Source organism: Pseudomonas sp. 21LCFQ010 (genome assembly GCF_024129905.1).
Taxonomy (GTDB): Bacteria; Pseudomonadota; Gammaproteobacteria; order Pseudomonadales; family Pseudomonadaceae; genus Aquipseudomonas.
On sequence record NZ_JAMYDZ010000005.1, the window covers coordinates 1 to 57,671 of the forward strand.

Annotated in this window: 46 protein-coding genes and 1 other RNA gene (1 of these 47 running past the window's edge); 37 read left to right on the top strand and 10 right to left on the bottom strand. The window is 60.0% G+C overall.

Annotated elements, in window-relative coordinates; translation table 11 throughout:
* Positions 1-197 precede the first annotated feature (197 nt).
* From NJC38_RS07885 to NJC38_RS07900, 4 genes are all read right to left on the bottom strand, one after another.
* A complete protein-coding gene (locus NJC38_RS07885) occupies positions 198-776 on the bottom strand; it encodes a BON domain-containing protein (protein WP_045487963.1) in 579 nt (192 codons plus the stop codon).
* The gene (locus NJC38_RS07890; protein WP_045487965.1) at positions 773-1,366 is read right to left on the bottom strand and encodes a phosphoheptose isomerase; all 594 of its coding nucleotides are present in this window, start codon (positions 1,364-1,366) and stop codon (positions 773-775) included. Before NJC38_RS07890 ends, NJC38_RS07885 begins: the two co-directional genes overlap by 4 nt.
* Positions 1,367-1,519: 153 nt before the next feature.
* Positions 1,520-1,888 (bottom strand): YraN family protein, encoded by a 369-nt coding sequence (locus NJC38_RS07895; RefSeq protein WP_045487968.1) that lies wholly within the window; start codon positions 1,886-1,888, stop codon positions 1,520-1,522.
* A complete protein-coding gene (locus tag NJC38_RS07900; RefSeq protein WP_253113051.1) occupies positions 1,885-3,699 on the bottom strand; it encodes a penicillin-binding protein activator in 1,815 nt (604 codons plus the stop codon). Before NJC38_RS07900 ends, NJC38_RS07895 begins: the two co-directional genes overlap by 4 nt.
* A 285-nt stretch (positions 3,700-3,984) precedes the next feature.
* Here NJC38_RS07900 and rsmI point away from each other — a divergent pair, with 285 nt between their 5' ends.
* The 31 genes from rsmI to NJC38_RS08055 all read left to right on the top strand — a co-directional run bounded on the left by rsmI (position 3,985) and on the right by NJC38_RS08055 (position 42,922).
* Positions 3,985-4,854, top strand: a complete 870-nt coding sequence (gene rsmI, locus NJC38_RS07905) for a 16S rRNA (cytidine(1402)-2'-O)-methyltransferase (RefSeq protein ID WP_290447180.1) — start codon at positions 3,985-3,987, stop codon at positions 4,852-4,854.
* 81 nt (positions 4,855-4,935) lie between these two features.
* Positions 4,936-5,293: RNase P RNA component class A (gene rnpB, locus NJC38_RS07910), an RNA gene on the top strand.
* A gap of 317 nt (positions 5,294-5,610) precedes the next feature.
* Entirely contained in the window at positions 5,611-6,066 is a 456-nt protein-coding gene (mraZ, locus tag NJC38_RS07915; protein ID WP_045487977.1) for a division/cell wall cluster transcriptional repressor MraZ, read from the top strand.
* Between the two features lie 2 nt (positions 6,067-6,068).
* Positions 6,069-7,010: a 16S rRNA (cytosine(1402)-N(4))-methyltransferase RsmH gene (gene rsmH / locus NJC38_RS07920; RefSeq protein WP_253113644.1), complete on the top strand. Its 942-nt coding sequence runs from the start codon at positions 6,069-6,071 to the stop codon at positions 7,008-7,010.
* Positions 7,007-7,300: a cell division protein FtsL gene (gene ftsL, locus NJC38_RS07925; RefSeq protein WP_045487983.1), complete on the top strand. Its 294-nt coding sequence runs from the start codon at positions 7,007-7,009 to the stop codon at positions 7,298-7,300. Before rsmH ends, ftsL begins: the two co-directional genes overlap by 4 nt.
* Positions 7,297-9,024: a penicillin-binding protein 2 gene (locus NJC38_RS07930; RefSeq protein ID WP_290447181.1), complete on the top strand. Its 1,728-nt coding sequence runs from the start codon at positions 7,297-7,299 to the stop codon at positions 9,022-9,024. The genes ftsL and NJC38_RS07930 overlap by 4 nt, the downstream gene beginning before the upstream one ends.
* Positions 9,024-10,487 carry a UDP-N-acetylmuramoyl-L-alanyl-D-glutamate--2,6-diaminopimelate ligase gene (locus NJC38_RS07935; RefSeq protein WP_045487988.1) on the top strand — a complete coding sequence of 488 codons (1,464 nt, stop codon included), beginning with the start codon at positions 9,024-9,026 and terminating at the stop codon, positions 10,485-10,487. Before NJC38_RS07930 ends, NJC38_RS07935 begins: the two co-directional genes overlap by 1 nt.
* On the top strand, positions 10,480-11,850 hold the full coding sequence (murF, locus tag NJC38_RS07940) for a UDP-N-acetylmuramoyl-tripeptide--D-alanyl-D-alanine ligase (RefSeq protein ID WP_253113054.1): 1,371 nt from the start codon (positions 10,480-10,482) through the stop codon (positions 11,848-11,850). Before NJC38_RS07935 ends, murF begins: the two co-directional genes overlap by 8 nt.
* The gene (gene mraY, locus NJC38_RS07945; protein ID WP_045487992.1) at positions 11,850-12,932 is read left to right on the top strand and encodes a phospho-N-acetylmuramoyl-pentapeptide-transferase; all 1,083 of its coding nucleotides are present in this window, start codon (positions 11,850-11,852) and stop codon (positions 12,930-12,932) included. The genes murF and mraY overlap by 1 nt, the downstream gene beginning before the upstream one ends.
* 6 nt (positions 12,933-12,938) lie before the next feature.
* Entirely contained in the window at positions 12,939-14,285 is a 1,347-nt protein-coding gene (murD, locus tag NJC38_RS07950; RefSeq protein WP_253113056.1) for a UDP-N-acetylmuramoyl-L-alanine--D-glutamate ligase, read from the top strand.
* Positions 14,285-15,496: a putative lipid II flippase FtsW gene (gene ftsW / locus NJC38_RS07955; RefSeq protein ID WP_173426717.1), complete on the top strand. Its 1,212-nt coding sequence runs from the start codon at positions 14,285-14,287 to the stop codon at positions 15,494-15,496. The genes murD and ftsW overlap by 1 nt, the downstream gene beginning before the upstream one ends.
* Positions 15,486-16,556 (top strand): undecaprenyldiphospho-muramoylpentapeptide beta-N-acetylglucosaminyltransferase, encoded by a 1,071-nt coding sequence (murG, locus tag NJC38_RS07960; protein WP_253113070.1) that lies wholly within the window; start codon positions 15,486-15,488, stop codon positions 16,554-16,556. Before ftsW ends, murG begins: the two co-directional genes overlap by 11 nt.
* Positions 16,557-16,569: 13 nt before the next feature.
* Positions 16,570-18,009 (top strand): UDP-N-acetylmuramate--L-alanine ligase, encoded by a 1,440-nt coding sequence (murC, locus tag NJC38_RS07965; RefSeq protein ID WP_173426716.1) that lies wholly within the window; start codon positions 16,570-16,572, stop codon positions 18,007-18,009.
* Entirely contained in the window at positions 18,006-18,965 is a 960-nt protein-coding gene (locus tag NJC38_RS07970; protein WP_253113073.1) for a D-alanine--D-alanine ligase, read from the top strand. Before murC ends, NJC38_RS07970 begins: the two co-directional genes overlap by 4 nt.
* 4 nt (positions 18,966-18,969) lie before the next feature.
* Positions 18,970-19,836 (top strand): cell division protein FtsQ/DivIB, encoded by an 867-nt coding sequence (locus NJC38_RS07975; protein WP_045488008.1) that lies wholly within the window; start codon positions 18,970-18,972, stop codon positions 19,834-19,836.
* Positions 19,837-19,850: 14 nt separating this feature from the next.
* Positions 19,851-21,110 (top strand): cell division protein FtsA, encoded by a 1,260-nt coding sequence (ftsA, locus tag NJC38_RS07980; RefSeq protein WP_045488010.1) that lies wholly within the window; start codon positions 19,851-19,853, stop codon positions 21,108-21,110.
* A gap of 69 nt (positions 21,111-21,179) precedes the next feature.
* The gene (gene ftsZ, locus NJC38_RS07985; protein ID WP_253113076.1) at positions 21,180-22,376 is read left to right on the top strand and encodes a cell division protein FtsZ; all 1,197 of its coding nucleotides are present in this window, start codon (positions 21,180-21,182) and stop codon (positions 22,374-22,376) included.
* A 116-nt stretch (positions 22,377-22,492) separates the two neighbouring features.
* Positions 22,493-23,404, top strand: a complete 912-nt coding sequence (gene lpxC / locus NJC38_RS07990; RefSeq protein ID WP_253113079.1) for a UDP-3-O-acyl-N-acetylglucosamine deacetylase — start codon at positions 22,493-22,495, stop codon at positions 23,402-23,404.
* Between the two features lie 542 nt (positions 23,405-23,946).
* Positions 23,947-25,257: a UDP-N-acetyl-D-glucosamine 6-dehydrogenase gene (gene wbpA / locus NJC38_RS07995; protein ID WP_253113081.1), complete on the top strand. Its 1,311-nt coding sequence runs from the start codon at positions 23,947-23,949 to the stop codon at positions 25,255-25,257.
* Between the two features lie 17 nt (positions 25,258-25,274).
* On the top strand, positions 25,275-26,222 hold the full coding sequence (locus NJC38_RS08000; protein ID WP_253113084.1) for a Gfo/Idh/MocA family oxidoreductase: 948 nt from the start codon (positions 25,275-25,277) through the stop codon (positions 26,220-26,222).
* A 7-nt stretch (positions 26,223-26,229) separates the two neighbouring features.
* Positions 26,230-26,814, top strand: a complete 585-nt coding sequence (locus tag NJC38_RS08005) for an acyltransferase (protein ID WP_253113087.1) — start codon at positions 26,230-26,232, stop codon at positions 26,812-26,814.
* Positions 26,811-27,905, top strand: coding sequence for a DegT/DnrJ/EryC1/StrS family aminotransferase (locus tag NJC38_RS08010; protein WP_253113090.1), 1,095 nt, complete (start codon positions 26,811-26,813; stop codon positions 27,903-27,905). The genes NJC38_RS08005 and NJC38_RS08010 overlap by 4 nt, the downstream gene beginning before the upstream one ends.
* A complete protein-coding gene (wecB, locus tag NJC38_RS08015) occupies positions 27,902-28,993 on the top strand; it encodes a UDP-N-acetylglucosamine 2-epimerase (non-hydrolyzing) (RefSeq protein ID WP_253113093.1) in 1,092 nt (363 codons plus the stop codon). Before NJC38_RS08010 ends, wecB begins: the two co-directional genes overlap by 4 nt.
* Positions 28,993-29,775, top strand: coding sequence for an ABC transporter permease (locus NJC38_RS08020; protein WP_253113096.1), 783 nt, complete (start codon positions 28,993-28,995; stop codon positions 29,773-29,775). The genes wecB and NJC38_RS08020 overlap by 1 nt, the downstream gene beginning before the upstream one ends.
* Positions 29,768-31,522 (top strand): ABC transporter ATP-binding protein, encoded by a 1,755-nt coding sequence (locus NJC38_RS08025; protein WP_253113099.1) that lies wholly within the window; start codon positions 29,768-29,770, stop codon positions 31,520-31,522. Before NJC38_RS08020 ends, NJC38_RS08025 begins: the two co-directional genes overlap by 8 nt.
* Positions 31,519-33,219, top strand: coding sequence for a methyltransferase domain-containing protein (locus NJC38_RS08030; protein WP_253113102.1), 1,701 nt, complete (start codon positions 31,519-31,521; stop codon positions 33,217-33,219). Before NJC38_RS08025 ends, NJC38_RS08030 begins: the two co-directional genes overlap by 4 nt.
* Positions 33,216-34,574 carry a glycosyltransferase gene (locus NJC38_RS08035; protein WP_253113104.1) on the top strand — a complete coding sequence of 453 codons (1,359 nt, stop codon included), beginning with the start codon at positions 33,216-33,218 and terminating at the stop codon, positions 34,572-34,574. Before NJC38_RS08030 ends, NJC38_RS08035 begins: the two co-directional genes overlap by 4 nt.
* The gene (locus NJC38_RS08040; RefSeq protein WP_253113108.1) at positions 34,571-38,284 is read left to right on the top strand and encodes a D-glucuronyl C5-epimerase family protein; all 3,714 of its coding nucleotides are present in this window, start codon (positions 34,571-34,573) and stop codon (positions 38,282-38,284) included. The genes NJC38_RS08035 and NJC38_RS08040 overlap by 4 nt, the downstream gene beginning before the upstream one ends.
* A 243-nt stretch (positions 38,285-38,527) precedes the next feature.
* On the top strand, positions 38,528-40,441 hold the full coding sequence (gene asnB, locus NJC38_RS08045; protein ID WP_253113110.1) for an asparagine synthase (glutamine-hydrolyzing): 1,914 nt from the start codon (positions 38,528-38,530) through the stop codon (positions 40,439-40,441).
* Entirely contained in the window at positions 40,428-41,675 is a 1,248-nt protein-coding gene (locus NJC38_RS08050; RefSeq protein ID WP_045488047.1) for a glycosyltransferase, read from the top strand. The genes asnB and NJC38_RS08050 overlap by 14 nt, the downstream gene beginning before the upstream one ends.
* On the top strand, positions 41,672-42,922 hold the full coding sequence (locus NJC38_RS08055; protein WP_253113111.1) for a glycosyltransferase family 4 protein: 1,251 nt from the start codon (positions 41,672-41,674) through the stop codon (positions 42,920-42,922). The genes NJC38_RS08050 and NJC38_RS08055 overlap by 4 nt, the downstream gene beginning before the upstream one ends.
* Positions 42,923-42,931: 9 nt before the next feature.
* On the opposite strand, the gene NJC38_RS08060 is transcribed toward NJC38_RS08055, so the two are convergent.
* Positions 42,932-43,387, bottom strand: a complete 456-nt coding sequence (locus NJC38_RS08060) for a DciA family protein (RefSeq protein WP_253113112.1) — start codon at positions 43,385-43,387, stop codon at positions 42,932-42,934.
* Between the two features lie 309 nt (positions 43,388-43,696).
* On the opposite strand from NJC38_RS08060, the gene secA reads away from it, so the two are divergent.
* The 3 genes from secA to NJC38_RS08075 all read left to right on the top strand — a co-directional run bounded on the left by secA (position 43,697) and on the right by NJC38_RS08075 (position 48,955).
* On the top strand, positions 43,697-46,438 hold the full coding sequence (gene secA / locus NJC38_RS08065; protein WP_045488054.1) for a preprotein translocase subunit SecA: 2,742 nt from the start codon (positions 43,697-43,699) through the stop codon (positions 46,436-46,438).
* A gap of 110 nt (positions 46,439-46,548) precedes the next feature.
* Positions 46,549-47,766: a bifunctional glutamate N-acetyltransferase/amino-acid acetyltransferase ArgJ gene (gene argJ, locus NJC38_RS08070; protein ID WP_045488057.1), complete on the top strand. Its 1,218-nt coding sequence runs from the start codon at positions 46,549-46,551 to the stop codon at positions 47,764-47,766.
* 241 nt (positions 47,767-48,007) lie between these two features.
* A complete protein-coding gene (locus NJC38_RS08075) occupies positions 48,008-48,955 on the top strand; it encodes a Nudix family hydrolase (RefSeq protein ID WP_253113114.1) in 948 nt (315 codons plus the stop codon).
* 239 nt (positions 48,956-49,194) lie between these two features.
* On the opposite strand, the gene NJC38_RS08080 is transcribed toward NJC38_RS08075, so the two are convergent.
* Genes NJC38_RS08080 through NJC38_RS08090 form a run of 3 tightly spaced genes read right to left on the bottom strand, consistent with a single transcriptional unit; the run spans position 49,195 to position 52,791 of the window.
* The gene (locus NJC38_RS08080) at positions 49,195-49,770 is read right to left on the bottom strand and encodes a cob(I)yrinic acid a,c-diamide adenosyltransferase (protein ID WP_045488062.1); all 576 of its coding nucleotides are present in this window, start codon (positions 49,768-49,770) and stop codon (positions 49,195-49,197) included.
* A 15-nt stretch (positions 49,771-49,785) separates the two neighbouring features.
* Entirely contained in the window at positions 49,786-51,822 is a 2,037-nt protein-coding gene (locus NJC38_RS08085; RefSeq protein WP_253113116.1) for an ATP-binding protein, read from the bottom strand.
* Positions 51,823-51,867: 45 nt separating this feature from the next.
* On the bottom strand, positions 51,868-52,791 hold the full coding sequence (locus NJC38_RS08090) for a putative 2-dehydropantoate 2-reductase (protein ID WP_253113650.1): 924 nt from the start codon (positions 52,789-52,791) through the stop codon (positions 51,868-51,870).
* 156 nt (positions 52,792-52,947) lie between these two features.
* Here NJC38_RS08090 and NJC38_RS08095 point away from each other — a divergent pair, with 156 nt between their 5' ends.
* Together NJC38_RS08095 and NJC38_RS08100 are read left to right on the top strand one after the other, a co-directional pair.
* The gene (locus tag NJC38_RS08095; protein WP_045488069.1) at positions 52,948-53,433 is read left to right on the top strand and encodes a YajQ family cyclic di-GMP-binding protein; all 486 of its coding nucleotides are present in this window, start codon (positions 52,948-52,950) and stop codon (positions 53,431-53,433) included.
* Positions 53,434-53,609: 176 nt separating this feature from the next.
* A complete protein-coding gene (locus tag NJC38_RS08100) occupies positions 53,610-54,440 on the top strand; it encodes a mechanosensitive ion channel family protein (protein WP_253113120.1) in 831 nt (276 codons plus the stop codon).
* 278 nt (positions 54,441-54,718) lie between these two features.
* Here the strand turns inward: NJC38_RS08100 and NJC38_RS08105 are convergent, their stop codons facing one another.
* Positions 54,719-56,257: an AmpG family muropeptide MFS transporter gene (locus tag NJC38_RS08105; RefSeq protein WP_045488075.1), complete on the bottom strand. Its 1,539-nt coding sequence runs from the start codon at positions 56,255-56,257 to the stop codon at positions 54,719-54,721.
* 56 nt (positions 56,258-56,313) lie between these two features.
* Positions 56,314-56,658, bottom strand: a complete 345-nt coding sequence (locus NJC38_RS08110; RefSeq protein ID WP_253113652.1) for an MGMT family protein — start codon at positions 56,656-56,658, stop codon at positions 56,314-56,316.
* 169 nt (positions 56,659-56,827) lie between these two features.
* Here NJC38_RS08110 and NJC38_RS08115 point away from each other — a divergent pair, with 169 nt between their 5' ends.
* Positions 56,828-57,671: the 5' portion of a DUF481 domain-containing protein gene (locus NJC38_RS08115; RefSeq protein ID WP_253113123.1), read on the top strand. 164 nt of this gene lie beyond the right edge of the window; 844 of the gene's 1,008 nt are visible here — the first part of the coding sequence; its start codon is at positions 56,828-56,830; its stop codon lies off the right edge, out of view.

Here is a 57,671-nt window from a genome sequence, read left to right on the forward strand (position 1 = left end):
TAACGCGGCGTAGAAGCTCGGCTTTTTCGGCTTCAGACAAGACAATGACAGTCGCTGGTCGGCCCATATAAATGCTCAGCTCTCACGAGTGGGTTTCAAATGAGCATAGACCATATTTTCATTGGTATTTGTGAAACACCACACTAGGGTCTGTTGCCGTTTCAGCGGTTGTGATGAAACGGCAACAGACCCTGATATCAGTCGATGTATTCGAAGAGTTTGACGATCTTTTGCACGCCCGCCACACCTTGAACCAGATTGGTGGCGCGGTTGGCTTCCTGTTGGGTGACAAGGCCCAGCAGGTAGACGATACCGTTCTCGGTCACGACCTTGATACGTGAGCCGGGAATCGAGTTGTCGGTGAGCATCTGGCTCTTGATCTTGGTGGTCAGCCAGGTGTCATTCTGGCGTGCCAGAAACGATGACGGTGCAATCACCTGCAGCTCGTTATTGACCTTCTTGACCCGCTGCACCGAAGCGGCGGCCTGTTCGGCGATGGTCTTGAGTTCGGCGCGTGGCGTCTGGCCAGCCAGCAGCACGATGCCGTTATAGCTGGTGACGACAATGTGCGAGCCTTCGGCCAGGTCCGGGTGGGCCTTGGAAATGTTGACGGCTGCTTTGGTCTCGATCAGCGAGTCATCGATCTTGCTGCCAAGGGTGCGCGTGCCCCGATCATCGTTGATCGGCTCGTCGCGGGTGGCGGTCAGCACCGAGCTGCAGCCGCCAAGGCCCAGGCACAGGGCCAGAAATACCAGGCTGAGACGATTAGGGGTCATTCTTCACTCCCGAACAATTGGCTGTCGATCAGATCGCAGAGGCAGTGGATCGCCAGCAGGTGGACTTCTTGAATACGTGCGGTGACTTTCGCCGGTACGCGGATTTCCACGTCTTCGGGCAGCAGCAGCGAAGCAACATCGCCGCCGTCGCGTCCAGTCAATGCTACGACAATCATTTCGCGATCATGTGCGGCCTGGATCGCCTGAATAATGTTTGCCGAGTTGCCACTGGTGGAAATGGCCAGCAATACATCGCCAGGCTGACCCAGGGCGCGGATCTGTTTGGAAAACACCTCGTTGAAGCTGTAATCGTTGGCAATCGAGGTGATGGTCGAGGCGTCAGTGGTCAGGGCGATGGCGGGAAGGCTCGGGCGCTCCCGTTCGAAGCGGTTAAGCAGCTCCGAAGAAAAGTGCTGGGCATCGCCCGCCGAGCCGCCGTTGCCGCACGCCAGCATCTTGCCCTCGTTGAGCAGGGCATTGACCATGACCTGGCTGGCCAGCTCGATATGCGGGGCAAGCACTTCCATCGCCTGCTGCTTGGTGTCGATGCTGGCCTGGAAGAGCCGGCGAATACGGGATTGCATGTCCATCAGGAGTGACCTTGGTTAGAGCATAAGCGGTTGTTCGGCGCTTTGCGGAGGGTTCCGCCGGCTACCGGCACAACGAGTGTGCAGCCCGCATAACAAGAGCAAAAAACGGTGTCGGGTGGTACTGGCATTCGAAAGCAACAGCAGGCATGCGCTTCAGCTGTCGAATGCGCTTTTGAGCCAGTTCAGTGGAGCGGCACTCTCGGGCTCTCCATCAACGGCCACTACATCAAAGCGGCAAGGATGGTCGGCCCAGTGTGGTTCTTGCTGCAGGAACAACTGCGCGGTTGCGACGAGTTTTTCCTGCTTGCGCGCGTCGACACTTTCCAGCGCGCTACCCCAGCCGCGTTGGCGGCGATAGCGCACTTCGACGAATACTACTGTAGAGCCATCAAGCATGACCAGATCAAGCTCGCCGCGTCGGCAGGACCAGTTGCGTGTAATCAATTGCAGGCCCTGCTGCTGCAGGTGCTGCAGGGCGAAGGTTTCGGCCTCGTGCCCTGCAGTGCTACTGCCTGATTTCAAGGCGCGGTGTCCGGCAGGCGCTGGACTTCGCCGTTGACGAACTCTGCCCACGGCAGTTGACGTTCGATGCGGCGGTTGGCATTCAGGCTCAGGCTGCCGGACAGGCCGTCCAGGCGGCTGTCGGGCAGCGCCTTGAGCTGGGTCAGGCGTGGTGCCAGGCGATAGGCGTCGACGCCCATCGCATACAGGCGGCCCAGGCTGCTGGCGGCTTGCGGCCATTGAGTGACGACCTGCTGGCGCAGCGGGTCATTGGCATTGAGCATCCATGGGGTGTCACAGAAGCGTACCCCGTTGAGATCGTTGTACTGGGCGCGATCATTGCTGTTGGTGAACAGTTGCGAAGTCGCATAGACCGGTACGTCGCCTGCGTACTGGAAAACCATGGTCGGTTTGATTTGCTGGGCTTGTTGCGGGGTGGCGACCAGGAACATGAAGTCGATGTCCTGGCGACGCGACGGTTGTGCAGCCACCTGGGCGCCGGTCGCAGCCTGCAGGCGCTGGGCGCGGCCTTCGCTGGAGCGCAGCTGGAACATGTCGGCGATCTGGCGGGCCAGATCCACCGGCTGGTCGATGCGTTCCACTGCCAGCAGGGTGCCGCCCTTGGCGCGCCAGCTGTTGTTGAAGGCTGCCAGGACGCGATCGCCCCATTCACCTTTCGGAACCATGGCCACGGCGGTGCGCTTGCCTTCCGACCAGGCGCGGCGTGCCACTTCACGGGCTTCGTCTTCTGCGGCCAGGCCGAACTGGAACAGTTCTTGAGGGCCGGCAGTGGCGCTGTCGCTGTAGTTCAGGGCCAGAGTGGCAATCGGCAATTGCGGGCGGGCACTGAGTTGCTTGACCAGTTCTTTCTCAAGGGGGCCGACCACCAGTTGCACGCCGGCGGCCTGGGCCTGACGGTAGAACTCATCCATCGAGGTGACGCGCGAGCTGTCGAACACCTGGATCGCTGGCGGGTTCTGACCGGCTTGCTGGGCCTGGTAATGCGCCGCCAGGAAGCCTTCGCGCAGTGCTTTGGCCACGTTGGCCAGCGGACCTTCCTGCGGCAGCAGCAGGGCGATGCGGGTCAGGGGTACGCTGGTCAGCGAACGCAGTTGTGCCAGCGCAGCTGGCAGTTGCTGCGCAGCAGGGTGCTGAGGGTTCTGGGCTTTCCAGCTATCGATCGCCGCCTGTTGCTGTTCCAGAGTGCCGGCGCTTTTGATCGCGCGGGCCAGGTTCAGCCAGCCGCTCAGGTCATCATTGCCGGTGCCTTGCAACTGCTCGGCAGGCAGGGCTGAAACCAGTTTCCAGATCGCATCGTTGTTGGCGCTCGCCTCATTGCCTTGCAGCAACGGGCCTGCAAAGACCCGCTCACGGGCTGCTGGCAGGATTTGGCCATCGAGTTCCAGTGCCCGGGCATGGACCTGGTGGGTGCGGATCTGCTGTTCGACCGAGAGTTCTGCCAGGCGCTGCAGGCTAGGGTGCGACAGGGCTTCGAGGGCTGCCTTGGGCTGGTTGCGACCCAGCGCCAGTTCTGCCGACAGGGTACTGGCCAGAACCTGCAGCCCGGGCGGCAACTGGTCGATCTGGACCTGGGCCAGCAACTGTGCGGCACGGCCCGGGTTGCCCTGACGATTGGCAAGCTCTGCGGCGCTCAAGCGCAGCGTAGCCGCTTTGTCCGGTGTCTTGGCATTGGCCGCCTGTTCCAGCAACTGCTCAATGCTGGCGTCGGGGGTGCGAGGGAGTTCACCAAGGTTTGATGATGGTGAACCGGCGCAAGCTGCCAGCAGGGCGGCAAGGCAGAGGGCAGAGAACAGCCGCAGACTAGCGATCATGTATATGTTCCTGGTACTCAAGCAAATTAGCGGGGAATTGTACCCAACCACTGGCCGGGGTGCGACTTTAGGGTGCCTCTAAAAACTACCTGCGTTGCCATCACTGCGTTCAGAGCAGGCTCGCAATGCTCATTGACCGTTGTAAAGTCGTGCGCGACTCTGACCGTTGCGAGCCTGTTTTTGCCTTGCGCTGGCTGCCTCGCCTACGGTTCAGGAGGTGCTGTGTAATCTGTACAATGCCTTCTTTTTAAAAATGTCTGGAGTCATGAGTATGAGGTCCGCGTTTTGACTGTCGCGCCCGCTTCGAATTCCGCCACCGGTTCGCTTTATGTCGTGGCTACCCCTATCGGCAATCTGGACGACATGAGCGTGCGGGCACTGAAGGTCCTGCGCGACGTCGCACTTATCGCTGCCGAGGATACCCGGCATTCATTGCGCTTGATGCAACACTTTGGCATAGCGACACCACTGGCGGCCTGTCATGAGCATAACGAGCGTAATGAAGGTAGTCGCTTTATCGAGCGCTTACTGGCGGGCGACGATGTTGCGCTGATTTCCGATGCGGGCACGCCGTTGATTTCCGATCCGGGCTACCACCTGGTCCGGCAGGCGCGTGCAGCAGGAATCAAGGTGGTCCCGGTACCAGGCGCTTGCGCGTTGATTGCGGCGCTATCGGCGGCCGGCTTGCCCTCGGACCGGTTCATCTTCGAAGGCTTTCTGCCAGCCAAGGCGGTAGGGCGCAAATCCAGGCTTGAGCAATTGCGCGAAGAGCCGCGGACCTTGATTTTCTATGAGGCGCCGCACCGGATCCTGGAGTGTCTGCAGGACATGGAGGCGGTGTTTGGCGAAGAGCGGCCAGCCGTGCTGGCTCGTGAGTTGACCAAGACCTTCGAGACCCTCAAGGGTCTGCCGCTGGCGCAGTTGCGGTCGTTTGTCGAGGCTGACAGCAACCAGCAACGCGGTGAATGCGTTGTTCTGGTCGCCGGCTGGAGTGCGGCGCAGGAGGATGATGCGATCAGCGCCGAGGCGCGTCGGGTTCTTGATTTGCTTTTGCAGGATTTACCGGTCAAGCGCGCTGCCGCGTTGGCAGCGGAAATTACCGGTGTGCGCAAGAATCTGCTCTATCAACTGGCGCTGGATAAACAGAAACAATAAGGCGTTTTTATTACAGGCACGTTCAACTACAAGCTTTTAAGGCTTGTTCTTGAACGCTTGTGCCGTTAACCTTGGCGCCGGAGAGTCGATTGGACAGTCGCTGCCTCTTGTTGTTCCGCAACAAGGGGGGGAGGAAAGTCCGGGCTCCATAGGGCGGAGTGCCAGGTAACGCCTGGGAGGCGCGAGCCTACGGAAAGTGCCACAGAAAATAACCGCCTAAGCACTTCGGTGCCGGTAAGGGTGAAAAGGTGCGGTAAGAGCGCACCGCACGTCTGGCAACAGTACGTGGCTAGGTAAACCCCACTCGGAGCAAGACCAAATAGGGTTCCAAGGCGTGGCCCGCGCTGGAACCGGGTAGGTTGCTAAAGACGTCCAGTGATGGCCGTCGTAGAGGAATGACTGTCCTCGACAGAACCCGGCTTACAGATCGACTCTCCACCTCCCACCTCCTTCTTTTTTCAGCTGCTTTGGGCAGTAGTGAACCCGTTCGAAATTTCAAAAAAATCTTAAACTTCATAAATCACTTTAAGTTTGATTCCTATCTCCATGACAGGCATCGCCTTGTTCATGTCCGGCTGCTCTGAAATTATCTGTTTCCCTCCTGTATCACTCCTAAATTGCCGTTATGTAAGGGTTTTCCTTCAGGTCGTGCCTTGACGGTGTGGTGGGCGCGTTCCTATAGTGTGCGCAAGTGGCAGAAAGTGGCACGAAGTGGGTTTTTCCAGCGCAAGAATATAGAATTCGGAGACTGCGCCTGTGTTCCGTGGTGCCAACGCGATCAATCTCGACGCCAAAGGTCGTCTCGCTATGCCGAGCCGGTATCGCGACGAGTTGGATTCGCGCAGTGGTGGCCAGTTGATAGTAACCATTGATGCCATAGATCCCTGCTTGTGCATTTATCCGCTGTCCGAGTGGGAGCTGATTGAGGCGAAGCTGCGAGAGCTCGCCACCTTTCGTGAAGAAAACCGCCGTTTGCAGCGGCTATTGATTGGTAATGCGGTCGATCTTGAACTCGACGGCAGTGGACGTTTTCTGGTGCCGCCACGACTGCGCGACTATGCCAAGTTGGATAAGCGCGTGATGTTAGTTGGCCAGCTAAACAAGTTTCAATTGTGGGACGAGGACGCCTGGAACGCTCTTGCTGATGCGGACCTGGCGGCTATTCAACAACCCGGCGCGATGCCCGACGATTTACGTGACCTGATCCTGTGACTATGAATAGCGGTTTTACCCACATCACCGTACTGCTCGAAGAAGCTGTCGAGGCTTTGGCTGTGCGCGCCGATGGCTGCTATCTGGATGGCACGTTCGGTCGTGGCGGTCACAGTCGTCTGCTGCTCAGCCAGTTGGGAGCTGAGGGGCAGTTGTTAGGGTTCGACAAGGACCCGCAGGCGATTGCCACGGGGCAAACGCTGGCGGCCGAAGACGGCCGCTTTGTCATTGTGCAGCGCAGCTTTGCCGAGCTGGGGGCCGAGGTGGCCGAGCGCGGTTTGCAAGGCAAGGTCAGCGGCATTCTGATGGACCTGGGCGTCTCGTCGCCGCAGCTTGACGACCCGGAGCGCGGTTTCAGCTTCATGCATGATGGTCCGTTGGACATGCGCATGAATCCGGGGCAGGGCATCAGTGCTGCCGAATTCGTCGCCAGCGCACCTGCCGAAGAACTGGCGCGGGTGTTCAAGCAATACGGTGAAGAGCGCTTCGCCCGGCGGATGGCCAGCGCTGTTGTCGAGCGGCGCCAGCTGCGTCCTTTCGAGCGTACCGCCGACCTGGCTGAGGTGCTCAAGGTCGCCAACCCGGCCTGGGAAAAGGGCAAGCATCCGGCAACCCGCGCTTTCCAGGGGTTGCGCATTCACGTCAACAACGAACTGGGCGACCTTGAAACCGGTCTTGAAGCGGCCATCGATGCCCTTGAAGTGGGTGGTCGTCTGGTGGTCATCAGCTTCCATTCCCTGGAAGACCGGATCGTCAAGCTGTTCATGCGCAAGCTGGTCAAGGGCGAGGCCGACAACCTGCCACGCAATCTGCCGGTGCAGGCCAAGGTTTTCGAGCCGCGCATCAGGCTGGTCGGCAAGGCGCAATTCGCTTCTGAAGCAGAAACCCGTGCCAACCCGCGTTCGCGCAGCGCTGTCATGCGTGTCGCGGAGAAGTTGCGGTGAGCCGCCTGTTCTTCAAGCCATTGCCTACCGGCAGCTTTTTCATGCTGCTGCTGTTCATTGCTGTGCTGGTGTCAGCCATCGGCGTTTCCTATAGCGCGCACTGGAACCGTCAGCTACTCAACTCGCTGTATACAGAAACCAGTATTCGCGACAAGGCGCAGGCCGAGTGGGGACGACTGATCCTCGAACAAAGCACCTGGACAGCGCACAGCCGGATTGAAAACCTGGCCACCGAGCAGCTCAAAATGCGCATCCCCAATGCGGGTGAAGTGCGGATGGTGGCGCCATGATGAAGCTTGAAGGCGCTTTGTATCCGTGGCGTTTCCGCTTGGTCGTGGGTTTGTTGTGTCTGCTGGTGGCAGCGATCTCCTGGCGCATCATCGACCTGCAGGTGGTCGAAAATACTTTCCTGCAAGAGCAGGGCGATGCGCGCAGCCTTCGCCACATTCCCATTCCTGCGCACCGTGGTCTGATCACCGACCGTAACGGCGAGCCCCTGGCGGTCAGTACGCCGGTCACCACCTTGTGGGCCAACCCCAAGGAGATGCTTCAGGACCGCAGCAAGTGGCCGCTGTTGGCACAAGCCCTGGGGCAGGACGCCAAGGCTCTGACTGAGCGTCTGGAGTCGCAGGCAGGCAAGGAATTCATCTATCTGGTGCGGGGCCTGACGCCGGAGCACGGCCAGGCTGTGCTTGATCTCAAGGTGCCGGGGGTTTACGGCATCGAGGAGTTCCGGCGCTTCTATCCGGCCGGTGACGTAACGGCACATATGGTCGGCTTCACCGACCTGGATGATCACGGCCGCGAAGGCGTCGAGCTGGCCTATGACGAGTGGCTGGCCGGTGTGCCTGGCAAGCGTCAGGTCATCAAGGACCGACGAGGGCGTCTGATCAAGGATGTCCAGGTTACCAAGAACGCCAAGGCCGGCAAGACCTTGGCGTTGTCTATCGACCTGCGTTTGCAGTACCTGGCGACTCGCGAATTGCGTAACGCGATCATCGAGAACGAAGCCAAGGCTGGCAGTCTGGTGATCATGGACGTCAAGACCGGGGAAATCCTGGCGATGGTCAACAGCCCGACCTACAACCCCAACAACCGCCGCACCATGGTGCCGGCCGCCATGCGTAACCGGGCAATCATCGACGTGTTCGAACCCGGCTCGACCATGAAACCGATCTCCATGGGCGCGGCACTGGAAAGCGGGCGCTGGAAGCCTACCGACAAGGTCGAGGTCTACCCCGGCACGCTGCAGATCGGTCGCTATACCATTCGTGACGTGAGCAAGACCGAGGGACCGGTGCTCGACCTGACCGGCATCCTGATCAACTCCAGTAACGTGGGGATGAGCAAGGTGGCCTTCGACGTCGGCGGCGAGGCGATTTTCCGTACCATGCAGCGCATGGGTTTCGGCCAATACACCGGCCTGGGTTTCCCGGGTGAGCGGGTCGGCAACCTGCCCAACTACCGCGAGTGGCGCAAGGCTGAAACGGCGACCCTGTCTTATGGCTATGGCGTGTCGGTCACGGCCTTGCAACTGGCTCACGCCTACGGTGCGCTGGCCAACAATGGCCGGATCGTGCCGCTGAGCATTCTCAAAACCAACGCTGAGCCGACCTCGGTGCAGGCGATTCCCGAAGCCACTGCCAAGACCCTGCACACCATGCTGCAGGAGGTGATCGAGGACACCCGCGGCGTCTATCGCGCCCGTGTGCCGTCCTATCACGTCGGCGGCAAGAGTGGTACGGCGCGCAAGACCTCGATCGGCACCAAAGGCTATGCCGAGAATTCCTACCGCTCGTTGTTCGCCGGTTTCGGCCCGATGAGCAACCCGCGTTACGCCATCGTGGTGGTAATCGATGAACCGAGCAAAGGCGGCTACTACGGTGGTCTGGTCTCGGCTCCGGTGTTCAGCAAAGTGATGTCCGGAACCCTGCGACTGATGAACATTCCGCCGGATAACCTGGAACCCGAGCAGGCCGTCAAAGCACCGGTTGCCAAAGGAGGGCGTGGCTGATGTCTTTCAATCTGAGCAAGATCTTTCCGGGCACCGAGCGTGACCCGTTGATTCGCGAACTGAGCCTGGACAGCCGCAAGGTGCGTCCGGGAGACCTGTTTCTGGCGGTGCCGGGGCTTAAGGTCGACGGTCGTGACCATATCGCCGATGCCCTGCAACGTGGCGCCGCGGCGGTGGCTTATGAAGTCGAAGGCGCCAGTGTGCTGCCGATCACTGATGTGCCACTGATCCCGGTCAAGGGCCTGGCGGGGCAGTTGTCAGCGATTGCCGGACGTTTTTATGGCGACCCAAGCCGGCGCCTGAATCTGATTGGTGTCACGGGCACCAACGGCAAGACCAGCGTGACCCAACTGGTGGCTCAGGCACTCGACCTGCTGGGTCAGCGCTGCGGCATCGTCGGTACGCTGGGCACTGGTTTCTTTGAGGCGCTGCAGAGCGGCTTGCACACCACCCCTGATCCGATTGCCGTACAGGCGACTCTGGCGGACCTCAAGCACGCCGAAGCGCGCGCCGTGGCCATGGAGGTTTCTTCCCATGGCCTGGAGCAGGGCCGGGTCAAGGCGGTGGAGTTTGACGTGGCAGTGTTCACCAACCTGTCGCGCGACCATCTTGATTATCACGGCACCATGCAGGCTTACGGCGCCGCCAAGGCCCAGTTGTTCGCCTGGCCAGATCTGAGCTGCCGGGTGATCAACCTGGATGACGACTTTGGCCGCGAACTGGCCGACGCGCCGCACCTGTCAAAACTCATTACCTACAGCCTGCTCGACAAGAGTGCCTGGCTGTACTGCCGCGATGCGCGATTCGACGACGATGGCGTGCGCGCGACGCTGGTCACGCCGCAAGGCGAGCATCTCTTGCGTAGCAGCCTGCTGGGGCGTTTCAACCTGAGCAATCTGCTGGCGGCAATCGGTGCTTTGCTGGGCCTCGACTACGCCCTGGATGAAGTGCTCAAGGTGCTGCCACAACTGGTCGGGCCGGTCGGGCGCATGCAGCGCCTGGGGGGGGGGAACCAGCCGCTGGTAGTGGTCGATTACGCCCACACCCCCGATGCGCTGGAAAAGGTTCTTGAGGCTCTGCGGCCGCATGCCAAGGGGCGTCTGCTGTGCCTGTTCGGCTGTGGCGGTGACCGTGATCGCGGCAAGCGTCCGCTGATGGCCGAGGTCGCCGAGCGGCTGGCCGACGTAGTGCTGGTCACCGATGACAATCCGCGCAGCGAAGCCAGCGAGCAGATCTTCGCTGACATTCGTCCGGGTTTCAGTGCGGCGGCCCCGGTGCGCTTTGTGGCCGGTCGCGGCCAGGCGATTGCCGAATTCATCGCCACCGCTCATGCCGAGGACGTGGTTCTGCTGGCCGGTAAAGGCCATGAGGACTACCAGGAGATCGATGGTCAGCGCCACCGGTTCTCGGATCTTGATCAGGCCGCTGCCGCGTTGGCCGGATGGGAGGCAGAGCATGCTTGAGTCGTTGCGTTTCAGTGACCTGCTGATCCCGCTGGATGCACAGCGTACCGGTGATGACTGCCTGTTCGGCGGCGTCAGTACCGACAGCCGCAATATTGCCCCGGGCCAATTGTTCGTGGCCCTGACCGGTCCGCGTTTCGATGGCCATGACTATCTGCAGCAGGTCGCCGCCAAGGGCGCGGTGGGGGCCTTGGTCGAGCGTGAAGTGGCGGGCGTGAATCTGCCGCAACTGGTGGTCCTCGATACCCGCAAGGCACTGGCTCAGTTGGGCGCGATGAACCGCAATGCGTTCGTCGACCGCCCTGTTGCCGCCGTCACCGGGTCCAGCGGCAAGACCACAGTCAAGGAAATGCTCGCCAGTATCCTGCGTACCCGCGGTCCGGTGCTGGCGACCCGTGGCAACCTGAATAACGATCTGGGTGTACCGCTGACGCTGCTCGAGCTGGCCCCGGAACATCGTGCAGCGGTCATTGAGCTGGGCGCATCGCGAGTAGGCGAGATCGCCTACACCGTGAGCCTGACCAAGCCGCACGTGTCCATCCTGACCAACGCCGGGACTGCCCATGTGGGTGAGTTTGGCGGGCCGCAAAAGATTGTCGAGGCCAAGGGCGAGATCATTGAAGGCCTCGATGCCCAAGGCGTTGCAGTCCTTAACCTTGATGACGCCGCCTACCCGGTCTGGCTGATTCGGGCCGGTGAGCGCAAGGTGTTGAGCTTCGCTCTGGAAAATCCTCAGGCAGATTTTCATGCCAGCGAACTGAGCCGTGACGTGCGTGGCTGCCCGGGCTTTACCCTCAATGGCCCGCAGGGGTCGGCAGCGGTACAGCTTAATCTGCTGGGGATCCACAACGTGGCCAACGCCCTCGCCGCTGCGGCTGCCGCACATGCGCTGGGTGTCAGCCTCGACGGCATCGTCGCGGGCCTCAATGCCATGCAGCCGGTCAAGGGCCGCACCGTGGTGCACATGGCCGCCAATGGTCAGCGGGTCATCGATGACACCTACAACGCCAACCCGTCTTCGATCAAGGCTGCCACTGACCTGCTCGCAGGCTTCGCCGGCCGCAGGGTGCTGGTGCTGGGTGACATCGGCGAACTGGGCGACTGGGCCGAACAGGGCCACCGTGAAGTCGGTGCCCATGCCGTCGGCAAGGTCGATGCGCTGTATGCCGTTGGTCCGTTGATGCTGCATGCGGTCAATGCCTTCGGTGCTGGCGCCCGTCATTTTGCAACCCAGGCCGAGCTGATCGCGGCACTGCACGGCGAACAAGATTCAAACACCACTTTATTGATCAAGGGATCGCGCAGCGCCGCCATGGAAAATGTCGTGGCGGCCTTGTGCGTTTCCAGCCTGGAGAAACATTGATGCTGTTGCTGTTGGCCGAATTTTTACAACAGTTCCATAAAGGCTTTGCAGTCTTCCAGTACCTGACCCTGCGCGGGATTCTCGGTGTGCTCACGGCCCTGAGCCTTTCTCTGTGGCTCGGCCCATGGATGATCCGCACCCTGCAGATTCGCCAGATTGGCCAGGCCGTGCGCAACGATGGTCCACAATCGCATTTGTCCAAATCCGGCACCCCGACCATGGGCGGTGCGCTGATCCTGTCGTCGATTGCTGTCAGCACCCTGCTGTGGGCTGACCTGGCCAACCGCTACGTCTGGGTGGTGCTGCTGGTTACCCTGCTGTTCGGTGCCATCGGCTGGGTCGACGACTACCGCAAAGTGATCGAGAAGAACTCGCGTGGCCTGCCGAGCCGCTGGAAGTACTTCTGGCAGTCGGTGTTTGGCCTGTGTGCGGCGATCTTTCTGTACATGACCGCGCAATCGCCGGTCGAAACCACGCTGATCATTCCGATGCTCAAGGACATGCATTGGGAAATGGGCATCGGTTTCGTGATCCTGACCTACTTCGTGATTGTCGGCTCCAGCAACGCGGTCAACCTGACTGACGGCCTGGACGGCCTGGCGATCATGCCGACAGTGATGGTCGGTGGGGCGTTGGGTATTTTCTGCTACCTGTCGGGTAACGTGAAATTCGCCGAATACCTGCTGATCCCGTATGTGCCGGGCGCGGGCGAACTGATCGTGTTCTGCAGTGCGCTGATCGGTGCCGGTCTGGGCTTTCTGTGGTTCAACACCTATCCGGCTCAGGTGTTCATGGGTGACGTCGGTGCCCTGGCACTCGGCGCGGCGCTGGGCACCATCGCGGTCATTGTCCGCCAGGAAATCGTGCTGTTCATCATGGGCGGGGTGTTCGTGATGGAAACCCTGTCAGTGGTCATTCAGGTTGCATCCTTCAAGCTGACCGGTCGCCGCGTGTTCCGCATGGCACCGATTCACCACCACTTTGAACTCAAGGGCTGGCCCGAGCCGCGCGTGATCGTCCGTTTCTGGATCATCACCGTGATTCTCGTGCTGATCGGCCTTGCCACACTGAAACTGAGGTAAACGCGAGTGTCTTTGATCGTTACCGACCAGTTCCGCATCGTTGTCGGCCTCGGCAAGAGCGGCATGTCCCTGGTTCGCTACCTGGCGAACCGGGGCATTGCCTTTGCCGTGGCTGATACGCGGGACAATCCACCGGAGCTGGCGACCCTGCGTCGCGAGTATCCGCAGGTGGATGTGCGGTGTGGCGAGCTGGACGTCGAGTTCCTCTGCCGTGCCAGCGAGTTGTACGTAAGCCCGGGTCTGGCCCTGGCGACACCTGCCTTGCAGGCGGCTCAGGCACGCGGTGTAAAGCTGTCGGGCGATATCGAGCTGTTTGCCCGCAATGCCAAGGCGCCGATCGTGGCAATTACCGGCTCCAACGCCAAGAGCACCGTGACCACCCTGGTTGGCGAGATGGCCGCCGCGGCTGGCAAGCGCGTTGCGGTGGGCGGCAACCTCGGTACTCCGGCACTGGACCTGCTCGACGACAGCGTCGAGCTGTACGTGATGGAACTGTCGAGCTTCCAGCTGGAAACCACTGACCAACTGGATGCCGAAGTCGCCACGGTACTGAACATCAGTGAAGATCATATGGACCGCTACAGCGGTCTGCCGGCCTATCACCTGGCCAAACACCGGATCTTTAGGGGTGCCCGGCAAGTAGTGGTCAACCGTCAGGATGCCCTGTCGCGGCCGCTGATCGGTGAAGGGTTGCCGCGCTGGACCTTTGGCCTGAACACACCAGACTTCCATGCCTTCGGTATTCGTGAAGAAAACGGCGAAAAATACCTGGCGTTTCAGTTCGAACTGTTGCTGCCGGTCAGCGAGCTGAAAGTGCGTGGGGCGCATAATCATGCCAACGCGCTGGCCGCCCTGGCCCTGGGGCACGCCGCAGGTTTGCCCATGGACGCCATGCTGAGCAGCCTGCGCAACTTCACCGGCCTTGAGCATCGCTGCCAGTGGGTGCGTGAGCGCGCCGGTGTGCAGTATTACAACGATTCCAAGGCGACCAACGTCGGTGCGGCGCTGGCCGCCATCGAAGGTCTGGGAGCCGACCTCGACGGCAAGCTGGTACTGATTGCCGGCGGTGATGGCAAGGGCGCCGATTTCAGTGCTCTGCGGGCACCGGTCGCACAGCATTGCCGCGCTGTCGTGCTGCTTGGCCGCGATGCCGGGCTTATCGCCCAGGCACTGGGTGATGAGGTCGTGCAGGTTCGGGTTGCGAGCCTGGAAGAAGCCGTACAGCGCAGCGCCGAACTGGCGCAGGCGGGTGATGCTGTGCTGCTCTCGCCAGCCTGTGCGAGCCTGGACATGTTCAAAAACTATGAAGAGCGCGGACGCCTGTTCGCCAAGGCCGTGGAGGTGCTGGCATGATTTTCGGCATCTTCAAGCCTTACCCGTCGCCCTTGATCAGCGGGCGCGGCATCGACGTCGATTTCCCGATGCTCGCCGGTTGCCTGGCGTTGCTGGGGCTTGGGCTGGTGATGATTACCTCGTCGTCTTCGGAGGTCGCTGCGGCGCAGTCCGGCAACACCCTGTACATGATGACGCGTCACCTCATCTACCTGATCATCGGCCTTGGCGCCTGTGGCGCAACCATGCTGATCCCGGTTGCTACCTGGCAGCGCATGGGCTGGATGTTGCTGATCGGCGCATTCGGCCTGTTGCTGCTGGTACTGGTGCCGGGGATCGGCCGTGAGGTCAACGGCTCGATGCGCTGGATCGGCTTTGGTGCGTTCAACGTACAGCCATCTGAAATCGCCAAGGTCTTCGTGGTGCTGTTCCTGGCCGGCTACCTGGTGCGCCGCCAGCAGGAAGTGCGCGAAAGCTGGATGGGCTTCTTCAAGCCATTCATCGTGCTGCTGCCGATGGCGGGCCTGTTGCTGATGGAGCCGGACTTCGGTGCCACGGTGGTGATGATGGGCGCCGCCGCCGCGATGCTGTTCCTGGGCGGTGTCGGCCTGTTCCGTTATTCGCTGATGGTGGTGCTGGCCGTCGTCGCGGTCTTTGTGCTGGTCCAGGCTCAACCCTATCGTATGGCGCGGCTGACCAACTTCACTGACCCCTGGGCCGACCAGTTCGGCTCCGGCTACCAACTGACCCAGGCCCTGATTGCTTTCGGCCGCGGCGAATGGCTGGGTGTCGGTCTGGGTAACAGCGTGCAGAAGCAGTTCTACCTGCCCGAGGCGCACACCGATTTTGTGTTCTCGGTACTGGCTGAAGAGCTGGGTGTGGTGGGCTCGTTGCTGACCGTCGGGCTGTTCCTGTTCGTCAGTATCCGCGGCATGTACATCGGTTTCTGGGCTGAGCGTGCCAAACAGTTTTTCGGTGCCTACACCGCTTATGGCCTGTCGTTCCTGTGGATCGGCCAGTTCCTGATCAACATCGGGGTAAACGTCGGTCTGTTGCCGACCAAGGGCCTGACCTTGCCATTTCTGAGTTACGGCGGCAGCTCGCTGGTCATCTGCTGTGCCAGCCTGGGCCTGTTGTTGCGCATCGAGTGGGAGTCGCGCAACAACATGGGCAGCGAGGAAACCGAGTTCAACGAAAGCGATTTTGCCGAGGAGCCTCCCCGTGGACGCTAATGTGCTGATCATGGCTGGCGGCACCGGCGGGCACGTGTTCCCGGCGCTGGCCTGCGCCCGTGAGTTCCAGAACCGTGGCTACAAGGTCCATTGGCTGGGTACCCCGCGCGGCATTGAAAACGAACTGGTGCCGCAAGCCGGTCTGACGCTGCATCGTATCGATGCCAGTGGCCTGCGTGGCAAGGGCAAGCTGTCGCTGCTCAAGGCGCCGTTGATGTTGCTCAAGGCGCTGCTGCAGGCGCGCAAGGTGATGCGTCAGCTCAAGCCTGCCTTCGTGGTCGGCTTCGGCGGTTATGTCACAGGGCCCGGTGGTCTGGCCGCGAAAATGGCCGGTGTGCCATTGATCATTCATGAGCAAAACGCCGTGGCCGGTACTGCCAACCGCAGTCTGGCGTCCTTTGCCAGCCGGATCTGCGAAGCATTCCCGGACACGTTCGGGGCTTCGGACAAGCGTCGCACTACCGGCAACCCGGTACGGGTCGAGCTGTTCTTTGAAACCCCGCGCCAGCCGCTGGCCGGGCGCAAGGCACGCCTGCTGGTGCTGGGCGGCAGCCTCGGTGCTGAACCGTTGAACAAGCTGCTGCCCGAAGCGCTGGCCCTGCTGGCGCCAGAGCTGCGCCCCGAGGTCTTTCACCAGACCGGCAAGCAGCACGACCAGATCACCACCGAGCGTTACCGCAGCGCCGGTGTAGAGGCGCAGGTTGCGCCGTTCATCCAGGACATGGCGCAGGCTTATGCCTGGGCCGACCTGGTGGTGTGCCGCGCAGGCGCGCTGACCATCAGTGAGCTGGCCGCCGCCGGGCTGCCGTCGCTGCTGATTCCGTTGCCCCACGCGATCGACGACCACCAGTCCCGCAACGCTGATTATCTGGCCCGCGAAGGCGCTGCCTTCGTCATGCCGCAAGCGACAACTGGCGCCGCCGATATGGCCAGCCGCCTGAAAGAGGTTCTGATGCAACCCGAACAATTGAACAGCATGGCCCGCACCGCTCGCCGTCTGGCCAGGCCTGATGCCACCCGTACCGTTGTCGATAGCTGTGTGGAGGTGGCCCGTGGTTGAGAATCAACGCGCCATGCCGCAACCGGAAATGCGCCGTATCCGCCGCATCCACTTCGTCGGCATCGGCGGTGTAGGCATGTGCGGCATTGCCGAAGTGCTGCTGAACCTCGGTTATGAAGTTTCCGGTTCCGACCTAAAGGGCTCGGCGGTGACCGAGCGCCTGAAGGCGTTCGGCGCGCAGATCTTCATTGGCCACCAGGCAGAAAACACGGTCGGCGCCGATGTGCTGGTCGTCTCAAGCGCCGTGAACACCTCCAACCCGGAGGTCGCCACCGCCCTGGAGCGGCGTATTCCTGTGGTGCCGCGTGCCGAGATGCTGGCTGAGCTGATGCGCTACCGGCACGGCATTGCTGTTGCAGGCACCCATGGCAAGACCACCACCACCAGCCTGCTGGCTTCGGTGTTTGCAGCAGGCGGCCTGGACCCGACATTCGTCATCGGTGGCCGTCTCAACGCCGCCGGCACCAACGCTCAATTGGGCACCAGCCGGTATCTGATTGCAGAGGCCGATGAGAGCGACGCCAGCTTCCTGCACTTGCAACCGCTGGTCGCTGTGGTCACCAATATCGATGCCGATCATATGGCGACCTATGAGGGTGACTTCAACAAGCTGAAGAAGACCTTCGTCGAGTTCCTGCACAACCTTCCGTTCTACGGTCTGGCAGTGATGTGTGTCGACGACCCTGTGGTGCGCGAGATTCTGCCGCAGGTCAAACGCCCGACCGTCACCTATGGCTTCAGCGAGACCGCTGACGTGCGTGCGATCAATGTCCGTCAGGAAGGTATGCGTACGTTCTTCACCGTGCTGCGCCGTGATCGTGAACCGCTGGATGTCTCGGTGAACATGCCGGGCAACCACAACGTGCTCAACTCGCTTGCAACCATCGCCATTGCCTCCGATGAAGGCATCAGTGACGAAGCGATCATCCAGGGCCTGTCGGGCTTTCAGGGAGTCGGTCGGCGCTTCCAGGTCTATGGCGAACTGCCGGTTGAAGGCGGTCATGTGATGCTGGTCGACGACTATGGTCACCACCCGCGTGAAGTCGCGGCGGTGATCAATGCTGTGCGTGGCGGCTGGCCGGAGCGGCGCCTGGTGATGGTCTATCAACCGCACCGTTTCAGCCGCACCCGTGACCTGTATGACGATTTCGTCCAGGTACTGGCCGAATCCAATGTGTTGTTGTTGATGGAAGTCTACCCGGCCGGTGAAGAGCCGATTCCGGGGGCCGACAGCCGCAACCTGTGCCACAGCATTCGCCAGCGCGGTCAACTCGACCCGATCTACATCGAGCGCGGTGCCGAACTCGCCCCGCTGGTCAAGCCGCTGCTGCGCGCCGGTGACATCCTGCTGTGCCAGGGCGCTGGTGATATCGGTGGGCTGGCCCCGCAACTGCTCAAGAGCCCGCTGTTCGCCGGGGCTGTGGTGGCGCCGACTGAAGGGAAGCTCAAATGACAGCCCTGAATGCATCCAACTTGCACTCCAGCCTGGCGCCGCAGAAGTTCGGCCGGGTGGCGGTGCTGTTCGGCGGCAAGAGCGCCGAGCGCGAGGTCTCGCTCAAGTCCGGGCGAGCCGTGCTCGGTGCCTTGCAGAGCGCTGGTGTGGATGCCTTCGGGATTGATGTCGGCGACGACCTGCTGCAGCGTCTGGGCAGCGAGAAGATCGATCGTGCGTTCATTGTGCTGCATGGTCGCGGCGGTGAAGACGGCAGCATGCAGGGCCTTCTGGAGTGCCTGGGCATCCCTTATACCGGCAGTGGCGTGCTGGCCTCGGCACTGGCGATGGACAAGCTGCGCACCAAGCAGATCTGGCAAAGCCTCGGCTTGCCGACACCCTTGCACCGCGTACTGGCCAGCGAAGATGACTGTATTTTTACAGCGACGGAACTGGGCCTGCCTTTGATCGTCAAACCGGCCCATGAGGGTTCCAGTATTGGTATGGCGAAAGTGAGCAGTGTCGAAGAGTTGGTCGCTGCCTGGAAAGTTGCCAGTACCTATGATTCACAAGTTATGGTCGAGCAATGGATCGAAGGTCCGGAGTTCACCGTTGCTTGTCTGCGTGGCCAGGTTCTGCCGCCAATTGGCCTGGGCACATCGCACAGTTTCTATGATTACGAAGCCAAGTATCTGGCTGACGATACTCAATACCGGATTCCGTCCGGGCTCAGTGAAGCTAAAGAGCATGAACTGCGCGACCTTACTGCGCGCGCCTGCGCGGCCGTGGGTGTCAGTGGCTGGGCCCGTACCGACGTGATGCAGGACGCCCAGGGCAAGTTCTGGCTGCTTGAAGTCAATACCGTTCCCGGCATGACTGACCACAGCCTGGTGCCGATGGCGGCAGCAGCGGCAGGCCTGGATTTCCGGCAACTGGTGTTGGCGATTCTTGCCGACAGCGTTCAGGAACGAGGTTAACGGCATGCACGGCGCATCGGCACGTCATCAGCCCCCGGCCCCTGGTCGCAAACCGACCCCGCGTGGTGCCAGTCGCATGGTTGCCAAGGAGCCGCTGTCGGCCCGTGTGCCGCGCCCGGGTGCCGGATTTTTCAAGCGCCTGATGTGGCCGGTGCTGCTGGTGGGGCTGGGCTTTGGTACGTATGAGGGGGCACAGCGGCTGTTGCCTTATGTGGATCGGCCGATCAGCCGGATCAACGTGCAGGGCGATCTGAGCTACATCAGCCAGCAGGCTGTGCAGCAGCGCATCGCACCCTATGTAGCGTCGAGGTTTTTTACCATCGACCTGGCCGGGATGCGCAGCGAGCTTGAACAGATGCCGTGGATCGCCCATGCCGAAGTGCGGCGGGTGTGGCCAGACCAGGTAGTGATTCGCCTGGAAGAGCAGTTGCCAGTGGCGCGCTGGGGTGATGAAGCATTGCTGAACAACCAGGGGCAAGCGTTTACGCCGCGTGAGTTGTCCAACTATGAACACCTTCCGCAGTTGTTCGGCCCGCAGCGGGCGCAACAGCAGGTGATGCAGCAGTATCAGGTGTTGAGTCAGATGTTGCGGCCCTTGGGCTTTTCGATTGTGCGGCTGGAATTGCGCGAACGTGGCAGTTGGTTCCTGACCACCGGTGCCGGCAGTGCCGGTCCGGGTATCGAGTTGTTGTTGGGACGTGATCACCTGGTAGAAAAGATGCGTCGTTTCATATCGATTTATGACAAGACGCTGAAAGAACAAATTACGAATATTGCGCGTGTCGACTTGCGCTATTCCAACGGCCTTGCTGTCGGATGGCGTGAGCAGATCGCGCCGGCGACGGACAAACCCGCCGTTGCGAAGAATTGACTAGAGGCTGAACCATGGCAAATGTGCAAAGCGGCAAAATGATCGTCGGGCTGGATATCGGCACCTCCAAGGTGGTGGCGCTGGTAGGCGAAGTCGCGGCCGATGGTTCGCTGGAAATCGTCGGGATCGGTACCCATCCGTCCCGCGGTCTGAAGAAGGGTGTGGTGGTCAATATCGAGTCCACCGTGCAATCGATCCAGCGCGCGATCGAAGAGGCGCAGATCATGGCCGGCTGCCGGATTCACTCGGCGTTCGTGGGCGTTGCCGGTAATCATATCCGCAGCCTGAACTCCCACGGCATCGTGGCGATTCGCGACCGGGAGGTCAGCTCTGCGGACCTTGAGCGAGTGCTGGACGCTGCCCAGGCGGTTGCCATTCCGGCTGACCAGCGGGTGCTGCATACCCTGCCGCAGGATTACGTGATCGACAACCAGGAAGGCGTGCGTGAGCCGCTGGGCATGTCGGGCGTGCGCCTGGAGGCCAAGGTCCATGTCGTCACTTGTGCGGTGAACGCGGCGCAGAACATCGAAAAATGCGTACGCCGCTGTGGTCTGGAAGTTGACGACATCATCCTCGAGCAACTGGCCTCTGCTTTCTCGGTGCTGACCGACGATGAAAAAGAGCTGGGCGTGTGTCTGGTGGATATCGGTGGCGGGACCACCGACATCGCGATCTTCACTGAAGGTGCGATTCGCCACACGGCGGTGATTCCGATTGCTGGCGACCAGGTCACCAATGACATCGCCATGGCCTTGCGTACGCCGACCCAGTACGCCGAAGAAATCAAGATTCGCTATGCCTGCGCCCTGGCCAAACTGGCCGGCGCTGGCGAAACCATCAAGGTACCGAGTGTGGGCGACCGTCCACCTCGTGAGCTGTCGCGTCAGGCCCTGGCGGAAGTGGTCGAACCTCGTTACGACGAGCTGTTCACCCTGATCCAGGCCGAACTGCGCCGCAGTGGTTACGAAGATATGATCCCGGCCGGCATCGTGTTGACCGGCGGGACCTCGAAAATGGAAGGTGCGGTGGAACTTGCCGAGGAAATCTTCCATATGCCGGTGCGCCTGGGCGTACCACATAGCGTCAAGGGATTGGCCGACGTCGTGCGCAACCCGATCTACTCCACGGGTGTGGGTTTGCTGCAGTACGGGCTGCAAAAACAGTCGGACGGCATTTCGCTGTCCGGCCTGGGCGTTGGTAACGGTACCTATGGCGATGAACCAAAGGCTCCCGTGCTCGAGCGCTTGAAGCGTTGGGTTCAGGGCAACTTCTGAGTCCCGCGCTTGAAAGTGGTAAGCGGCAGGCGATAGGCAAACAAAATAGAGAGCTGAAGGAGAGGGAAAATGTTCGAACTCGTAGACAATGTCCCGCAGAGCCCGGTAATCAAAGTTATCGGTGTAGGTGGTGGTGGCGGCAACGCGGTCAACCACATGGTCAAGAGCAGCATTGAAGGTGTCGAGTTCATCTGCGCCAACACTGATGCCCAGGCACTGAAAAACATCGGTGCGCGGACCATTCTGCAACTCGGTACCGGTGTGACCAAAGGTCTGGGCGCCGGTGCCAACCCTGAAGTGGGCCGCCAGGCCGCACTGGAAGACCGCGAGCGTATTGCGGAAGTCCTGCAAGGCACCAACATGGTGTTCATCACCACCGGCATGGGCGGCGGTACCGGTACCGGTGCAGCGCCGATCATCGCTGAAGTGGCGAAGGAAATGGGCATTCTCACCGTTGCGGTGGTGACCCGTCCGTTCCCGTTCGAAGGCCGCAAGCGCATGCAGATCGCCGACGAAGGCATTCGCATGCTGGCTGAAAGCGTCGACTCGTTGATCACCATCCCCAACGAGAAGCTGCTGACCATCCTGGGTAAAGATGCCAGCCTGCTGTCGGCATTCGCCAAGGCTGACGATGTACTGGCCGGTGCCGTTCGCGGTATTTCCGACATCATCAAGCGTCCGGGCATGATCAACGTCGACTTCGCTGACGTACGTACCGTGATGAGCGAGATGGGCATGGCGATGATGGGTACTGGTGCTGCTACCGGCCCGAACCGCGCCCGCGAGGCCACTGAGGCGGCAATTCGCAACCCGCTGCTCGAAGACGTCAACCTGCAGGGCGCCCGCGGCATCCTGGTCAACATCACCGCAGGTCCGGACCTGTCGCTGGGTGAATACTCCGATGTGGGTAGCATCATCGAAGCGTTCGCTTCCGAGCACGCGATGGTCAAGGTCGGCACCGTGATCGATCCGGACATGCGCGACGAACTGCACGTTACCGTAGTGGCCACAGGCCTGGGTGCGCGTATCGAGAAGCCGGTCAAGGTCATCGACAACACCCTGCAGAGCGCTGCTCCTCAGGCCTCGATCCAGCAACCGGCGGCTGCTGTACGCGAACCTGCGGCAGTGAATTATCGCGATCTGGAGCGTCCGACCGTCATGCGCAATCAGGCTCACGCCGGTGCCAGTGCTGCGACTAAACTCAATCCTAACGATGATCTCGATTATCTGGACATCCCGGCCTTCCTGCGTCGTCAGGCCGATTGATTGATGGAATTTATCAGAGCTATAAGGGCGATTGGTGTTCAGCAAAGGCGTGGTCTGCTATTATCGCCAGCCTTTGTTGATATCCGTTCGCAACTAGCGCTGAAGCGGCCAATACCATGATTAAACAACGTACCCTGAAAAATATTATCCGTGCCACAGGTGTCGGTCTGCATTCCGGGGAAAAGGTATACCTGACCCTCAAGCCTGCACCTGTGAACACCGGTATCGTCTTTATCCGTACCGACCTTGACCCCGTAGTGGAGATCAAGGCCTGGGCAGAGAGCGTCGGTGAAACCACGCTGTCGACCACCCTGGTTCAGGGCGACGTCAAGGTCGGCACTGTCGAGCACCTGCTGTCGGCCATGGCCGGTCTGGGTATCGACAACGCCTATGTCGAGCTGTCTGCGGCTGAAGTGCCGATCATGGACGGTAGCGCCGGTCCTTTCGTGTTCCTGATCCAGTCCGCTGGTCTGGAAGAGCAGGATGCGCCGAAGCAGTTCATCCGAATTCTGCGTGAGGTCACTGTCGAGGAAGACGGCAAGCGTGCCACGTTCGTGCCTTTTGAAGGCTTCAAGGTGAGCTTCGAGATCGATTTCGATCATCCGGTGTTCCGTGACCGTACCCAGACCGCCAGTGTCGATTTCTCCAGCACCTCTTTCGTCAAGGAAGTCAGCCGGGCTCGTACTTTCGGTTTCATGAGCGACCTGGAATACCTGCGCAAGCACAACCTGGGTCTGGGTGGCAGCGTTGAAAACGCCATTGTCGTCGACAAGGAAGGCGTTCTGAACGAAGACGGTCTGCGTTACGAAGACGAATTCGTCAAACACAAGATTCTCGATGCCATCGGCGATCTGTACCTGCTGGGCAACAGCCTGGTGGGTGAGTTCCGTGGCTACAAATCGGGCCACGCCCTGAACAACCGTCTGCTGCGCGCGCTTATCGCCCAGAAAGACGCTTGGGAAGTCGTGGTCTTTGAAGATGCCAGCACGGCTCCGATTTCCTACATGCGTCCTGTAGCGGCCGCTTAGGTAACGGGTTAAAAGCTTTACTCTCTTTCCTTTCTTTAAGGGCTGCCTTCGGGCGGCCCTTTTTTTATCTTCTTTTCAGGCGCAGGGTGAGGTTGGTCCATCCCTAGAGCGTGTACGAGCCAGCCCGCACAAGGCAAAAGGCTGCCTTGCCAGCAAGCGCGATCGCTGGCCGACGGTACGCCGCCCGAGGGTAACGTTTCTCACCCGCTTCGACTGGCTGATGCTCGCTTTAATTAGTTGGCTATCAATAAACCGGCTAACATGGCTTTTAATATTGTTTAATTTTAATAAGCCATCACTGTAAATGTGTGAAAAGTCAGAATGTTTTGTAGGAAAAGGATGACTGGTGTTCCTTTCGCCTTTGATCGGGTTTTTACAAATGGTAATGCTGTTATGATCGGCGCCACATACAGCACTACTCATCCTTCGAGGGGTCACGGTCGTCTCTCAAAAAAACGCTTCAATGCGTTTTTTCGGGCGGGCTTCCTGCATCCAGTTTTTGCGAGGGGGGTGTTTATTTCGATTTGAGAAAGGTGTCCAACTTGAATGCATGCAGTAGTGCCCTGGTCAGATTGAAGTCCAGAGAGGCATTGATCGGTATTGTCGGCCTCGGGTATGTCGGACTTCCGCTCATGTTGCGCTATAACATGATTGGCTACAGGGTTTTGGGTATAGATGTAGATGCGTCTAAAGTGGACGCGCTTAATGCCGGTCTGAGTTATATAGAGCACATACCGGGCTCTGCTATCACCCAGGCGCGCGCGTCAGGTTTCGAGGCTACTCTGGATTTTTCCCGTGCCGCGCAATGCGATGCACTTATTCTTTGTGTGCCCACGCCCCTGAACAAATATCGCGAGCCAGATATAAGCTTTGTGGTCAGCACTATCGATTCGATCAGACCTTACTTGCGCGAAGGGCAGGTGGTCTCCCTGGAGAGTACGACCTATCCTGGAACCACCGAAGAAGAACTGCTGCCGCGCATACAGGATGCAGGGCTGACAGTCGGTGAGCAGATCTTCCTGGTCTATTCGCCAGAGCGCGAAGATCCGGGCAATCCCGATTTCAGGACACAGACTATTCCCAAGGTCATTGGCGGGCACACGTCCCAATGCCTGGCCGTCGGCGTGGCGCTGTACGAGCAGGCTATCGACCAGGTGGTGCCGGTCAGTTCTACCAGAGCCGCTGAAATGACCAAGCTGCTGGAGAATATCCACCGCGCCGTCAACATCGGGCTGGTCAATGAAATGAAGATCGTGGCCGACCGCATGGGCATCGATATCTTCGAGGTGGTCGACGCTGCCGCCACCAAGCCGTTCGGTTTCACGGCGTATTACCCAGGGCCGGGGCTGGGCGGGCACTGCATTCCCATCGACCCTTTCTACCTGACCTGGAAGGCCCGCGAGTACGGCCTGCATACCCGGTTCATCGAGCTGTCGGGAGAGGTCAACAGGGCAATGCCCGAATACGTGGTCGGCAAGCTCATGGATGGCCTGAACGAGCGTGGCAAGGCGCTAAAGGGCTGCCGGGTGCTGGTCCTGGGCATCGCCTACAAAAAAAACGTAGACGACATGCGTGAGTCGCCCTCGGTGGAAATCATGGAGCTGATCGAGGCCAAGGGCGGGATGGTGGCCTACAGCGATCCCCACGTGCTGGTGTTTCCCAAGATGCGTGAACACTGCTTCGATCTGCACAGTGAACCGCTGACAGCGGCCAACCTGGCTTCATTCGATGCAGTACTGCTGGCGACCGATCATGCATGTTTCGACTATGAACTGATCCGTCAGCATTCACGCCTGCTGGTCGACAGCCGTGGCAAGTATCGCCAGCCCGAAGCCCATATCGTAAAAGCCTGACCCCTCTGGAGTTGTCCATGCAACGTTTTGCTCTACTCGGTGCTGCCGGCTACATCGCTCCTCGGCATATGCGTGCCATCAAGGAGACCGGCAATCAACTGGTCAGCGCCTGCGACATCAACGACTCGGTGGGTGTCATCGACAGCCTGTCGCCACACAGTGAGTTTTTCACCGAGTTCGAGCGCTTCTACGATCATGCCTGGTCGCTCAAGCGCCAGCCTGGCAAGGCCCTGGATTACGTCTCGGTGTGCAGCCCCAATCACCTGCACCACGCTCATATCAACGCCGGGCTGCGCCTGGGGTGTGACGTGATCTGTGAAAAACCGCTGGTGCCCAGCTTGCATCTGCTCGACGACCTGGCGCACACCGAACAGCAGACCGGCCGCCGACTGTGGAACATTCTGCAACTGCGCCATCACCCGTCAATCATCGACCTCAAGGCGCGTGTCCAGGGCGGTGCTGCGCACAAGCACGAGGTCGACCTGACCTACGTCACCTCTCGTGGCAAGTGGTACATGGAGAGCTGGAAGGGTGACCCGCGCAAGTCATTCGGGGTGGCGACCAACATCGGCGTGCACTTCTACGACATGCTGCATTTCATTTTCGGCAAGCTGCAACGCAATGTCGTGCACTTTACCGACCTATCCAAAGCCGCGGGCTACCTGGAGTACGAGCACGCGCGGGTGCGCTGGTTCCTGTCAATCGATGCCAATGACCTGCCCGATGCGGTGCGGGGCAGTAAACCGACCTGGCGCTCGATCACTGTCGATGGCCAGCAAATCGAATTCTCCGAAGGCTTTACCGACCTGCACACCGTCAGCTATCAGAAGGTGCTTGCTGGTCAGGGTTATGGCATCGAAGACGCCCGGCACTGTGTCGAGACAGTCGAAGTCATTCGCAGCGCAACGCCGGTAACCGCGCGCGATGGTGAGGGTCATCGCTTGCTGAACGGCCTGTTGGGTTGAGGTCGTGATGGCTATCGAGGTCCATTGCAGCGCCATTATCGACGATGGCGCACAGATCGGAGAGGGCACCCGTATCTGGCACTTCGTACATGTGTGTGCGGGCGCACGGATCGGCAAGCACTGTTCGCTTGGGCAGAACGTATTTGTCGGCAACCAGGTGCTGATCGGCGACCAGGTCAAGATCCAGAACAACGTCTCGGTCTACGACAACGTCACCCTGGGCGATGGCGTGTTCTGTGGCCCGAGCATGGTCTTTACCAATGTCTATAACCCGCGCTCGCTGATCGAGCGCAAGGCCGAGTACCGCAGCACCCAGGTCGGCAAGGGCGCGACCCTGGGGGCCAACTGCACCATCGTCTGTGGGGTGAGCATCGGCGAGTTTGCCTTTGTCGGGGCCGGTGCACTGGTCAATCGCGATGTCCCGGCCTATGCCTTGATCGTTGGTGTTCCAGGCCGGCAGATCGGCTGGATGAGCGAGTTTGGCGAGCAACTGGGGCTGCCTCTGGAGGGCCAAGGCCTGGCCCGCTGTGAACACAGCGGTGCCACTTACCGCCTGCAGGGCAGGCTACTGAACAAGGAGCCTGACGCATGATCGAGTTCATCGACCTCAAGACCCAGCAGGCACGCCTCAAAGACCGCATTGATGCAGGCATTGCGCGGGTTCTGGCGCATGGTCAGTACATCCTTGGCCCGGAAGTGGCCGAGCTGGAAGAGAAGCTGGCCATGTTTGTCGGCGTCAGGCACTGCATCAGTGTGGCCAATGGCACCGACGCCCTGCAGATCGCCCTGATGGCTATCGGGGTCGGCCCGGGCGATGAAGTGATCACCCCTGGCTTTACCTACATCGCGACCGCTGAAACCGTTGCATTGCTGGGCGCCAGGCCGGTCTATGCCGATATCGACCCGCACACCTGCAACCTCGATCCTGCAACGCTTGAGGCGCTCATTACGCCGCGTACCAGGGCCATTATCCCGGTGTCCTTGTTTGGCCAATGTGCAGACTTGGAGCGTATCAATGCCATCGCCGCAAAACATGGCATCACGGTCATCGAGGATGCTGCGCAGAGCTTTGGCGCGACCTACAGGGGGCGCCGTTCCTGTGGGCTGACCCGTATCGCCTGCACCAGTTTTTTCCCGAGCAAGCCGCTGGGCTGTTATGGCGATGGCGGCGCCTTGTTCACCGATGATGACGAGTTGGCTGCGCTAGTGCGGCAGATTGCCCGGCATGGTCAAAAGCTGCGTTACCACCACATCCGGGTGGGCGTGAACAGCCGGCTTGACACCCTGCAAGCGGCGATCCTGTTATCCAAGCTGGAGATATTTCATCAGGAGCTTGAGTTGCGCCAGGTGGTCGCCGAACGCTACAGCGCGTTATTGCAGGCCCATGGAGTCGATGGCGGGCCAGTGCTGGCTGCTGGCAATACCAGCGCCTGGGCGCAATACACGGTGCGGGTCGCCGACCGTGAAAGGGTCCAGCAGACCCTCATACAGGCTGGCATCCCGACAGCCGTGCATTACCCGATACCGCTGAACCGCCAGCCTGCGGTGGCCGATCCTGCGGCGCACCTCCCGGTCGGCGATCAGTTGGCCAAAGAGATCCTGAGCCTGCCGATGCATCCCTATCTGGAAGAGTCGGTCCAGGTGTCCATTGTCACGGCACTGAAAGCGAGTGTTTGCCCATGACCTGCAAAGTCCTCACCATCGTTGGCGCGCGTCCGCAATTCATCAAGGCGGCGGCGGTATCCCGAGAGATTCTCCGCCACCCTGGGCGGATCGAAGAAGTGATGGTGCATACCGGCCAGCACTACGATCCCAACATGTCCCAGGTGTTCTTCGACGAGCTGCAAATCCCGGCGCCCCGCTACAACCTGGAAATCGGCGGGGGCAGCCATGGGGCGATGACCGGCCGGATGCTCGAAGGCATCGAGCGCATCCTGGTCGATGAGCAACCGGACTGGGTGCTGATCTACGGCGATACCAACTCCACACTGGCCGGCGCACTGGCCGCCGCCAAGCTGCATATCCCGGTAGCGCATGTCGAGGCGGGCCTGCGCTCGTTCAACATGCGCATGCCCGAAGAGATCAACCGGATTCTTGCCGATCGGGTCTCGAGCCTGCTGTTTTGCCCCACCCAGGGGGCTGTTGAAAACCTGCAGCGTGAAGGCCTTGAGCAGGGCGTACACAACGTGGGCGACGTGATGTTCGATGTGGCCCTGCATTACCGTGAGCAGGCCCGCGAGAGCAGCGCCATTCTGGCTTCACTGGCTCTGGTCGAGAACGGCTTCGTATTGGCGACCTGTCATCGTGCGGAAAATACCGATGACCCGGTGCGCCTTGGCGAGATCCTGCGCGCTCTGGCGCATATCGCCAAGGGTTTGCCCGTGGTCCTGGCGTTGCATCCACGCACGCGCAAGCTGATTGGCGAGCATGGCCTGCAGCAATGGCTCGAACCGTTGCGTGTCGTCGAACCCCTGGCGTTTCTGGACATGGTGGCTCTGGAACAGGCGGCCATGGCCATCATCACAGACTCCGGCGGCGTGCAGAAAGAAGCATTCTTCTACCAGGTGCCGTGCATCACCATGCGCGAGGAGACCGAGTGGGGCGAAACGGTCCAGCTTGGCTGTAATCAACTGGTCGGGGCGTCTTGCCAGCGAATCGTGAGTGCCTTCGCCAATCTGGCCACGCACCCTGTCGGGCCCCAGTGCATGCCCTATGGCGATGGTTTTGCCAGTCGCCGGGTCGTCGAGCTGCTGCTGGGTGAGCCTGAGTGATGAGGGCCCTGTCTAGCCTGATCGAGCACAGGCGCATTCTGTTTGCCACGGTACTGCAAGGGCTGCGCAAGCGCTCCAGTGGCAATGTGCTGGGAGCGCTCTGGCTGGTGCTGTACCCGTTGCTGTTTCTGGGTATGTACAGCCTGGTGTTCGTGCAGATTCTTCAGGTGCGCATCCCGGGGCTGGGTACGGCGGACTACATCCTGGTGGTGTTCTGCGGCCTGGTGCCGTTCCTGGCGTTCGCCGAGGCCTTCGGGGCCGGTACGATGAGCATCGTCGCCAATCGCGACCTGCTCATGAATACACTGTTTCCCATCGAGCTGGTGGTTGCCCGGGAAGTACTGATCGGCCATAGCACCATGGGGGTCGGCATGCTCCTGCTCTGGGCCACCGTACTCTACGTTCATGGTCCTGAATGGACCCATCTGCTGGTGCCGCTGATCTATCTGCTGCAAATCATGATGGTCCTTGGGCTGGTATGGATCACTTCGACCCTGACCGTGTTCTTCCGTGACCTGCAACAGGCCATCCCGATCCTGGTGCTGTTTCTGATGATGGTCTCGCCCATCGGATACACCACCGACATGGTGCCGGCCGGGCTGCTAGGCATTGTCCTGTTCAATCCGTTGGCCTGGCTCATGGAGCTGTATCGCTCGTGCCTGATGCAAGGCGTCATCCCGTTAGAGCGGCTTGGGATGTTTGCGCTGTTCTCCTGTGCGCTGTTCATCCTTGGTGGTGCGCTCGTTCTTCGACTCAAACCGTTGTTTGCCGACCATGTCTGACTTTGCCATTTCTATCAGTGGCCTGAGCAAGGCCTTTCGGCGCTTTCAGCACCCAGGCTTTCGAGCACTCGATGCTCTTGGCTTCCCAGTTTCGAAAAAGCGCTACGACGTATTCCAGGCCCTTGCTGATATCAACCTGACGATTGCGCCTGGCGAAAAAGTCGCCTTGATTGGCCGCAACGGGGCCGGCAAAAGTACCCTGTTACGCCTGATCGCCCGGCAAATGCGCGCTGACAGCGGACAGATCCGCGTCAATGGCCAGGTGCAGGCGCTGATGACCCTGGGCACGGGTTTTCACCCTGACTTCACGGGGCTGGAAAACATCCGCTCGGCGCTGTCCTTCCAGGGTATTGCTGCTTCGAAGATGCAGGGCTGCATCGAGGATATTGCCGAGTTCACTGAGCTTGACGACTTCCTGCAAAGGCCGGTCAAGGAGTACTCGGCCGGCATGTATGCCCGTCTGGCTTTTGCTGTGGCCACCTGCATTACCCCGCAAGTGCTGATCATCGATGAAATTCTGGGGGCCGGCGATGCCTACTTCCTGGGCAAGTGCATTCAGCGCATGAAAGCCTTGACCAGCCAGGGCGCGACCATCTTGTTCGTTTCCCACGACATCAGCTCTGTGCAGATGTTGTGCGACCGGGGTATCTGGCTGGAGAGAGGCCAGATTCGCCAGGACGGCCCTTTGTTGCCGGTCAGCAAGGCTTATCTGGCCAGTATCCGGGAAGAGGAAGAGCGCCGCGTACGGGCCCGAAGCATGTCGCTGACCCGTCATCAGGCGGCCCTGCTGCTCGATGGTAAGGCGCAGACCAGCCTGCTGCGTCTGGTGGGGCGTGATGGCGCTGCGCCCAGCGAGCCACTGTTACTGCGTGCGGTCGCTTTTGGCGATAACCACGGGGTACTGGGCAGCATTGCCATGGCCGGCCAGCACACGGGCGGTTCCTGCCTGATTCGTGACCCGCAGTTCATGAACTGGCGCGCTGCCAACCCGAAAAATACCTGCTGGGCGTTTGGCGATTTTGGCGGTCGTTACCAGCATGCTCCGTTGCAGATCGCCTGGCCTGCCAACTTGCCTGCCGATGCATGGGTTGAGCTGGAACTGCGCGCCAGCCCCAGCCATGCGGTGCTTTTCGAGCAGTATGACCCGCAGCAGGACACCTACATTGCGCTGGCCGAAATTGCCGCCGCCAATGACCAGCACTGGCAAGTCCTGCGTTTGCCGATCCACAGGCCACAGCTCCAGTCGCCCGCCACCAGATTGCTGGCCGACCTGCAGGCTTTGGACAGCAATGACCGCTATGGCAGCGGTGAGGTGCACATCACAGGTTTCGGCTTCTTCGATACCCAGCAAAAGCGTCGGCATACCCTGATCAGTGGTGAGCCCGCGTTTGCCGTGATCGCGTTTCAAGCGAGCCAGACGATCATCGACCCGGTTCCTGTGGTCGCCATCTACCGTCCCGATGGCACCTGTGTGATGCAGGTTATTTCCCGCCTCAGTGGCGTTGGTTTTTCCCGAATTGAAGGTGCGGGTGCAATACGGGTCGGCTTTTCGCCCCTGTTGCTCGGGCCTGGCGATTACCTGGTGTCGGTTGCGCTGTTTCGCGAACTGGACCTGGCCTCGGCGCTAGAGCCGGCAGCCTACGACTTGCACGACCGTTGCCACGCCCTGAAAGTCCTCGCGCCAGCGGGTATTCATGTGCAGATCGGCACGGTCAATCAACCCGCCGAGTGGGAGCTTCTTTCATGAGTCAGGACAAGCGCCTGTATGGGCTGGCTGAGGTATGGGATCAGCCCTTGCAGGCCGGGCAGCGCAATCTTTTACAAGCCATCATGGACTTCTGGCCGGCCGGTATCGGCTCGGTACTGGATGTCGGTTGTGGCGATGGCAAGTTGACCAGGTGCCTGCAAGCGCTGGGGCCGTTGAACCTGGTGGGGCTGGATAGCAGCCCCCAGGCCTTGTCGCGCTTGTCGTTCGAGGGCGTGCTCGGCGATGCCCAGGCGTTGCCGTTTGCCTCCTCGAGTTTCGACCTTGTCATGAGTACCGATGCCTTGGAGCACATGCCCGATGTGCAGGAAACCGCTGCCTGGCAAGAGTTGTTTCGCGTGGCGGGCAAAGCAGTCATGGTCGCGGTGCCCTTTCGCGAACAACTGCTGGACGCCACCGCCCGTTGTCCAGCCTGCGGGCATGCCTATCACGTCAACTGGCACCAGCGCAGTTATGACTTTGTGGATCTGCATCGACGTTGCCCGCCAGGCTGGAGTGTGAGTGCCACGGTGCTGGCCGGCGAGCCCTGGAGTCCCATGCTGGCCCCCGAAACCCAACTGCGTCGCCAGCTATTCAATGAGTGGGCGGGTTGGGAGCTGGCTGTCTGTCCTGCCTGTGGTGCTGGCGGGCAAGTTGCGCCGGTGTTGCAAGCACTGCCGTCGTTGTTCGCCCAGGTGCTGGCCGAGCAGATTTATCCCGCGTTGGCCAGGCAGCGCTATTGCCGCAGCCACAGTGAAGTGCTGGTGATTTTCGAGCGCGATGGTGGGGCTCTCCCAGAGCCTGCGCCGAGGCTGTTAAAGCCTCGTAGGCAAACGGCATGCGCCGTAGATTTTGCTCGGCAGCGAGCGCTTTCCGATCTGCGGCCTTTCTGCCAGGTGGCGCAGCATGTGGCCAGCGAAAACGGCCAGTGGCGTATTCAGTTTCCGCTCTACCAGAGTGCTCCGGCCCTTGAGGTCAGGCGCCTGCCCGGTAGTCAGGGCGATCTGCATATGGTTCTGGAAGACGAGGCGGGCTGGCTGCTCGATGGCTGCGTACTTGAAGACGGTGAGCAGCGCCGGGTTCATCAGTTACCCCGTCCGCCGGTGGCCGGGTATTACGGGGTCCTGGCGTCCTGCCCCATGCACGAACCCTTTGCCTGGTTGCAACTGGGCCAGGCGCCTGTGGTGCTGTGGGCTGAAGCCGCTGAGGATCAGGCGTGTCGATACCTGCAATTGGCCGCTGAGGCAGGTCCCGTCTTCGTACAGGTTGCCCAGCCACTATGGTTCGATCCGCAAACCCTTGATCAGAGGCCACCGACCAGCGGGCCTTCGCCCAATGATGTTCTGGCCGGCCTGCAGGCGCGCTTTGAACGCCTGGTTGCAGGGGCTTTGCCGAGCCCTTACGCCACTGAGCTGAACGTACTGCGCGTCCAGGTCCAGAACCTGACCGCCGAGCGTGATGCCTTGCTCAAGCGTGCAGCGCAGGCCGACCGCTTACTGGTCATCGAGCAGAACCTGACCGCCGAGCGCGAGGCGCTGCATGTTGCTTTGCAAGACGCACAGCATCAGGTGGGTCAGGCGCTGCACGAAAAGCAGCAACTAGATAACCAATTACGTGCTGACCAGCTTCGCTTGGAGGCGTTGAACAGCGCTTTGACGAGCCTGGTCGTCGACAAGAAGTATAGGAATTCACCTGCATGACTCATGTATTGATGCTGTGCCACGACCAGCACCTGGATCGTCGGGTGGTGGCGCAGGCCGTCACGTTGATCTCGCGGGGGCATTGCGTCCATCTGATGGCGTTGTCGTTTGATGGTCAAACCCGTCATGAGCAGACACCGGAGGGTATCGCGCTGACGCGTATCGGGCTAAACCATATCATTCCGCAAAACCCGACCTACAAAGGCTACATGCGGCGTCAGGGCAGGTTGAATGATGTGCTCAACTGGGGCGCCAATCGTTATCCGCGGCAACTGGGGATGTTTCAGCGTCTGTTCACTTATGGCAGCCGGTTGAACTGGGGCTGGTACCGGGCGCTGTTGCTGATGCGTTATCAAAACCTTCAGTTGCATGACCCTTTGCCTTTCACGCAAGCCTTCCTGCGTCATGGCCTTGAGGCACCTGCCGAGCTTGTGCAGGTCCATGATTTGCCCGCACTGGAGGCTGGCACCCAATTGGCGGCGGCCTGGGGCGTACCTCTGGTCTATGACGCTCATGAACTTTATCCAGAACAGAAGTCGTTCTCCTGGGTCCAGCGGCGCATTTGCTCACGTGCAGAAGCTGAGCAAATCACAAAGGCCGATCTGGTGTTCGCGGTCAACGAGTCCATTGGCGCGGAAATGGCGCGCCGTTACCAGATCGACAAACCGATAACCTTGCTCAACGCAATCGATCCCTGCACAGCGTTCGATCCTGAGCAGCATTACGACCTGTTGCGTGAAAAACTTGGGTTGGGCGCCGAGCGCCGCATTCTGTTGTTCCAGGGCGGTTTTGCGCCTTACCGTAACCTGGAAGCGCTGGTTCAGGCCATGGACCATGTCACCGTCGCGGATGTGGACCTGGTGATGCTCGGCTTCGGTCCGTTTGGCGAAGTGCTAAAGGGCAGGGCCGAGCGCTTGAATCTGCTGGGGACGCGGGTTCATTTCCTGCCGGCGGTGCCCCAGGACGAACTGTTGCAGCACAGCGCCTCGGCCGACCTTGGCATCATTCCTTACCCGCATGTCGATCTCAATTCCTACTACTGCACGCCTAACAAGCTCTTTGAGTTCATACAGGCCGGGCTACCCATCCTGGCCAATGATTCGCCAGAGCTCAATCGCTTTGTCCACCTCAATGCGTTTGGGCATTCGGCCAGGATGAACAACGTCAGAAATATTGCCCGTGCAATCGATACCGCTTTCACCTCTGCGAATTTTTCGATGTGGCGCCAAAACCTCAGGCTTAAACGAAGCACGTTCGCCTGGCGTAGCCAGGACATCATCTATGCAGACGCCATGAGCCGTTTTCTCAGTGTTGCAACCGCCAATCCGGAGATGGTGTCTGGAGGTATTGAATGAGCCGTCTTGTTCAACGCCTGCTGACCCTGTTCCTGGGTGCATTGATTTTACTGGCAGGTCCTGCAGCGAACGGCGAAAGCCTCATGGAGCAAACAGATGTGGATAAGGCTAGCCACAGCGTCAATGAACAGGGTGTTGCTCAATTATCCATTGAGGGAGTGGGGCTGGTTGATCATCCGGCCTGGATAGCACTTTATGCGCTTGCCTATGCCGGGCTGGAAGATTACGACCCAAAACTGGGGCTCAAGTCTGACCCGCAACGTTTTGCCGCGAACATTGGATGGCTGAAAAAACACTTGGCTGAAGATCAGCATGGCCTGTGGGTCTGGCCTTACCTGTTCGATAGCACCTATAACGATATCTCGATCAAGGCACCCTGGAGCAGCGCATTTGCCCAGGCGGTCGGCATTCAGGCCTTGCTGGCCGACTGGAAGCGCACGCAGGACAAAAGCAGTCTGGAACTGGCAGTAAAAGCGGCCGAGTCACTGTTTGTACCGTTGGACAAGGGAGGATTTCTATTCACCCGCGGCGAGGATATCTGGTTTGAGGAAATCCCTTCGCCGGCCCACAACCCCTCGCATATCCTCAACGGGCACATGCGTGTGCTGCTGGCCCTGGGTGAGTTGCACCAGGCCACGGGCGATGCCCGCTACGCACAGTGGCTGGCCAAGGGCAGCGATACGTTGCTGCGTTGGTTGCCCTTGTATGACGCCGGCTACTGGTTGCGCTACGACCTTAATCCGCGCAAGGACGAGTTGCTCTTTCGTCTGGCCAACCCTTATGGATTTGCCAACCCTGAACTGGCGATTGACCGCATCGTCTTGCGTGATCCGGTTTCTGGCCAGGAGTCAGTGCTGGATGTTGGCGCCGCTAACGATGCCGAAGGGGCGGTGCGCATTGCCGGCAACGACTGGGGGCAGATCGAGTCGGTTGAGGGGCGTACGGTACGTCGGCTCAAGCCAGTGGTCAGTGAGCGCGAGGTTCAAGGTAGCGAAGGGCAGATGGCTGCTCCTTATAGTTATTTCTATCTCAGGCTACCCGGTGAATGGAAGAACAACCTGCGCAGCGAACGCCTGGAACTGAGCATTGATTACTTCGATGAGCACCCCGGTAATCTGAGTGTTCAGATGCGCTCTATTGCTGCCACGACAGAAACGTTCAAGAGCTTGCCAGACGCTGACCTGCTCGTTTCAGGCTCTGGCACTTGGCGAACCTGGAAAGTACCTGTTCAACCCAGAGACCTTGGCTACTGGGTCGGCGAGCTCTATGCCAGTAAGCATGCTCAATACCTGAGTGAGCTTTCCCGGCGCGACAGGGGCCTGGAACCATGGGCACAGACTGCGTTGGCTTATTTGCGCACGGTGCAGTCTGGGCATGACTTTGAAGTGGTCACGCCCAAGCACATAGAGCTGCCAAGCCAGACACCGATGCTTCCCGTTCATACGCTGGACGCCGAGGGGGTGGTTACGCAATGGCGAGCAGGCAAAAAAACCCGATACTTCGCCGACGGTAGTTATGATCCTGCGTCAGACCCTGGTACGCCTGTGTATTCGCCGTTCATTATCGCCAGGCAGCTGCTCTCCCCTGATAGTGTGGGGCAGGGTGGCTACACCAGTCCTGACAAGACCCAGGTCAACAGTGCCGCTGCCTTGAACTGGTTTCTTTCGGAAAAGAATATGTTCCACTTGGCCGATCAAGCGGTGACCTACCGCTTCGATTTTGCCAACACGTATAACGATATTGTCACCGAACGCGACTGGGCTTCCGCATTTTCGCAAGCCTATATCCTCGCGGCCTTGGGCTTTGCCCTGGATAACAACTTGGGGGTAAAGGAAAAAGTCACTGAGTTGCTCAAGAAAGCGGCGCATGGTTATGCCTCGATGGTCAGTGAGGGCGGTATTTCCAGCCTGAGCAAGTCCGGGCAGCGCTATTTCGAAGAAGTGCCCAATTCGACGCATGTATTGAACGCCCACCTGATTAGCATTCCCGAATTGGCCGAGGCCGATCGACGTCTGAATGATTCCACGATCAAGGCATTGTTAGCGTCTTCAATCGCGACCTTACGGGAAAAACTGTCACAGTTCGATACCGGTTACTGGATGCGATATGACCTTAATCCAAAGAAAGAACTGTTGTTTCAGCTTGACTGGATAAACGGCGATGCGTCCCCGCTGATTGAAAGCATTGGGCTGCAAGCGCCGCAGTATGCCAAGCAAGTCAAGTTGGCGGTGGGCAGTAAACGAGCATTTGAAGGTGCTTCGCGAATCACCGGGCTTGAGTGGTTGCCCGAACAACGGGTAGAAGGACGTCAGGTTCGCGCCTTTACCAACGGCTACCGGGTCCATCAACAAGCGGTAAGCGGTGGTACCCGGCAGAATGTGTACGCGCTGTTGCAACTGCCAGAGCGAAAATTTTCTGACTATTTCGAGGTGCGTCCCCACCGCTTTGTCGTGCGATACAAAGATGTTGCCGCTGGCACGTTTGTCGTCAGGATTCAATCCATTCATGAGGGCGGCGTGCTGGATTTCGTACCGCTGCGTAATGCGGTCATTACCACGACCGGCGACCAGCAGTGGAAAGAGTCCGTCGTCGAAGTGCGTCCCCAGGACATGGGGTGGTACAAAGGGGCGGATTATCAGGTCTACGAAGTTGAACAGCTAAAACGTATTGCACAGCTCACTGGGGATTGGTTTTTCGAACAGTACGCCGAGCGTCAGGCCTATTTTCTGGCCGCCAAGGCCCAGGGGCATCCGGTGATTGCGCAGCCGGTGTACAAGGCTCCCTTAGAGTCGGTTGATATTTCGTTGCTCGATGCCTCACCGACCTATGAGGGCTTTGGTTTCGACAATGCCTTGGATGGCGATTTGAACGATGACTATACAGCCGGCGTGGAGGGCGATAGCAGTGCCTATGTAACCTTGAAACTCTCCAGGCCTGTGGATGATGCCCTTATCAAGTTGAACTGGGAGTCCAAGGACAACTATGCAGGTGCCGTGCGGGTTCTAGTGCCGCTCACTAACAACGGCGGCTGGCGGGAAGTCAGCCGCCAGCGCGTCAGTGCTGGCGAGCAGAGTTCCATCAGTATTCACGGCTTGCAGCAGGCGACAACGCTGAAACTTGAGTTCAGTGACCTTCAGGGGCAGCCCCGTGTGCTGATGCGCGGCATCAACGTATTTTCTCTGCGCTCGGCCGGTGGATCTGGACGATTGTCACAGACTGAACTCAGTTCGATATTAGAGAAAGAGATATCTGCGCGGTTAAAGAGTTACTCCGAAGGGCCTCTATTCAATCAGATGTCAGTTGCCGATGCGCGTGAGGGGACCGAGGGTAACTGCTCGCATACGGCCCTCTGGATGGCCATGAAAATGCACGATTTGGGGATTCCATTCCGAGTGCTTGCGATTGAGTCCACGTTTCAGGATGGGCAGCCACTTTACCATGCCATGACGGAAGTAAAGGTCGACGGAAAATGGCAACTGACCGATCCGTTGAATGGATGGTTATACCCTATAGGTCTCCTTGAAATGAGAAACAATCCAACCGCTCCCCTCAATGCCACTTTTCCAGGACGAAAGGGCCATGAGGTTTATAAAGAACGTTTTTTCTTTGAAAACATTAACTATATTGAAGCGTATGAAGACCTTGCCTATACAGGGCTGTTTACACCTGTTCGCAAGTATTGGCGCTATGATCTGTTACCCAGGAAGTAAGCATTTTATGAAGATGCTCTATAGTGTGATTAGGGTGGCTGTTTTTTTTGGTCAAGTTCATTCTAGTGCGCTGGGATTTTCGCCCTTTTACCTAACCATTCAATCTTCTCTTAAGTTTCTCAGTAATAGCGAAGCAAAGAACGTCATCTTTCTTCGAGAACTCTGGGTTGTCAGAGTCTTTGCTTCATTGGAGGGCGTTACGCCAGCACCCGGCACTATAGGCTGTGTCGAGGGGAATCACTGATGTGTGGAATTGCAGGCTCACTGGCGACCCTTGGTAATAGTGGCGACATTACCCAGTCCTTGAAAAACATGATGAACGCTATCCGCCATCGAGGCCCTGATGGTGAGGGTGTGTGGCTCGACGAGCAGCGGCCGGTCGGGCTGGGTCATGTGCGCCTGGCCATCATCGACCCCGAGCACGGCAAGCAACCCATGCTCACCGCAGACGGGCGCTTTATCATCGTGTTCAACGGGGCGATCTATAACTACCTGGAGTTGCGTCGTGAACTGATCGGCAAGGGCCACCCGCTTCACAGCTATTCGGACACTGAGGTCTTGCTGCACGCCTATCGCGAATGGGGCGAGTCGGTGGTGGATCACCTGGTGGGCATGTTCGCTTTCGCCATCTGGGACCGCCATGAACATAAACTGTTCTGCGCCAGGGACCGGATTGGCATCAAGCCGTTTTACTACCATTTTGATGGCAAGCGCCTGCTGTTCGCCTCCGAGATCAAGGCGATTCTGGCTGATGGCTCGGTGCCCGCCCAGGCTAACCACCAAGGTTTGCAGGATTACCTGACCTTCCAGTTCTGTCTCGATCAGAAAACCCTGTTCAAAGGTATTGAAAAGCTCGAACCCGGTCATTGCCTGACGGCCTGGTATCAAGGCGATGCCCTCAGGATCCGCTGCCGCCAGTATTGGGATGTGCAGTACAACATCGACGAAGAACATGACGAGCGCTATTTCATCGATACGCTGTCAGGCCTGATCGACGATTCGATTCGCCTGCACCTGCGTTCGGATGTGTCATTGGGGGCTCACCTGTCTGGTGGTCTGGATTCAAGTGCCATCGTTTGCCTGGCCTCGCGCATGCTCGGCAGTGAGTCGATAAACACCTTTACCGGGGCGTTTCACGAAGGTCCGCAGTTCGATGAGACACGCTATGCCAAGGAGGTTTCGGCATTTGCCGGCACGGCCTACAACGAAGTCTACATTCCGGCCGGTGATGAATTGGCTGATCTACTGCCGCGTCTGATGCATTTCATGGACGAGCCGGTGGCCGGTCCAGGGGTGATTCCACAGTATTACGTTGCGCAACTGGCCAGCCAGCATGTGAAGGTCGTCATGGGCGGGCAGGGCGGTGATGAGCTGTTTGTCGGTTACGCCCGTTACATGGCGGCCTACCTGGAAAAGTGCCTGTCCGGGGCCATTTACCAGACTGCCAGCCAGCGGCGTTATGCGGTATCGCTGGAGTCAATCGTGCCTAACCTGCCGCTGCTGGCCAGCTATCAGCCGATGCTCCAGGGGTTGTGGAAGGATGGCCTGTTTGGCGCCCATGACCTGCGTTACTTCCGTTTGCTGGATCGCAGCGAGGGCATGAGCCAGCTGTTCAATCAGGACGTGTTGCGCGGTAATGGTGATTACTCGCCCTTGGCGTCGTTCCAGCGCATCTTCAACCGCGATGGGCTGCACTCGCTGGTCAACCAGATGACCTACTTCGACCTGAAGGGTTCGTTGCCAGCGCTGCTGCATGTCGAGGACCGCACCAGTATGGCGGCGTCCATCGAGTCGCGGGTGCCGTTGCTCGATCACCGGATTGTCGAGTTCATGGCGACCATCCCTCCCAACGTCAAGTTTGCCAATGGGCGGATGAAACACCTGTTCAAGGAGTCGGTGCGCAGCGCCGTGCCGACGAGTATTTTCGAGCGCAAGGACAAGATGGGGTTTCCGACTCCCTTGACCCAGTGGACCAAAGGTGTGGCCCGGGATTTTGTCCGCGACACCCTGCTTGGCCAGCGGGCCCGCCAGCGCGGCCTTTATAACGTGGCCGCGGTCGAAAAAGCCCTGGGTTGCGAGCGAGAGTTCGGCCGGGTGGTGTGGGGGCTGCTGTGTCTTGAACTGTGGCACCGCAACTTCATCGATGCAGATGCGTAGCCTGGAGGTGATTGAAATGCGCCGGGTGTTGATGCTCTGCAACGATCGGCAGATTGATCGACGGATCATATTGCAGGCCGACAGCCTGCAAGAGGCTGGTTGGCAGGTGACGATTCTGGCCATGCCGCTCGATGAAGCGGGTGCCCCTGACGACTCGCGAGTCTTGCGCATTGGTTCTGCCAGTGAGGCGGCAGCACGCCGTGAAAACCGCGTTCTGGAATTCTACCGCCTGGTGCGCCGTTACCTGCCGATGAATGGCTGGTTCATGCGGCTGCTGAAATCGGCGGCCTGGCGCTTTGTAGTCGATCAGGAGCGCTTCTATCTGAACCTGTTTCTGGCAACTGGCCGTAGGCATTTGGCCGAGGTGGTGGTTGCCCACGATCTGCCGATGCTGGCCGTCGGGCGTGCCTTGGCCGCCGAGTTTGGCGCCCGGCTGGTCTACGACAGCCATGAACTGTATTGCGAGCAGGAGTTTGCGCGCTGGCAGCGGGCAACCTGGGCACAGATAGAGCAACGACATATATCAGCCTGCGACCGGGTGATCACCGTCAACCCGTCGATTGCCGGTGAGTTGCAAAGGCGCTATGGGTTGGCCAGGGTGTCGGTCATCCATAACGCTGAGCGTATCGGCCCGTTGCCGCCGCGTTCCAACTACTTGCATGAGCATTTTGGCATTGCGGCCGGCCAGCGAATTCTGCTGTTTCAGGGCGGCTTGTCAGCCGGTCGCCATCTGGGGCAACTGGTGCAGGCCATGGCCTTGCTCAAGAGCAGCGATGTGCACCTGGTTCTGCTGGGTGATGGCCAACTGGCCGAGGCCCTGCAGCGCACGGTGGTCCGCCTGCGGCTACAGGATCGGGTGCATCTGCATCGGGCAGTGCCCCAGGCCCGGTTGCTGTCGATTAGCAGCGCGGCCGATGCCGGAATCATCCCTTATCAGCCCATTTGCCTGAACAACTATTACTGCACCCCTAACAAGCTGTTCGAGTTCATTGCGGCCGGCTTGCCAATCCTGGCCAGTGATCTTCCTGAACTGCGCCGCCTGGTCCATGACCAGCAGATTGGCAAGGTCGAGGACCTGAGCAGTGTGGCCCGTCTGGCGGCTGCAATCGATGATCTGTTCGCTGATCGACCCCGCTTGCAGGCCTGGCGCAATACCGTGGAACAGGTACGCCAGACTCAGAGCTGGCAGTGTGAAGGCGAGAAGCTCAAGCAGATCTATGAGGAACTCCGATGAAAGTCGCAGTGGTTTATCAGTATTACCAAGGCCATCAGGCGCCAGGGCATTCGCTGGTCTTCGAGTTGACCCAGCATCTGGCCGGGCAAGGGCATGAAGTGACGGTAGTATCCGGTGAGACCGGCTATATGCAGGCCGATCCGGCTGTGCTGCCCTGGTACCGGCGTCTGTTGCGCCGTGAGCGCGATGGGGCAGTCAAGGTTATTCGCACCTTCACCTATACCCAACTGCACCGTAGCTATTCAGGTCGCCTGCTCAGTTTTATCTCGTTTTCCCTGAGCGCTCCGCTGGGCTTGCTGGGCATGCGCCGGCCGGACGTCGTACTGGCTTCCTCGCCGCCGATCTTCCCGATGTTTTCGACCTGGCTGGTATGCAAACTACGCGGTATCCCGCTGGTCCTGGAGGTGCGCGACCTGTGGCCGGAGTCTGCCGTGCAGATGGGGATCCTGCGCAACCGGCTGCTGATTTCAGTGATGTCATGGATGGAGCGGCTGCTCTATAACCAGGCGGTGCGAATTGTCGCGCTGACCACGGGAATACGCGATGACATCGTCGCCCGTGGCTGGCCCGCCGAAAAACTGCAGGTAGTGACCTGCGGCGTTGACCGCGACATGTTGTTTACCGACCTGCCGGCCGGGCAGCGGATACGCCGTCAACTGGGCTGGCAAGACTGCCATATCGTTCTGTACCTGGGGGCGATGGGCGAGGCCAATAATCTGGATGTGGTCCTCGATTCCGCACGCCAAAGCCACGGCAAGCCGGTGCGTTACCTGCTGATTGGTGATGGCATGCGCAAGCCCTGCATACAGGCGCGCGCACAGGCGCTGGGGCTCGATAACGTGCTGATTTTGCCGCCCATACCCAAGGATCAGGCGCGGGCCTACATTAACGCTGCCGACCTGTGTGTTGTCACGTTGCTGGATATTCCGCTGTTTCGGGGGGCAATCCCCACCAAACTGCTCGATTACATGGCCTGTGCGCGGCCAGTGCTGTGCGGCGTGGCCGGGGAGGCCGGACAAATCGTCAAGGCAGCTGGCGCCGGCCTGAACTTTTCCGCCAACGACGGCCAGCACCTTGCCGAGCTGATCGAGCAACTGCGCCATGATCCGGAAAAATGTTTGTTGATGGGCCGACGTGGCCAGGCCTATGTACGCGAGCACTTTGATGCAGCAGTCAACCGTCGGGCTATGGAACAGCTATTGCTGGACTCTTGCCGTGTGGCACTCAAGGCCCCTGCCAGTGGCTAATGACCAGTGCTATGGCTTGGGGGTGGCGTGGCTGGCCAGCCGTTCGAGGGCGGCGCGCAGTTTGGGGTCGCTGATACCCTCGGCCGTGGCCTGGATGTTTTCGGCAGCGCTGATCGACAAATCGATGGTATGGGTCGCTGCGCCCTGGGGCGGCGAGGGTGGCTGGACCTTGAACTGGATGCGCATCAGGCTGGCGAATTCGTCGAACATCACCAGTTGGCGCTGCAGCCGCCGTTGCTGGTAACGCAAGCGCGTGGCCCAGTGGCCGTCGGTCACTACCAGCAGCAGACAACCTTCGCGCCAGGAGGCCACCCGGCAGTGTTCGCGGGCTGCCGGTTGCAACTGGCTTTCAAGCAGGCGCTGCAGATGGGTCAGGCGCTCGGCCTGGCGGAAGATCGCCCGTAGCGGCTTGGCGTCACGTAGCAGTACGGCAGGGGAGCGGGCGTCGAGGGGGCGGAAGGCCATTGATGCGTTGCCTTGGGAAAGCGAGGCTGCAATATTAACAGAAAGTGACGTGCTTGCCCGGCGGGCTGCTGCTGTGCCGGGCTGCGAACGAGGCGGGTGACAAGTTTCATCAACGTCGAGCCTTGAAGTCGGATAAAAAGCCCCCATTGAAACACTGCCCCCTAACAGCGCTGTGCCAGCATCGTGGAATAACGCCACTTTCCTCACCATCGTTTCCGGGTAGAATGCTCGTTCGCATGCGACCATGAGGGTCGCACGGGCGACTCACGGGGCCGCCCTCCATTCCTATGTGTGGAAGATCCTGTCGATATGTTTGCGCCTTTGTTAAAAAAACTTTTTGGAAGCAAGAACGAGCGTGAAGTAAAGCGCATGCTCAAGACGGTACAGATCGTCAATGCCTTCGAAGAGAAAATGGTAGCTCTTTCGGACGAGCAACTGCGCGCCAAGACCGAAGAGTTCAAGGCCCGCATAGCGAAAGGCGAAACCCTCGATCAACTGCTTCCTGAAGCCTTTGCCGTTGCGCGTGAAGCCGGCAAGCGGGTGATGGGCATGCGCCACTTCGACGTCCAGCTGATTGGCGGCATGACCCTGCACGAGGGCAAGATCGCTGAGATGCGTACCGGTGAGGGCAAGACCCTGGTCGGTACTCTGGGTGTCTACCTGAACGCGCTGTCCGGCAAGGGCGTGCACGTGGTCACGGTCAACGACTACCTGGCCCGGCGTGACGCCAACTGGATGCGTCCGTTGTACGAATTCCTCGGCCTGACCGTAGGCATCGTCACGCCATTCCAGCCGCCGGAAGAGAAGCGCGCAGCCTATGCCGCCGACATCACCTACGGCACCAACAACGAATTCGGCTTCGACTACCTGCGCGACAACATGGCGTTCAGTGTCGAAGACAAATTCCAGCGTGAACTCAACTTCGCCGTGATCGACGAAGTCGACTCGATCCTGATCGACGAAGCCCGTACGCCGCTGATCATCTCCGGCCAGGCCGAAGACAGCTCGCGCCTGTACACCGAAATCAACCGCCTGATTCCAAAACTGCGCCAGCACATCGAGGAAGTCGAAGGCCAGGTGACCCAGGAGGGCCACTTCAGCATCGACGAGAAAAGCCGCCAGGTTGAACTCAACGAGGCCGGTCACCAGTTCATCGAAGAGATGCTCACCGAGGCCGGTCTGCTGGCCGAAGGCGAGAGCCTGTATTCGGCGCACAACCTGGGCCTGCTGACCCACGTCTATGCTGGCCTGCGCGCGCACAAGCTGTTCAACCGCAACGTCGAGTACATCGTCCAGGACGGTCAGGTGCTGCTGGTTGACGAGCACACCGGTCGGACCATGCCCGGCCGTCGCCTGTCCGAAGGCCTGCATCAGGCCATCGAGGCCAAGGAAAACCTGAACATCCAGGCCGAGAGCCAGACCCTGGCATCGACCACCTTCCAGAACTATTTCCGCCTGTACACCAAACTTTCGGGCATGACCGGTACGGCAGACACCGAAGCGTTCGAATTCCAGCAGATCTACAACCTGGAAGTGATGGTCATTCCGCCCAACAAGCCGTTGGCGCGCAAGGATTTCAATGACCTGGTGTACCTGACCGCCGAAGAGAAGTACGCCGCGATCATCGCCGACATCAAGGCCTGTGTGGCCGAGAACCGGCCGATCCTGGTCGGTACCGCGACCATCGAGACCTCGGAGCACATGTCGGCCCTGCTGCGCAAGGAAGGCATCGATCACAAGGTTCTCAACGCCAAGTTCCACGAAAAAGAAGCCGAGATCATCGCCCAGGCGGGCCGTCCGGGCGCGCTGACCATCGCCACCAACATGGCCGGTCGTGGTACCGACATTCTGCTCGGCGGTAACTGGGAAGTCGAAGTCGCCAACCTGGAGAACCCGACGCCTGAGCAGATCGCCCAGATCAAGGCTGACTGGCAGAAGCGTCACCAGCAAGTGATCGAGGCCGGTGGTCTGCATGTGATCGCCTCCGAACGTCACGAATCTCGTCGTATCGACAACCAGTTGCGCGGTCGTGCCGGCCGTCAGGGCGATACCGGTTCCAGCCGGTTCTACCTGTCGCTGGAAGACAGCCTGATGCGCATCTTTGCCTCTGACCGGGTGAAGAACTTCATGAAGGCGCTGGGCATGCAGTCTGGTGAGGCCATTGAGCACCGCATGGTGACCAACGCCATCGAGAAGGCTCAGCGCAAGGTCGAAGGCCGTAACTTCGACATCCGCAAGCAACTGCTGGAGTTCGACGACGTTGCCAACGAGCAGCGTAAAGTGATCTACCACATGCGTAACAGCCTGCTGTCGGCCACCAACATTGGCGACACCATTGCCGAGTTCCGCGAAGAAGTGCTGAACAACCTGATCAGCCAGCACATTCCACCGCAGTCGCTGCCCGAGCAGTGGGACGTGGCTGGCCTGGAATCTGCGCTGGTGTCGGACTTTGCCGTCAAGCTGCCTGTGCAGCAGTGGCTGGACGAAGACGACCACCTGCACGAAGAGACGCTGCGTGAAAAACTGCTGGCCGAACTGCTGACTGCTTACAACGAGAAAGAAGAACAGGCCAGTGCCGACGCGCTGCGCACCTTCGAGAAGCAGATTCTGCTGCGCGTGCTCGACGACCTGTGGAAAGACCACCTGTCGACCATGGATCACCTGCGCCACGGCATCCACCTGCGCGGTTATGCGCAGAAGAACCCGAAGCAGGAGTACAAGCGCGAGTCGTTCAACCTGTTCCAGGAACTGCTCGACTCGATCAAGCGCGACACCATCCGTGTGCTGTCGCACGTTCAGGTCCGCCGCGAAGACCCCGAGGAAGAAGAAGCCCGTCTGCGCCGCGACGCCGAAGAGCTGGCTCAGCGCATGCAGTTTCAGCATGCCGAAGCGCCAGGTCTTGAACAGGTAGCCGCTGGCGAGGTTGAGGAGGGCGCCGAGGTTGCTGTGGCCAGCGCGCCGGTGCGTAACGACCAGAAGCTGGGTCGTAACGAAGTGTGCTGGTGTGGTTCGGGCAAGAAATTCAAACACTGCCACGGTCAGATCAGTTAAGTTCTGAGCGTTTACACCCACGCCGCGACCGGTCTTGCCGTCGCGGCGTTTTACCATTGATCGCCGTACCGATGAGCGGACGGCGCAGATAAAGCTCAAGGAGCGCACGCATGGCTGTTGGTCTTGGTCCTTTGCCTACATTGCACCCGGTTCCCGGTTTTGAACTGGGTATCGCCTCGGCCGGTATCAAGCGTCCGGGGCGCAAGGATGTAGTGGTGATGCGCTGTGCCGAAGGCTCCAGCGTTGCCGGTGTCTTCACCCTCAACGCCTTTTGCGCGGCGCCGGTGATCATTGCCAAACAGCGCGTTCAGGGCAGCGTTCGCTACCTGCTGACCAACACCGGCAACGCCAACGCCGGCACTGGCGAGCCAGGTCTGATCGCGGCCAAGCGTACCTGCGACAAGCTCGCACAGCTGACCGGCGTGCCTGCTGAGGCCGTATTGCCATTCTCTACCGGTGTAATCGGTGAGCCGCTGCCGGTCGAAAAGATCGAAGGCGCTCTGCAGGCCGCCCTGGACGATCTGTCGGTCGACAACTGGGCTGCTGCTGCCACTGGCATCATGACCACTGATACTCTGCCCAAGGGTGCCAGCCGTCAGTTCCAGCACGAAGGCGTGACGGTCACTGTGACCGGCATCAGCAAGGGCGCGGGCATGATCCGCCCGAATATGGCCACCATGCTCGGCTACATCGCCACCGACGCCAAAGTTGCGCAGAGCGTGCTGAAGGACTTGATCCTCGACGGGTCGAACAAGTCGTTCAACCGCATCACCATCGACGGCGATACCTCGACCAACGACTGCTGCATGCTGATTGCCACGGGGCAGGCTGATGTACCAGAAATCAGTGAAGCCAAAGGCCCGTTGTTCGAGGCACTGAAAAAAGCCGTTTTCGACGTCTGCATGGAAGTGGCCCAGGCCATCGTCCGTGATGGTGAAGGCGCTACCAAGTTCGTGACTGTCGAAGTCAACGGTGGCGGCAACCACCAAGAGTGTCTGGATGTCGGCTACGCCGTAGCGCATTCGCCGTTGATCAAGACCGCACTGTTTGCCTCGGACCCGAACTGGGGCCGGATCCTGGCTGCCGTTGGCCGTGCTGGCGTGCCGGACCTGGATGTCAGCAAGATCGACGTGTTCCTCGGCGAAGTGTGCATCGCCAGCAAGGGTGGCCGCGCCGCGACCTACACCGAAGCCCAGGGCTCCGAGGTCATGGCACGCGAAGAAATCACCATCCGCATCGAGCTGGGCCGTGGTGATTGCAGCGAGACCATCTGGACCACCGACCTGTCTCACGAGTACGTGAAGATCAACGCCGAATACCGCACCTGATTGGTAGCCGCTCCTGTCTGCTGTACAGGAGCGGCACATCGCCCATCCGGCTCAACCCTGTGAGCCATGTAACATGTCGCGGCACCTGATCGTTGGTCATCGGTGCGACTTCTGCTGGTTACTGCGCGCCTCACATCCTGCGAGCGGCACTGATGATGACCTTTCAGGTATACACCGACACCATTTACCAATGGCCTGCTTTCCAGCGCTGGTTGCAGGCAGGCCAGGAGGAACCCGAGTTGTGAAACGAGTCCACGTAGTGGCGGCCGTGATTCGCGGTCACGATGGCCGAATCCTCATTGCCCGACGCGCCGATACCCAGCATCAGGGTGGCCTGTGGGAGTTTCCCGGTGGCAAGGTCGAGCAGGGTGAGGCACCGCGTGCCGCCCTTGGCCGCGAGTTGCAGGAAGAGCTGGGCATTCAGGTCGAGACGGCGCGGCCGTTGATCCGGATTGCCCACGATTATCCGGACAAGCATGTGTTACTGGATGTCTGGGATGTATCGGCGTTCAGCGGTGAACCCCACGGCGCCGAAGGCCAGCCGCTGGCCTGGGTCGCGCCGCGGCAGTTGGCCGATTACGAGTTTCCAGCCGCCAATGCACCGATCGTCGCGGCGGCCCGCTTGCCCAGCGAGTACCTGATTACTCCAGAGGGGCTGGAGAACGGCGAGTTGTTGCGCGGCATGCAAAAGGCCATTGCCCAGGGCGCCAAGCTGCTCCAGTTGCGGGCGCCGCGTGGCTATGATCCGGCCTATCGCGACCTGGCGGTGGATGCCGTTGGCTTGTGCGCCGGCAAGGCGCAATTGATGCTCAAGGGTCCGTTAGAGTGGCTGGGCGACTTCCCGTCTGCCGGCTGGCACCTGACCGCCGAACAACTGCGTAAATACGCCAGCCGTGGCCGCCCGTTCCCGGTCGAGCGCTGGCTGGCCGCCTCGTGCCATAACGCTGAAGAACTGAGCTTGGCGACGCAGATGGGGGTGGACTTCGTCACCCTGTCGCCGGTGCAGCCGACCCAGACCCACCCTGAGGCGCAACCACTGGGCTGGGAGCAGGCGACGCAACTGATTGCCGGTTTTGGCAAGCCTGTGTTCCTGCTGGGCGGGGTTGGCCCACAACAGGTTCAGCGCGCCTGGGACAGCGGTGCTCAGGGCGTGGCCGGTATCCGCGCGTTCTGGCCAGCGGATCATTGAGACCGGCATTAGCCTGTAGGACCGGCTTTAGCCGCAATACTGTTCTGTTAAGCACCACAGATCTCTGTGGGAGCGACCTTGGTCGCGAAAGGGCCAGGAAAGTCACAGCATCTGCTGCGAATGTGCCGCCCTCTTCGCGACCAAGGTCGCTCCTACAAAGGCATGCAGTACTTAACTGAACAGTATTGGCTTTAGCCGGGAAGCTTTCGTTGCTAAAGCGGATCGCCGCCCGGCAACTCCTACGGTTTGGGCGCCGCCTGCCAGAGAATCTCTGCCACGCCCTGGCGGCGGGCGATCAGCCGGGCGGCGACGAACAACAGGTCTGACAGCCGGTTGATATAGGCCAGCCCCACGCCCTGCAACGGCTCGCTACTGTTGAGCTGCTGGCAGCGGCGTTCGGCGGTGCGCGCGGCGCTGCGGCACACATGGGCCTGAGCAATGAGTGCCGAGCCACCGGGCAGAATGAAATTCTCCAGCGGCCCCAGTTCTTCATTCCACAGGTCGATCGCGGCCTCCAGGCGTTCAATTTCGTTAGTGTCCAGCGCCTGATAGGCCGGCATCGCCAATTCACCGCCCAGATCGAACAGCCGGTGCTGGCAGGGCGCCAGAACCTGGATCAGTTCGGCCAGCGCCGGGTACTTCTCGCTCTGTTGCGTTAACCCCGCCAGCAGCAAGCCCAACTGACTATTGAGGGTGTCGACCTCGCCAATGGCCTCGATACGCGGATGATCCTTGGGCACCCGGCGTCCGTCGCCCAGCCCGGTTTCACCACGGTCACCCTGGCGTGTGTAGATTTTCGACAGACGAAAGCCCATGTACGTCGCTCCTGATCAAAGCTTGCTGATGATGTGCGCCGGCACCATGACCTGATTGGCGTCCAGCGGCAGGCGCAGGGTGAAGCAGGTGCCCTGACCGATAGTCGACTGCACCTCCATCTGGCCCTTGTGGTTATTGGTGATGATGAAGTACGACACCGACAGGCCCAGCCCGGTGCCCTGGCCAATCTCCTTGGTGGTAAAGAACGGCTCAAAGGTGCGTTTGCGCACGTTTTCTGTCATTCCTATGCCGTTGTCTTCGACCTGGATTTCGGCCCACGGCGGGTTGAGCCGGGTTCTGAGGGTGATGCGACCCGGTTCGCTGTTTTCCGGGCGCTGGTGGATGGCCTGGGCTGCGTTCTTCAACAGGTTGAGCAGCACCTGCTCCAGCTCATTGGCGGTGCAGGGCACCGGCCCCAGTTGCGGATCAAACTGCCGAATGATGTGCTGGCCCTTGAAATCAAAGCCCACGGTCAGATCAAAGTCGTTGCTGGCGATCTCCAGCGCCTGGTCGATCAGCGCTGGCAGATCGCATGGCGCCAGTTGCCGATTGCTCAGGCGGCTGAAGTTGAGCATGTGGCTGACGATCTTCGCCGCCCGTGCACCGGCCTGCTGGATGCCGTCGAGCAACTGCGGGACCTCGCGGCCAATCAGGTATTGATTGACCAGTTGCAGGTCGATGCCGTCGCTCTGGGCTTGTTCAAGATTCTTCGGCAGGTCCGCAGACAACCGACGGCGGATGTTCTGCACATTGTGCAGGATCGCGCCCAGCGGATTGTTGATCTCATGGGCCATGCCGGCTGCCAGGCCGCCGACCGAGAGCATTTTCTCGGACTGCACCATCATCTCTTCCAGCGAGATGCGCTGGGTGATGTCATCGATACGGATCACCACGCCGCGGCCCGCATCGCCACTGAGCGGGTAGAAGGTCACTGCGTAATGGCGCGGGACATCGTGTTTGATCCAGGTCACCCGCTCGATCAGGGTGACCTTGTGTTGTTCTACGGTGTGTTTGAGTTGTGGCATGAACGCCCGCATCGGTTCGAAGGCGATGAAAATCGGCTGGTTAAGCGCTTCGTCCAGCGGCGTCTCCGATAGAAGCGTGGCTTGCTGATTCCACTGGGTGACGTAGAGCTGTTCATCCAGGGCAATCATCGCTGAGGGCATCGAGTCGATGATGCTGTTCAGGTAATTCTGAAATCCGGTGAGTTTCTTCTCGATCTTGCTGCGCACCTGGACTTCCAGCTCCAGCTTGCGGTTGGTGCGGCGGGTTTCTTCAGCCAGCCCATGGGCCTGGTCGAATGCCTCCTGAGCATCATCGCGGGCGCGTTTGAGCTGCTGCTCCCGGGCTTCAATGCGCGCCAGCATGGTGTTGAACGCCGAGGCCAGGCTGCCGATTTCATCTTTGTTGCCCGTGCGCACCCGCAGTGCGTAGTTTTCTTCACGGGTCACCTGACGTGACAGTTGTTCAAGCTGGTAAATGGGCTCGGTGATCAAGCGGCGAATCTGCCGGGCCACCACGATCCACAGCAGGATACTGAAGATCAGGATGCCGACACTGGCGGTCAGCGTGCCGCTGTAGAACGCGCCGGGCAACTCGCTGCTGGCCACCAGCAACAGATGGCCAGGCGCCTGGTCGCCCTTGGGCACCGGGATCAGCTGGGTGCTGCGAAATTCGGTCAGGCGCCAGTTCTGGATCTCGTCATAGCGCAGCGGCAGCTCCAGTGGATCGCCCTGCTGGTGTTGTGCCAGGCGAGTGCCGTCATTGTCGTAGACCGCCGCTGCGCGCAGCGGGCCGTAACTTTTCAGTTCGTGGAGCAAGGCCTGGGCGTCGGCGGGGGAGTTCAGCGCCCGCTCGTTGAGGTAAGCACTGCTGATCAAACGGCCGATGGTTTGCAGCGCTTGCGGCGCCATGGCTTCCTGAGAGATGTAATAGGCCGCACTGATGAAGGTCAGGTTGGCGACCAGTAATACGGTGGTCAGCAGGACCAGCAGCGCGGCCAGCAGCTTCTGGCCTACCGGCAGGTTGTCTAGGCGCTGGCGCAGTTGCATAGGCACGTCACGGAGCGAGGATTGGAAAGCGCAGGGTAGCGCGGGCTAGTCGCTACGCAAACCCTTGCTGGCCAGATGTTGTGCCAGACGCCGGTGCAATTGCTGCAAATGAGGCAGCGCATATTGATGGCGCTGCGCCGCCGCACAGGCGTAACCGAGCAGGTAACTGATTTCGGTGCGGCGGCCGTGCGCGACATCCTGGTACATCGACGAGAAGTTCGCCGCTGTGGCCCGGATCACCCGCAGCACTTCTTCATGCAGATCGCTCGCGGCTGCCGGTTGGCCGCAACACTGCAGCAGGCCGGTCAGTTCATCGCACAGGGTCGCGACCTCGCAGGGGTGTTGCAACAGATCGCCGTTACGGCAGCTGTGCAGCACGGTCAGCGGATTGATCGCGCAATTGAGTGCCAGCTTGCGCCACAGGCGGGTCAGGATATCCGGGGTCCATTGATGGGGGATGCCAGCGCAGTGCAGCTCTTCGAGCAGCGCCGACGGCGGGGCAGGGTCGGCGGCATCGCCCAGCCAGGTGAAGCCGTGCCCGGCAAAGCGCACCTGCCAGTCGGCTTCGCGGAACGCGCCTTCGGTGCTGGAGGCGAAGATACAGCGTGCTTCGGGAATACGGGCCGCTACTGCCTCCTGGCTGCCCAGGCCATTCTGCAGCAGGATGACCTGCGCGCCGGGGACCAGGTGGCTTGCCAGTTGAGCAACGGCCTGCTCGGCATCGTAAGCCTTGCAGGCCACCAGCAGGCGTTCGATCGGTGCATGGTCATCGAGCGTCCGGGCGTCGATGGACAATCGCTCGCAACCCTCTTGAGTCACCAGAGTCAGATGACTGCCGTGGTTGCGATACTGCGCCAGGCGAGCTTGATCGCGCAGTATCAGGCAGACCGGCAAGCCGGCACGGGCCAACCGAGTGGCCCACAGTGTACCGAGGCTGCCGGCGCCGAGGATGTGCCAGGTCTTCATCAGCCGTTCGCAACCGAAAATGGGGTACAAGATGCACGCATGCAGATGAAGGCTCGCAGTAAAGGCTGGAAAAGTCCCGTTATAATGAGCGCTCTTTCGTACCGTCAAGTCACGCGTGTGGGTGAATTACCGAACACGCCGTTCATCTGGAGAAAATACATGCCTTCGTTCGACGTAGTGTCCGAATTGGATAAACACGAAGTCACCAATGCCGTCGACAACGCGATCAAGGAGCTGGACCGCCGTTATGACCTCAAGGGCAAGGGTTCTTTCGAATTCAACGATAAAGACCTGGTCGTGACCCTGACCGCCGAGGCAGAGTTTCAGCTCGAAGCGATGATCGAGATTCTCAAACTGTCGCTGGTCAAGCGCAAGATTGACGTCAAATGCCTGGAAGTCAAAGACCCCTACGCTTCCGGTAAGGTCAGCAAACAGGAAGCGACCTTGCGCGAAGGCATCGACAAAGAGCAGGCCAAGAAGATCGTTGCCCACATCAAAGACTCCAAACTCAAGGTCCAGGCCGCCATTCAAGGCGAGCAACTGCGCATCACCGGCAAGAAGCGAGACGACCTGCAGGACGCCATCGCCCTGTTGCGTGCCTACGACGCTGAACTGCCGCTGCAATACAACAACTTCCGCGATTGAGTGTTCCGTCCGGCTGGCCTGCCAGGCCGGCCGGCTCAGCGCTTGATACTGGCCGGCCAGGGAACCCTGGCGGCCTGAGCGCGTCCCACGCAGCGTATCAGCCCTGAAATGACTCCTTTGCTCTGGTGCGGGAGGGTTTTGGCGTTGGCGAAAAACAGGTTTTAAGGAGTAGATGTATGGATTTGAATGCCGAAGTGGACCAGCTGTGGAAGATTTCCCAGGCCTGGATCCCGATGGTCATGCAATACGGCAGCAAACTGTTGCTGGCACTGGTGACCCTGACCATCGGCTGGTGGCTGATTAACCGTCTGACCGACCGGATTGGCGCCTTGCTGGCGCTGCGTAATGCTGATCGGGCGTTGCAGGGCTTTGTCAGCAGTCTGGCCAATATTGCGCTCAAAGTAATGCTGGTCATCAGCGTGGCATCGATGATCGGTGTCGAAACCACCTCCTTCGTCGCGGCCATCGGTGCTGCCGGTCTGGCCATTGGCCTGGCGCTGCAAGGCAGCCTGTCGAACTTCGCCGGTGGCGTATTGATTCTGCTGTTCCGGCCGTTCCGTATTGGTGACTGGATCGAGTTCCAGAACATGGCTGGTACGGTTGATAACATTCAGATCTTCCACACCATCCTGCGCACCGGCGACAACCGTACCGTCATCGTACCCAATGGCGTGTTATCCAATGGCATCATCACCAATACCAACCGCCAGCCGACCCGCAAAGGCGTGTTCGACGTCAAGGTTGGTTACGACAGCGACCTCAAAGCCGCCCTGCAAGTGTTGCTGGAAATGGCCGACGACCCACGTGTGCTCAAAGACCCGGCGCCCCAGGCGGTGGTCAATGCCTTGGGCGACAACGCCATCGCCCTGCAACTGCGGGTATGGGCCAAAACCGGCGACCTCGGTGATGTGCTGTCAAAGTTCAACCTCGAAGCCCGCGACCGCCTCAAAGCGGCTGGCATTGAAATCCAGTACCAGCAACAAGTGGTGCAGTTGAGCAAGGGTTGAGATCGGTAACGGGCCACCGCTAGCTGCTCTTGCTGTAGCCGCTGCCGTTGATGTTGCTTTTGATCTTCAAGCCGAGATGGCACAGACGCCGCGAATCGGCGCCACGGAGGGAAGTCCGCCCGCAGGGCGGACCCAAACCAGGAGCAAGCGGTTTTCCCCTATTTTGCCAAGCACAAAATAGGGTCGCCCGTCGGGGCGAAACCCGCAGTTCAGACAACCGCGGCAAAGACCCTTGTACAAAAAGAATAGTCTTCGGGGCTGAAGCTGCTCCTGCCGCGTTAAACCTCAGTCTTCTCAAGCGTCACGGCAGGCTTTTGCCGCAGCTCGCGGCTCCACTGCAAGATAATCATGATCAGCGTCGGCACCCCCAGAAGTGCCGTGATCAGGAAGAAATTGTGGTAGCCGAACTTCTCTACCATCACCCCTGAATAGCCGCCAATCAGGCGCGGCAGCAACAGCATGATCGAACTGAGCAACGCATATTGGGTCGCCGAGAAACTCAGGTTGGTCAGGCTCGACAGATACGCCACGAACGCCGAAGTCGCCAGTCCTGAACTGAAGTTGTCCAGCGAAATGGTCACCACCAGCATCTGCACATTCGGGCCCATGTCCGCGAGCATCAGAAACAGGATATTGGTCGCCGCCGAGGCCAGGCCACCAATGAAGAGAATCGGCATGATGCCGAACCGCACAATCAGCAGCCCGCCCGCACCGGCGCCGATCAGGGTCATGATCAGACCGAAGATCTTGCTGACACTGGCGATCTGCTCCTTGGTAAAGCCCTGGTCGATATAAAACACATTGGCCATGACCCCCATCACCGTATCGGACATCCGGTAGGTTGCGATCAGCCCCAACAGCAGCAGCGCTTGCCATCGATAACGCAGGATGAAGTCGTTGATCGGGGTCAGTACCGGCGCCAGGCCGCGACGGCCCATCGCCGACAGGCACGCGCCGCTGAGCAGCGCGTAGAGGATGGCGCGCAGAAAGGCGCGGTCTTCCAGCAGCAGATCCACCCAGCCGACATTGCCGAACAGCACGCTGGCAAAGTCGGTGTTGTACAGCTGGGTAAACAGCGCCGGAACCGAGACCAGCAGCACGATCAAGACGAAAACCGAGGCCAGCTGATGAATGAAACCGTAGCGCGCCGCCGACAACTGGGTACGCAGCGCCACCGGTGGCTCGCGCATGATGAACGTGGTGATCAGCGCCGGCAGCATCAACAGGCCGAATAACACATAGACGCCGGTCCAGGCCGAGTGCTTGTAGGCAAAGCCGGTAGAGCCAAAGCCCTCGGCGAAATACAGCGCGCCAGCGGTCGACAGCAGTGCGGCGACCCGATAACCGGACATGTAGCTGGCTGCCAGCGCGGCCTGCCGGGTGTCGTCGGCGATTTCCAGGCGATAGGCATCAATGGCGATATCCTGGGTCGCAGAGGCGAAGGCGACCACCACGGCAATCGCGATCAGCCAGGACAGATGCTGTTGCGGGTCGCAAAAACCCATGCCAATCAGCCCGAGGATCACCAGAATCTGCGAAAGCACCAGCCAGGAGCGGCGCCTGCCGAGTTTGCCGAGCATTGGCAGGCGCCACTGGTCGAGCAGCGGTGACCAGACCCATTTGAAGGCATAGGCCAGCCCGATCAGGCTGGCGTAACCAATGGTTTCCCGAGCAACCCCGGCTTCACGCAGCCATACCGACAGGGTCGAGAACACCAGCATATAAGGCAGACCGGCGGCAAAGCCGAGCAGTAGCAGCACGAGCGTCGATGGGCTGGCATAAGCGGCGAGCGCGGCGCGCCAGGTTTTACGGGGCATGAGCTAGGGACTGCCTCAGGTAACTGAAAAACAAAGGGCGCACTCTAACCTCACTGCTACATGGGACGCCAGCGATGGCGTTGCATATCGACCCGATTGTTGCGGATGGTAATGCCTTCGGCGCGTAACCGGGCACGCTGCTCGTCACCTGAGGCGGTGCCGGCTGGCAGGCTCAACCGGCCACCGGCCCCAATCACCCGGTGCCATGGCAGGCTGGAGCCTTCCGGCAACTGGCTCAGGGTCCGGCCGACCCAGCGCGCTGCCCGGCCCAGCCCGGCCAGTTGCGCCAGTTCCCCGTAACTGGTGACGCAGCCGGCCGGAATCTGGGCGAGCGTCAGGTACAGGGCATCACGGCGCAACTGGGCCGGCGACGGTTCGGATTCAGAGGATGCAGGGGGCATGGTCACGGCGCTATCTTGTCCACACGTGCAGGCAGCACAGAGATTCGAGTGTTTGAACTACAGACCGTTCGTGCGGTCATTGGTACTCGCGCCCGCGGTATTCGGTCTACTGGAGCGATCCGACGGATAATGCCTGAATTCTCCGCCAAACAGAGCCTAGTCGTTGCTTATGTTGTCCAGAACCCTGTTGTGCCTCGCCATCACTACCGCCTCCACGCCATTGCTCGCCGATACTGTCTGGTTGAAAAACGGTGACCGGCTGACCGGTACCATCAAGCTCTTCGACGGCGGCAAGCTGCTGCTGCAGACTGACTACGGTGGAGCGATCCCGCTGGACTGGAGCAAGATCAAGACCCTGGAAAGCAAGGAGCCGCTGCTGGTCAAGCAGAACCAGTACACCGGCGAGGTGGCCAAGTCGCTGCAGGCCGGTGAAGACGGTCAGGTGGTACTGGCCAACGGCGATGCGCCCAAGACTGTCGAGCTGGCCAGCATCCAGCAAATCGTCAAGCCAAAACCGGTCATCACCGATCTGGTGTGGAAGGGCAACATTGACGCGGCAATCGATTTCCAGCGTGCGGAAAAGAACACCGATGACTACGCGGTGTCGTTCAAGACCACGGCGCGTCACGACCGCTGGCGGCACAACGCCAAGGGCGAGTACAACCGCGAGACTCAGGACGATGTGGTCAGCACCGATAACTGGAGCGCTGACTACTCGCTCGATTACTTCCTGACCGACAAGTTTTACTGGGACGGCCGGGTCAACTACAAGCGCGACAAGATCGAAGACCTGAGCCGCGAGCGTACCGTCGGTACCGGTCCGGGTTATCAGTTCTGGGATGACGAGCTGGGTGCGTTCAAGGTCGGCGGGCTGCTCAACCGCACCGACTACGAGTTCTCTAACGGCCAGAAAGAAAACTTCTATGCGCTGGCCGGGACCTGGGATTACAACCGCTACCTGGTCGGCAAGAAATTCGAGTTCTTCACCAACGGCGAGCTGGGCAAGCCGCTCA

Coding starts and splice junctions, on each gene's coding strand:
- NJC38_RS07885 (WP_045487963.1), bottom strand. CDS start 776: ATGACCCCTAATCGTCTCAGCCTGGTATTTCTGGCCCTGTGCCTGGGC.
- NJC38_RS07890 (WP_045487965.1), bottom strand. CDS start 1,366: ATGGACATGCAATCCCGTATTCGCCGGCTCTTCCAGGCCAGCATCGAC.
- NJC38_RS07900 (WP_253113051.1), bottom strand. CDS start 3,699: ATGATCGCTAGTCTGCGGCTGTTCTCTGCCCTCTGCCTTGCCGCCCTG.
- rsmH (WP_253113644.1), top strand. CDS start 6,069: ATGAATAGCGGTTTTACCCACATCACCGTACTGCTCGAAGAAGCTGTC.
- NJC38_RS07930 (WP_290447181.1), top strand. CDS start 7,297: ATGATGAAGCTTGAAGGCGCTTTGTATCCGTGGCGTTTCCGCTTGGTC.
- NJC38_RS07935 (WP_045487988.1), top strand. CDS start 9,024: ATGTCTTTCAATCTGAGCAAGATCTTTCCGGGCACCGAGCGTGACCCG.
- murF (WP_253113054.1), top strand. CDS start 10,480: ATGCTTGAGTCGTTGCGTTTCAGTGACCTGCTGATCCCGCTGGATGCA.
- mraY (WP_045487992.1), top strand. CDS start 11,850: ATGCTGTTGCTGTTGGCCGAATTTTTACAACAGTTCCATAAAGGCTTT.
- murC (WP_173426716.1), top strand. CDS start 16,570: ATGCCGCAACCGGAAATGCGCCGTATCCGCCGCATCCACTTCGTCGGC.
- NJC38_RS07970 (WP_253113073.1), top strand. CDS start 18,006: ATGACAGCCCTGAATGCATCCAACTTGCACTCCAGCCTGGCGCCGCAG.
- NJC38_RS07975 (WP_045488008.1), top strand. CDS start 18,970: ATGCACGGCGCATCGGCACGTCATCAGCCCCCGGCCCCTGGTCGCAAA.
- ftsA (WP_045488010.1), top strand. CDS start 19,851: ATGGCAAATGTGCAAAGCGGCAAAATGATCGTCGGGCTGGATATCGGC.
- ftsZ (WP_253113076.1), top strand. CDS start 21,180: ATGTTCGAACTCGTAGACAATGTCCCGCAGAGCCCGGTAATCAAAGTT.
- lpxC (WP_253113079.1), top strand. CDS start 22,493: ATGATTAAACAACGTACCCTGAAAAATATTATCCGTGCCACAGGTGTC.
- NJC38_RS08000 (WP_253113084.1), top strand. CDS start 25,275: ATGCAACGTTTTGCTCTACTCGGTGCTGCCGGCTACATCGCTCCTCGG.
- NJC38_RS08005 (WP_253113087.1), top strand. CDS start 26,230: ATGGCTATCGAGGTCCATTGCAGCGCCATTATCGACGATGGCGCACAG.
- NJC38_RS08010 (WP_253113090.1), top strand. CDS start 26,811: ATGATCGAGTTCATCGACCTCAAGACCCAGCAGGCACGCCTCAAAGAC.
- wecB (WP_253113093.1), top strand. CDS start 27,902: ATGACCTGCAAAGTCCTCACCATCGTTGGCGCGCGTCCGCAATTCATC.
- NJC38_RS08020 (WP_253113096.1), top strand. CDS start 28,993: ATGAGGGCCCTGTCTAGCCTGATCGAGCACAGGCGCATTCTGTTTGCC.
- NJC38_RS08025 (WP_253113099.1), top strand. CDS start 29,768: ATGTCTGACTTTGCCATTTCTATCAGTGGCCTGAGCAAGGCCTTTCGG.
- NJC38_RS08030 (WP_253113102.1), top strand. CDS start 31,519: ATGAGTCAGGACAAGCGCCTGTATGGGCTGGCTGAGGTATGGGATCAG.
- NJC38_RS08035 (WP_253113104.1), top strand. CDS start 33,216: ATGACTCATGTATTGATGCTGTGCCACGACCAGCACCTGGATCGTCGG.
- NJC38_RS08040 (WP_253113108.1), top strand. CDS start 34,571: ATGAGCCGTCTTGTTCAACGCCTGCTGACCCTGTTCCTGGGTGCATTG.
- asnB (WP_253113110.1), top strand. CDS start 38,528: ATGTGTGGAATTGCAGGCTCACTGGCGACCCTTGGTAATAGTGGCGAC.
- NJC38_RS08050 (WP_045488047.1), top strand. CDS start 40,428: ATGCAGATGCGTAGCCTGGAGGTGATTGAAATGCGCCGGGTGTTGATG.
- NJC38_RS08055 (WP_253113111.1), top strand. CDS start 41,672: ATGAAAGTCGCAGTGGTTTATCAGTATTACCAAGGCCATCAGGCGCCA.
- NJC38_RS08060 (WP_253113112.1), bottom strand. CDS start 43,387: ATGGCCTTCCGCCCCCTCGACGCCCGCTCCCCTGCCGTACTGCTACGT.
- secA (WP_045488054.1), top strand. CDS start 43,697: ATGTTTGCGCCTTTGTTAAAAAAACTTTTTGGAAGCAAGAACGAGCGT.
- argJ (WP_045488057.1), top strand. CDS start 46,549: ATGGCTGTTGGTCTTGGTCCTTTGCCTACATTGCACCCGGTTCCCGGT.
- NJC38_RS08080 (WP_045488062.1), bottom strand. CDS start 49,770: ATGGGCTTTCGTCTGTCGAAAATCTACACACGCCAGGGTGACCGTGGT.
- NJC38_RS08085 (WP_253113116.1), bottom strand. CDS start 51,822: ATGCAACTGCGCCAGCGCCTAGACAACCTGCCGGTAGGCCAGAAGCTG.
- NJC38_RS08095 (WP_045488069.1), top strand. CDS start 52,948: ATGCCTTCGTTCGACGTAGTGTCCGAATTGGATAAACACGAAGTCACC.
- NJC38_RS08100 (WP_253113120.1), top strand. CDS start 53,610: ATGGATTTGAATGCCGAAGTGGACCAGCTGTGGAAGATTTCCCAGGCC.
- NJC38_RS08105 (WP_045488075.1), bottom strand. CDS start 56,257: ATGCCCCGTAAAACCTGGCGCGCCGCGCTCGCCGCTTATGCCAGCCCA.
- NJC38_RS08110 (WP_253113652.1), bottom strand. CDS start 56,658: ATGCCCCCTGCATCCTCTGAATCCGAACCGTCGCCGGCCCAGTTGCGC.